Source organism: Bradyrhizobium sp. WSM4872, assembly GCF_055811715.1.
In genome coordinates, this window is sequence record NZ_JBVVPT010000001.1 from 269708 (window position 1) to 323333 (window position 53626).

At 64.2% G+C, this 53626-nt stretch carries 56 protein-coding genes and 2 tRNA genes; 21 read left to right on the forward strand and 37 right to left on the reverse strand.

Going from position 1 to position 53626, the window contains the following annotated elements:
- From AC0L3C_RS01285 to AC0L3C_RS01305, 5 genes are all read right to left on the reverse strand, one after another.
- Positions 1-2123 (reverse strand): tetratricopeptide repeat protein (locus tag AC0L3C_RS01285; protein WP_473406950.1); only part of this gene is annotated, 2123 nt, incomplete at its 3' end.
- A 100-nt stretch (positions 2124-2223) separates the two neighbouring features.
- On the reverse strand, positions 2224-2961 hold the full coding sequence (locus AC0L3C_RS01290; protein WP_473261415.1) for an amino acid ABC transporter ATP-binding protein: 738 nt from the start codon (positions 2959-2961) through the stop codon (positions 2224-2226).
- 11 nt (positions 2962-2972) lie between these two features.
- A complete protein-coding gene (locus tag AC0L3C_RS01295) occupies positions 2973-4493 on the reverse strand; it encodes an amino acid ABC transporter permease (protein WP_473261417.1) in 1521 nt (506 codons plus the stop codon).
- The gene (locus tag AC0L3C_RS01300; RefSeq protein WP_473261419.1) at positions 4490-5695 is read right to left on the reverse strand and encodes an amino acid ABC transporter permease; all 1206 of its coding nucleotides are present in this window, start codon (positions 5693-5695) and stop codon (positions 4490-4492) included. The genes AC0L3C_RS01295 and AC0L3C_RS01300 overlap by 4 nt, the downstream gene beginning before the upstream one ends.
- 25 nt (positions 5696-5720) lie before the next feature.
- Positions 5721-6737 carry an amino acid ABC transporter substrate-binding protein gene (locus AC0L3C_RS01305; protein ID WP_027517914.1) on the reverse strand — a complete coding sequence of 339 codons (1017 nt, stop codon included), beginning with the start codon at positions 6735-6737 and terminating at the stop codon, positions 5721-5723.
- Positions 6738-7131: 394 nt separating this feature from the next.
- Between AC0L3C_RS01305 and metC the strand changes: the two genes are divergently transcribed.
- On the forward strand, positions 7132-8316 hold the full coding sequence (gene metC / locus AC0L3C_RS01310; RefSeq protein WP_473278118.1) for a cystathionine beta-lyase: 1185 nt from the start codon (positions 7132-7134) through the stop codon (positions 8314-8316).
- Between the two features lie 155 nt (positions 8317-8471).
- Complete coding sequence (locus AC0L3C_RS01315; RefSeq protein WP_473278117.1) at positions 8472-10163, forward strand: Na/Pi cotransporter family protein; 1692 nt, start codon at positions 8472-8474, stop codon at positions 10161-10163.
- 10 nt (positions 10164-10173) lie between these two features.
- Here the strand turns inward: AC0L3C_RS01315 and AC0L3C_RS01320 are convergent, their stop codons facing one another.
- The 6 genes from AC0L3C_RS01320 to AC0L3C_RS01345 form a co-directional block, all read right to left on the reverse strand.
- Positions 10174-10512: a lipid-A-disaccharide synthase N-terminal domain-containing protein gene (locus AC0L3C_RS01320; protein ID WP_007591223.1), complete on the reverse strand. Its 339-nt coding sequence runs from the start codon at positions 10510-10512 to the stop codon at positions 10174-10176.
- On the reverse strand, positions 10509-11255 hold the full coding sequence (locus AC0L3C_RS01325; RefSeq protein ID WP_473278116.1) for a glycosyltransferase family 2 protein: 747 nt from the start codon (positions 11253-11255) through the stop codon (positions 10509-10511). The genes AC0L3C_RS01320 and AC0L3C_RS01325 overlap by 4 nt, the downstream gene beginning before the upstream one ends.
- Before the next feature lie 63 nt (positions 11256-11318).
- Entirely contained in the window at positions 11319-12164 is an 846-nt protein-coding gene (locus AC0L3C_RS01330) for a phosphatase PAP2 family protein (RefSeq protein ID WP_473406952.1), read from the reverse strand.
- 1 nt (position 12165) lies between these two features.
- Positions 12166-13908 carry an ArnT family glycosyltransferase gene (locus tag AC0L3C_RS01335; protein WP_473406953.1) on the reverse strand — a complete coding sequence of 581 codons (1743 nt, stop codon included), beginning with the start codon at positions 13906-13908 and terminating at the stop codon, positions 12166-12168.
- 50 nt (positions 13909-13958) lie between these two features.
- Positions 13959-16109, reverse strand: coding sequence for a penicillin-binding protein 1C (pbpC, locus tag AC0L3C_RS01340; RefSeq protein WP_473406955.1), 2151 nt, complete (start codon positions 16107-16109; stop codon positions 13959-13961).
- A gap of 71 nt (positions 16110-16180) precedes the next feature.
- Entirely contained in the window at positions 16181-21385 is a 5205-nt protein-coding gene (locus tag AC0L3C_RS01345; protein ID WP_473406956.1) for an alpha-2-macroglobulin family protein, read from the reverse strand.
- A gap of 403 nt (positions 21386-21788) precedes the next feature.
- On the opposite strand from AC0L3C_RS01345, the gene AC0L3C_RS01350 reads away from it, so the two are divergent.
- Positions 21789-21865 (forward strand) — tRNA-Arg (locus AC0L3C_RS01350).
- Positions 21866-22065: 200 nt separating this feature from the next.
- Positions 22066-22308, forward strand: a complete 243-nt coding sequence (locus tag AC0L3C_RS01355; RefSeq protein ID WP_473406957.1) for a hypothetical protein — start codon at positions 22066-22068, stop codon at positions 22306-22308.
- Between the two features lie 59 nt (positions 22309-22367).
- Here the strand turns inward: AC0L3C_RS01355 and AC0L3C_RS01360 are convergent, their stop codons facing one another.
- Positions 22368-22685 (reverse strand): hypothetical protein, encoded by a 318-nt coding sequence (locus tag AC0L3C_RS01360; RefSeq protein WP_473406958.1) that lies wholly within the window; start codon positions 22683-22685, stop codon positions 22368-22370.
- Between the two features lie 70 nt (positions 22686-22755).
- Positions 22756-24033, reverse strand: coding sequence for a hypothetical protein (locus AC0L3C_RS01365; RefSeq protein ID WP_473261444.1), 1278 nt, complete (start codon positions 24031-24033; stop codon positions 22756-22758).
- A 149-nt stretch (positions 24034-24182) separates the two neighbouring features.
- Between AC0L3C_RS01365 and AC0L3C_RS01370 the strand changes: the two genes are divergently transcribed.
- Complete coding sequence (locus AC0L3C_RS01370) at positions 24183-24410, forward strand: DUF2171 domain-containing protein (protein ID WP_247349066.1); 228 nt, start codon at positions 24183-24185, stop codon at positions 24408-24410.
- A 346-nt stretch (positions 24411-24756) separates the two neighbouring features.
- Here AC0L3C_RS01370 and AC0L3C_RS01375 read toward each other — a convergent pair whose 3' ends face one another.
- Positions 24757-24906 carry a hypothetical protein gene (locus AC0L3C_RS01375; RefSeq protein ID WP_197031201.1) on the reverse strand — a complete coding sequence of 50 codons (150 nt, stop codon included), beginning with the start codon at positions 24904-24906 and terminating at the stop codon, positions 24757-24759.
- A gap of 246 nt (positions 24907-25152) precedes the next feature.
- Between AC0L3C_RS01375 and AC0L3C_RS01380 the strand changes: the two genes are divergently transcribed.
- The gene (locus AC0L3C_RS01380) at positions 25153-25314 is read left to right on the forward strand and encodes a hypothetical protein (protein ID WP_473261447.1); all 162 of its coding nucleotides are present in this window, start codon (positions 25153-25155) and stop codon (positions 25312-25314) included.
- Between the two features lie 112 nt (positions 25315-25426).
- Here AC0L3C_RS01380 and AC0L3C_RS01385 read toward each other — a convergent pair whose 3' ends face one another.
- The 3 genes from AC0L3C_RS01385 to AC0L3C_RS01395 form a co-directional block, all read right to left on the reverse strand.
- Complete coding sequence (locus tag AC0L3C_RS01385; protein ID WP_473278109.1) at positions 25427-26236, reverse strand: hypothetical protein; 810 nt, start codon at positions 26234-26236, stop codon at positions 25427-25429.
- A 184-nt stretch (positions 26237-26420) separates the two neighbouring features.
- Positions 26421-26657, reverse strand: a complete 237-nt coding sequence (locus AC0L3C_RS01390; RefSeq protein ID WP_473261451.1) for a hypothetical protein — start codon at positions 26655-26657, stop codon at positions 26421-26423.
- A gap of 70 nt (positions 26658-26727) precedes the next feature.
- Positions 26728-26964 carry a hypothetical protein gene (locus tag AC0L3C_RS01395; RefSeq protein WP_473261453.1) on the reverse strand — a complete coding sequence of 79 codons (237 nt, stop codon included), beginning with the start codon at positions 26962-26964 and terminating at the stop codon, positions 26728-26730.
- A 266-nt stretch (positions 26965-27230) separates the two neighbouring features.
- On the opposite strand from AC0L3C_RS01395, the gene AC0L3C_RS01400 reads away from it, so the two are divergent.
- Positions 27231-27578 carry a DUF6481 family protein gene (locus AC0L3C_RS01400; protein ID WP_473261455.1) on the forward strand — a complete coding sequence of 116 codons (348 nt, stop codon included), beginning with the start codon at positions 27231-27233 and terminating at the stop codon, positions 27576-27578.
- Between the two features lie 154 nt (positions 27579-27732).
- Here AC0L3C_RS01400 and AC0L3C_RS01405 read toward each other — a convergent pair whose 3' ends face one another.
- A complete protein-coding gene (locus AC0L3C_RS01405) occupies positions 27733-27972 on the reverse strand; it encodes a pentapeptide MXKDX repeat protein (RefSeq protein ID WP_473406960.1) in 240 nt (79 codons plus the stop codon).
- Between the two features lie 333 nt (positions 27973-28305).
- Here AC0L3C_RS01405 and AC0L3C_RS01410 point away from each other — a divergent pair, with 333 nt between their 5' ends.
- The 3 genes from AC0L3C_RS01410 to AC0L3C_RS01420 are packed head-to-tail and all read left to right on the forward strand — an operon-like array spanning position 28306 to position 31234.
- A complete protein-coding gene (locus AC0L3C_RS01410) occupies positions 28306-29328 on the forward strand; it encodes a TRAP transporter substrate-binding protein (protein ID WP_247286133.1) in 1023 nt (340 codons plus the stop codon).
- The gene (locus AC0L3C_RS01415) at positions 29325-29879 is read left to right on the forward strand and encodes a TRAP transporter small permease (protein ID WP_473261457.1); all 555 of its coding nucleotides are present in this window, start codon (positions 29325-29327) and stop codon (positions 29877-29879) included. Before AC0L3C_RS01410 ends, AC0L3C_RS01415 begins: the two co-directional genes overlap by 4 nt.
- Positions 29876-31234: a TRAP transporter large permease gene (locus AC0L3C_RS01420; protein ID WP_027517811.1), complete on the forward strand. Its 1359-nt coding sequence runs from the start codon at positions 29876-29878 to the stop codon at positions 31232-31234. The genes AC0L3C_RS01415 and AC0L3C_RS01420 overlap by 4 nt, the downstream gene beginning before the upstream one ends.
- Before the next feature lie 95 nt (positions 31235-31329).
- Here AC0L3C_RS01420 and AC0L3C_RS01425 read toward each other — a convergent pair whose 3' ends face one another.
- The gene (locus AC0L3C_RS01425) at positions 31330-32013 is read right to left on the reverse strand and encodes a GntR family transcriptional regulator (RefSeq protein ID WP_473261460.1); all 684 of its coding nucleotides are present in this window, start codon (positions 32011-32013) and stop codon (positions 31330-31332) included.
- Positions 32014-32218: 205 nt separating this feature from the next.
- Here AC0L3C_RS01425 and AC0L3C_RS01430 point away from each other — a divergent pair, with 205 nt between their 5' ends.
- The 4 genes from AC0L3C_RS01430 to AC0L3C_RS01445 all read left to right on the forward strand — a co-directional run bounded on the left by AC0L3C_RS01430 (position 32219) and on the right by AC0L3C_RS01445 (position 36102).
- Positions 32219-32827 carry a TRAP transporter small permease gene (locus tag AC0L3C_RS01430; RefSeq protein ID WP_473407101.1) on the forward strand — a complete coding sequence of 203 codons (609 nt, stop codon included), beginning with the start codon at positions 32219-32221 and terminating at the stop codon, positions 32825-32827.
- Entirely contained in the window at positions 32827-34092 is a 1266-nt protein-coding gene (locus tag AC0L3C_RS01435; protein WP_473406961.1) for a TRAP transporter large permease, read from the forward strand. The genes AC0L3C_RS01430 and AC0L3C_RS01435 overlap by 1 nt, the downstream gene beginning before the upstream one ends.
- A 24-nt stretch (positions 34093-34116) precedes the next feature.
- Complete coding sequence (locus AC0L3C_RS01440) at positions 34117-35100, forward strand: TRAP transporter substrate-binding protein (protein WP_473261466.1); 984 nt, start codon at positions 34117-34119, stop codon at positions 35098-35100.
- A 75-nt stretch (positions 35101-35175) separates the two neighbouring features.
- Positions 35176-36102 (forward strand): dihydrodipicolinate synthase family protein, encoded by a 927-nt coding sequence (locus AC0L3C_RS01445; RefSeq protein ID WP_473406962.1) that lies wholly within the window; start codon positions 35176-35178, stop codon positions 36100-36102.
- Between the two features lie 2 nt (positions 36103-36104).
- Here AC0L3C_RS01445 and AC0L3C_RS01450 read toward each other — a convergent pair whose 3' ends face one another.
- Genes AC0L3C_RS01450 through AC0L3C_RS01465 form a run of 4 tightly spaced genes read right to left on the reverse strand, consistent with a single transcriptional unit; the run spans position 36105 to position 41782 of the window.
- Complete coding sequence (locus AC0L3C_RS01450; RefSeq protein WP_473261470.1) at positions 36105-37016, reverse strand: hydroxymethylglutaryl-CoA lyase; 912 nt, start codon at positions 37014-37016, stop codon at positions 36105-36107.
- Position 37017: 1 nt separating this feature from the next.
- Complete coding sequence (locus tag AC0L3C_RS01455) at positions 37018-39021, reverse strand: acetyl/propionyl/methylcrotonyl-CoA carboxylase subunit alpha (RefSeq protein ID WP_473406963.1); 2004 nt, start codon at positions 39019-39021, stop codon at positions 37018-37020.
- A gap of 4 nt (positions 39022-39025) precedes the next feature.
- A complete protein-coding gene (locus tag AC0L3C_RS01460) occupies positions 39026-40630 on the reverse strand; it encodes a carboxyl transferase domain-containing protein (protein WP_473406964.1) in 1605 nt (534 codons plus the stop codon).
- A 24-nt stretch (positions 40631-40654) separates the two neighbouring features.
- On the reverse strand, positions 40655-41782 hold the full coding sequence (locus AC0L3C_RS01465) for an isovaleryl-CoA dehydrogenase (RefSeq protein WP_473261652.1): 1128 nt from the start codon (positions 41780-41782) through the stop codon (positions 40655-40657).
- A gap of 157 nt (positions 41783-41939) precedes the next feature.
- Here AC0L3C_RS01465 and AC0L3C_RS01470 point away from each other — a divergent pair, with 157 nt between their 5' ends.
- Positions 41940-42968 (forward strand): AraC family transcriptional regulator, encoded by a 1029-nt coding sequence (locus AC0L3C_RS01470; RefSeq protein WP_473406966.1) that lies wholly within the window; start codon positions 41940-41942, stop codon positions 42966-42968.
- A gap of 68 nt (positions 42969-43036) precedes the next feature.
- Here the strand turns inward: AC0L3C_RS01470 and AC0L3C_RS01475 are convergent, their stop codons facing one another.
- The 3 genes from AC0L3C_RS01475 to AC0L3C_RS01485 form a co-directional block, all read right to left on the reverse strand.
- Positions 43037-43336, reverse strand: coding sequence for a DUF3551 domain-containing protein (locus tag AC0L3C_RS01475; RefSeq protein ID WP_473406967.1), 300 nt, complete (start codon positions 43334-43336; stop codon positions 43037-43039).
- A 273-nt stretch (positions 43337-43609) separates the two neighbouring features.
- On the reverse strand, positions 43610-44095 hold the full coding sequence (locus tag AC0L3C_RS01480) for an Lrp/AsnC family transcriptional regulator (protein ID WP_007591345.1): 486 nt from the start codon (positions 44093-44095) through the stop codon (positions 43610-43612).
- Positions 44096-44353: 258 nt separating this feature from the next.
- On the reverse strand, positions 44354-44659 hold the full coding sequence (locus AC0L3C_RS01485; RefSeq protein WP_007591346.1) for an ETC complex I subunit: 306 nt from the start codon (positions 44657-44659) through the stop codon (positions 44354-44356).
- 259 nt (positions 44660-44918) lie between these two features.
- On the opposite strand from AC0L3C_RS01485, the gene AC0L3C_RS01490 reads away from it, so the two are divergent.
- The gene (locus AC0L3C_RS01490) at positions 44919-46088 is read left to right on the forward strand and encodes an OpgC domain-containing protein (RefSeq protein ID WP_007591348.1); all 1170 of its coding nucleotides are present in this window, start codon (positions 44919-44921) and stop codon (positions 46086-46088) included.
- Between the two features lie 41 nt (positions 46089-46129).
- Here AC0L3C_RS01490 and AC0L3C_RS01495 read toward each other — a convergent pair whose 3' ends face one another.
- Positions 46130-46324, reverse strand: coding sequence for a hypothetical protein (locus tag AC0L3C_RS01495; RefSeq protein WP_473261483.1), 195 nt, complete (start codon positions 46322-46324; stop codon positions 46130-46132).
- 469 nt (positions 46325-46793) lie between these two features.
- On the opposite strand from AC0L3C_RS01495, the gene AC0L3C_RS01500 reads away from it, so the two are divergent.
- The gene (locus AC0L3C_RS01500) at positions 46794-47099 is read left to right on the forward strand and encodes a hypothetical protein (protein ID WP_473406968.1); all 306 of its coding nucleotides are present in this window, start codon (positions 46794-46796) and stop codon (positions 47097-47099) included.
- Between the two features lie 26 nt (positions 47100-47125).
- Here AC0L3C_RS01500 and AC0L3C_RS01505 read toward each other — a convergent pair.
- The 4 genes from AC0L3C_RS01505 to AC0L3C_RS01520 form a co-directional block, all read right to left on the reverse strand.
- Positions 47126-47202: transfer RNA gene (locus AC0L3C_RS01505), tRNA-Pro, on the reverse strand.
- A 127-nt stretch (positions 47203-47329) separates the two neighbouring features.
- Positions 47330-47815 carry a DUF192 domain-containing protein gene (locus tag AC0L3C_RS01510; RefSeq protein WP_473261544.1) on the reverse strand — a complete coding sequence of 162 codons (486 nt, stop codon included), beginning with the start codon at positions 47813-47815 and terminating at the stop codon, positions 47330-47332.
- A 111-nt stretch (positions 47816-47926) separates the two neighbouring features.
- On the reverse strand, positions 47927-48559 hold the full coding sequence (locus AC0L3C_RS01515; RefSeq protein ID WP_018457757.1) for a cold-shock protein: 633 nt from the start codon (positions 48557-48559) through the stop codon (positions 47927-47929).
- A gap of 198 nt (positions 48560-48757) precedes the next feature.
- The gene (locus AC0L3C_RS01520) at positions 48758-49519 is read right to left on the reverse strand and encodes an SIR2 family NAD-dependent protein deacylase (protein ID WP_473406969.1); all 762 of its coding nucleotides are present in this window, start codon (positions 49517-49519) and stop codon (positions 48758-48760) included.
- Positions 49520-49813: 294 nt separating this feature from the next.
- Between AC0L3C_RS01520 and AC0L3C_RS01525 the strand changes: the two genes are divergently transcribed.
- Positions 49814-49978: a hypothetical protein gene (locus AC0L3C_RS01525; RefSeq protein WP_007610153.1), complete on the forward strand. Its 165-nt coding sequence runs from the start codon at positions 49814-49816 to the stop codon at positions 49976-49978.
- A 68-nt stretch (positions 49979-50046) separates the two neighbouring features.
- Here AC0L3C_RS01525 and AC0L3C_RS01530 read toward each other — a convergent pair whose 3' ends face one another.
- Complete coding sequence (locus AC0L3C_RS01530) at positions 50047-50343, reverse strand: hypothetical protein (RefSeq protein WP_007610152.1); 297 nt, start codon at positions 50341-50343, stop codon at positions 50047-50049.
- A gap of 278 nt (positions 50344-50621) precedes the next feature.
- On the opposite strand from AC0L3C_RS01530, the gene AC0L3C_RS01535 reads away from it, so the two are divergent.
- Positions 50622-50852, forward strand: a complete 231-nt coding sequence (locus AC0L3C_RS01535) for a hypothetical protein (RefSeq protein WP_027569930.1) — start codon at positions 50622-50624, stop codon at positions 50850-50852.
- A gap of 77 nt (positions 50853-50929) precedes the next feature.
- Positions 50930-51055 (forward strand): hypothetical protein, encoded by a 126-nt coding sequence (locus AC0L3C_RS01540; protein WP_473261549.1) that lies wholly within the window; start codon positions 50930-50932, stop codon positions 51053-51055.
- Here AC0L3C_RS01540 and AC0L3C_RS01545 read toward each other — a convergent pair.
- The 3 genes from AC0L3C_RS01545 to AC0L3C_RS01555 form a co-directional block, all read right to left on the reverse strand.
- Positions 51052-51249, reverse strand: a complete 198-nt coding sequence (locus AC0L3C_RS01545; RefSeq protein ID WP_473261551.1) for a hypothetical protein — start codon at positions 51247-51249, stop codon at positions 51052-51054. The two genes, AC0L3C_RS01540 and AC0L3C_RS01545, sit on opposite strands and share 4 nt — an antisense overlap.
- A 375-nt stretch (positions 51250-51624) precedes the next feature.
- Complete coding sequence (locus tag AC0L3C_RS01550) at positions 51625-51762, reverse strand: hypothetical protein (RefSeq protein WP_473406970.1); 138 nt, start codon at positions 51760-51762, stop codon at positions 51625-51627.
- 244 nt (positions 51763-52006) lie between these two features.
- A complete protein-coding gene (locus AC0L3C_RS01555; protein WP_473278101.1) occupies positions 52007-52156 on the reverse strand; it encodes a hypothetical protein in 150 nt (49 codons plus the stop codon).
- A gap of 290 nt (positions 52157-52446) precedes the next feature.
- Here AC0L3C_RS01555 and AC0L3C_RS01560 point away from each other — a divergent pair, with 290 nt between their 5' ends.
- Positions 52447-52674, forward strand: a complete 228-nt coding sequence (locus AC0L3C_RS01560; protein ID WP_007610136.1) for a hypothetical protein — start codon at positions 52447-52449, stop codon at positions 52672-52674.
- A 238-nt stretch (positions 52675-52912) separates the two neighbouring features.
- On the opposite strand, the gene AC0L3C_RS01565 is transcribed toward AC0L3C_RS01560, so the two are convergent.
- Entirely contained in the window at positions 52913-53089 is a 177-nt protein-coding gene (locus tag AC0L3C_RS01565) for a DUF2934 domain-containing protein (RefSeq protein ID WP_007610132.1), read from the reverse strand.
- 135 nt (positions 53090-53224) lie between these two features.
- Positions 53225-53521: an HU family DNA-binding protein gene (locus AC0L3C_RS01570; protein ID WP_007591377.1), complete on the reverse strand. Its 297-nt coding sequence runs from the start codon at positions 53519-53521 to the stop codon at positions 53225-53227.
- Positions 53522-53626: the final 105 nt, after the last annotated feature.

Below are 53626 nucleotides of genomic sequence, written 5' to 3' on the forward strand. Positions count from 1 at the left end.
CCCCCCCCCCCCCCCCCCCCCCCCGCCCCCCGCGCCCCCCGCCCCCCCCCCCGCGCGCGCCCGCCGCCGCCCCCCCCCCCGCCCCCCCCCCCCCCCCCCCCCCCCCCCCCCACGGCAGTCACGATAGAGGCGCCAGCCCGCGAGGAGGCACCGTTGCCGAGCTTGGCTACGACCGGAACGCCCGCATAGAGCGATTCCCAGGTGCTGACGCCGCCGTTTTGCGGGAACGTATCGAGCGAGATGTCGACGTTCGCAAACGCCCGCAGGTGCTCGTGGCGCGGCGTCGAGCCAAGGCAGGTGATATTCACCTCGGCAACGCCCTGCGCCATGAACCGCGCGACCAAATTGTCGCGCAGCATGGGATCGTCAAGCAGAGAATGCTTGATGACGATCTTCGAACCCGTCACCTCCCGCATCACTTTCGACCACACGCGGATGGCCTCGTCCGAGATCTTGTAGATCCGGTTGAACACGCCGAAGGTGACATAACCGTTGCGGAGCATGGGCGGCTCCGATGCAGGTACATCCAAAATGGGATCGATCGTGATCAGGCACGGCAGGTCGTAGACCGTTTCAGCCAGCAGATGGCGCGCCGATTGCGGAATGAAGACGGGATCCGCGAGCACATAGTCCATGGTCTGAAGGCCCGTGCCCGTGGCGTGTCCGAAACCCGTGACCTGGATCGGGGCCGGCTTGCGGGCGAAGACGTGGAGTCTGTTGCCGGTCGAATGCCCTGACACGTCGATCAGGATGTCGATCCCGTCGGCCTGGATACGATCGGCCAACTCGTCATCCGACATCTGCCAGGCGTCGACCCAGACGTCCGCCATGGACTTGAATTCGTCCGTTATCTCATCTTGTAACGGCGAACACGAATAGCAGACGGTCTCGAACCTGGCGTGATCATGATGGCGCAGCACTGGTAACACAGCGAACGCTGCCGAGTGGTTCCTGAATTCGGAAGCGACATATCCGATTAGAAGCCGCTTGTCCGGATCGAGTGCGCGGGGCGCCAACGCCCTTCGCGGCAATTTGGCGCCGATCGCATCCCACCATTGTTTTCGCGCAGCCTGCTGAACCGCGAAATCGGCCTCCGGGAGATAGTCCAGGAAGAATATCTTGCGCCCGATCAAGTCCGCATAATCAGGCGCAATTGCCAGCCCCGCATCGAGATGTTCGAGCGCCGTCGCAATGTCTCCCTGGCTCGCGTAGCAGGAAGCCAGAAGCGCAATTCCAATGTCGGACCGCGGATTTTCCTCGAGCAAGGTTTTGACCGCCGCAATCGCCTCGGCCGTGTTGCCCTTGAGAATGTTGACTTGCGCCTTCCCCTGCAAGGCCACTTCGAGCCTCGGCGAAAGCGCCAGCGCCGCATCGAAGTCCGCGAGCGCCTGCTCCAGCCGCAACAGATCGAGATTGAGCCGTCCGCGCTGCGCCAGAATTGTCGGCGAAGCCGGCTTGATCGCGAGCCCTGCCGCGATGGCTGCGGCCGCCTCTTCATAGTGCCGGAGTTCGATGCATACCATGCCCCTGCCTGCGATCGCTTCCGCGTGACGCGGCTGAAACACGAGGGCGCGATCGAAACTCTCCTTGGCGCGCTGGAACTGGCGTTCGATCAGCTCCGCCATGCCGCGATTGCAAAATGCATCGGCATAATCCGGCTTCAGCCTGATAGCGCGATCGTGCAGCTCGATAGCCTGCTCGGCGAGGCCCATGTGCAGCAGCGTATTGCCGAGGTTGGTCAAGGCGATCGGAGAATTCGGCTTCAGCGCAATGGCCCTCTCCTGGCATGCGCGGGCGTCCTGAAATTTCTGGAGATTGAAATACACTGCCCCGAGATTACCATGGGCATCGGGCGACCGCGGATCGAGCGCGGTCGCGCGCTCCAGCAATTGTTGCGCCTCCTGGAGTCGCCCACCATCATACGCGCGCAAGCCGAGCAGGTGCGCTGCGTCGAAATGATCCGGAACCTCCGTCAAAATCCGGCGGCAGAGTGTCTCGACCTCCGCGTATCTGCCCTGCCCGAGTGCCTGAACCGCGGCGGACATGAGCGCGTCCGCCTGCTTCTTCAATTTCTTTTGCAATCGCGCGTTCTGGAATGCGCGCGCGCCGGCGCTGCTCTGCAAAGTCTCTCTCCGGGGTATGGCTCGAAAAGAGGCTGGCCGATTCGCATGGTGCCAAGCTGGCGGGTCAGTTAGACCAGCGACGCCACCGGATTGCAGGTGCTCAGCGCAGGATCTGGCTCAAGAACAGTTTTGTGCGGGCGTGCTGCGGGGCCGCGAAGAACTGGTTAGGCGTGTTGGCTTCGATAATCTGGCCCGCGTCCATGAACACCACGCGGTTGGCGACCTCGCGGGCAAAGCCCATCTCGTGGGTGACCACCAGCATGGTCATGCCCTCCTCGGCAAGGTCGACCATGGTGTCCAGCACCTCCTTGACCATTTCGGGGTCGAGCGCCGAGGTCGGCTCGTCGAACAACATCACCTTCGGGTTCATCGTCAGTGCGCGGGCAATCGCGACGCGCTGCTGCTGACCGCCGGACATCTGTCCTGGAAACTTGTTGGCCTGGTGCGGAATCTTGACCCGCTCCAGAAACTTCATCGCCGCCGCTTCGGCGTCCTTCTTGGGGATGTTGCGCACCCAGATCGGCGCCAGCGTGCAATTGTCCAGCACGGACAGGTGCGGAAACAGGTTGAAGCTCTGGAACACCATGCCGACTTCGCGCCGCACCGCATCGACATGCTTCAGGTTCGGCCCGAGTTCGATGCCGTCAACGACGATCTCGCCTTCCTGAAACTCCTCGAGCGCGTTGATACAGCGGATCAGCGTCGACTTGCCCGAGCCGGAGGGGCCGCAGATCACGATCCGCTCGCCCTTCTCGACCGCAAGGTCGATGTCGCGCAGCACGTGAAACTCGCCGTACCATTTGTTCAGGCCGGAAATCTTGACGATGGGGTCGGACATGGTGACCTCGATCAGTTGCGGCGGTGAGCGTTGAGGCGGTGCTCGACGAAGAGCGAGTAGCGTGACATTCCAAAGCAGAAGATGAAGTAGATGATCCCGGCGAAGGCGAACCCGGTGAACGCGGTCGACGGCGACGACCATTTCGGATCCGAGAACGACGCCCGCAGCGAGCCCAGCAGATCGAACAGCGCCACGATCGAGACCAGCGAAGTGTCCTTGAACAGCGAGATGAAGCTGTTGACGAGGTTCGGAATGACGTGGCGTAGCCCCTGCGGCAGCACGATCAGTGAGGTCGTCTTCCACCAGGACAGCCCCAATGCCGCGGCTGCCTCGCCCTGCCCGCGCGGGATCGCAGCCAGCCCGCCGCGGACGTTCTCGGCCTGATAGGCGCCCGTGAACAGCGAAATTCCAATCAGCGCACGCACGAGACCATCGACCGTGAAATTGCCCGGGAGAAACAGCGGCAGCATGTAGGTGGCGAAGAACAGGACGGTGATCAGCGGCACGCCGCGCCAGAACTCGATGAAGGCGATCGAGAAGATCCGGATCAGCGGAATGGTCGAGCGGCGGCCAAGCGCCAGCGCAATGCCGATGGGCAGCGAGGTGACGATGCCCGTGACGGAGACCACCAGCGTCACCAGAAGTCCGCCCCACAGGTTCGTCTGCACGATCGGCAGTCCGCCGTGATCGAGCCCCATCAGCTTGATCACGATTGCGATGGCGGCGAAGGTGACGATGCTGGATGTCAGGGCCCGCCCCCCGGTGCGGAGGCCGCCGCCGAGAACGAAGGCAATCAGGGAGACGACCGCGGCCGTAATGGCGAAATCGGCCCAGACCGACTGGCCCGTCCCCTGGAGCTGGTCACGCAGCCAGGTCAGCGGAAAGATCAGCCAGTAGATCGCGGTTCCCACGAGCACGATGACATTGCCGACGACCCACAACAGCGGCGCGGCAGAGGACGTCTTGCCGAGACTGAGCAGAGCCTGCCCGGCGCCGATGATGCTGTCGTCGAACAATTGCAGCAAGTCAGCAGTCCAGCTCAGGCCAAATCCCTTGATGCCGCCGCCATGCAGCAGAAAGAATGCGACCACTGGAAACGCGAAGAAGAACAGGCCTGCGTTCAATCCTTTCGACGGCAGTCGCGGAATGAGCAGCGGCACCAACAGGACCACTGACAGGACCAGCGTGAGGTTCACCCGCCAGCGCTCGGCTTCGGGGTAGAAGCCGTAGATCAATTGCGGCAGCTTGGCCTGGATGTAGGGCCAGCAGGCGCCGACCGCAAAGCCGGCGTTCTCGGCGAGGCAGGCCGTGCGATCCTTGCCGGTCCAGACTGCATCGACCATCAGGAATTTGACGGAAGGAACGACGGTGAACCAGAGCAGCAAGGCGCCGACGATCGTGAGCAGGATGTTGGTCGGCGAGTTGAACAGGCGGGTCCGCACCAGGCCGACGAAGCCCGTGGTCTTCACCGGCGCGGGACGCTCATCAAGAAGTTCCTGGCGGACGAAGCTGGACGTGGTGATATCGCTCATGCGCCGAGACTCCGGCTGACGCGCCAACCGTAGACGCTCATGACGGCGCTGGTGATCAGCGAGATCAGGAGATAGACGCCCATCGTCATGGCGATGATCTCGATGGCCTGCCCAGTCTGGCTCAGCGACGTGCCGGCGAACACGGAGACGAGGTCGGGATAGCCGATCGCGACGGCCAGCGACGAATTCTTGGTGAGGTTGAGATATTGGTTGGTCAGCGGCGGAACGATGACGCGCATCGCCTGCGGCACGACCACCAGGCGCAGCGTGGTGCCGCGGCTCAGGCCCAGCGACGATCCCGCCTCCATCTGTCCGCTGTGAACGGAGAGGATGCCCGCGCGCACGATCTCGGCGATGAAGGCAGCCGTATAGGTCGACAAGGCCAACGTGAGCGCCACGAACTCAGGGATGATCCGGGAGCCGCCGGCGAAATTGAAGCCCTTGAGCTGCGGCAGCTCGAAGCTGAAGGGCAGACCCGCTACCAGCATGGTGACAAGCGGCAGTCCGAACAGCAGGCCCAGCACATAGGGCCAGATCCGGATCACCTGACCCCGCTGGAACAGCGCCCGGCGCGCATGGATGCGCAGCGCCACCGAAGCCACGATGCCGAGCGCCAGCACCGCAAGAAACGCCTCGAAGCCGCTCTCGCCGATCGGGCGGGGAATGACGAGACCGCGATTGCTGACGAAGGCGATGCCGAGCAGCGAAATGCTCTGTCGTGGATTGGGCAAGGCAGCAAGCACCGCCAGGTACCAGAACAGGATCTGGAACAGCACCGGCAAGTTGCGGATGATCTCGACATAGATTTCGCCAATGCGCGCGAGCAGCCAGTTGGGCGACAGGCGGCACAGCGCAACGATGAAGCCGATCACGGTAGCAAAGACGATGCCCACCACCGAGACCACGAGCGTATTGAGGAGCCCGACAAGGAACACGCGCAGGAACGTGTCCGAGCCGGTATACGAAATCAGCGTCTGATTGACGTCGAAACCGGCGTTGTTCGCCAGGAAGCCGAAGCCCGCCGCAATGTGCTGGTTCTCGAGGTTGGCGCGGGCGTTGGAGACGATTTCATAGGCAATCCAGCCCAGGACCGCGGCGAAGACAAACTGGACGGCGATGCCGTTCCAGCCTGTCTTGCCCCCCAGCACGCGCCTGATCTTCAGCGCGATCTGGGGCGGGGGTTTGCGAGCCTCGATGCTCATCGCCGCGAGCGCGGGTCAGGCGGGATCAGCGGATCGGCGGGGCGTATTGGAGACCGCCCTTGTTCCAGAGATTATTGAGCCCCCGATTGATACCAAGCGGCGAGCCTGCGCCGACGTTGCGGTCGAACACTTCGCCGTAATTGCCGACGGCCTTCACGATGCGCACCACCCAATCCTTACTCAGGCCGAGCTGTTCACCGAAATTGCCGTCGGTGCCGAGGACGCGCTTCAGCTCCGGATTTTCCTGTTTCGTCTTCTCGTCGACGTTCTTCGCGGTCACGCCGAGCTCTTCGGCGGTGATCATGGCAAACAGCGTCCATTTCACGATGTCGAACCATTGGTCGTCGCCGTGGCGCACCATTGGTCCGAGCGGCTCCTTCGAGATGATTTCCGGCAGCACCATGTGATCGCCGGGATTGGCAAGCTTCAGGCGGTTGGCGTACAGCCCCGACTGGTCGGTGGTGAAGACGTCGCAGCGCCCGGCCTCGTAGGCCTTGACCGTTTCGTCGTTGGTGCCGAACGCGATCACCTCGTACTTCATGTTGTTGGCCTTGAAGTAGTCGGCGAGATTCTGCTCGGTGGTGGTGCCGGTCTGGACGCAGACCGAGGCGCTGTTGAGCTCGAGCGCCGAGTTCACCTTGAGCGACTTCTTCACCATGAAGCCCTGCCCGTCATAATAGGTCACGCCGGTGAAGTTGGCGCCGAGCGAGGTGTCGCGCGAGATGGTCCAGGTGGTGTTACGCGACAGCACGTCGACTTCACCGGATTGCAGCGCCGTGAAGCGGTCCTTGGCGGAGAGTGGCACGTATTTGACCTTGGTCGGATCGTTGAAGATCGCCCCGGCGATCGCGCGGCAGACGTCGACGTCAAGCCCGGTCCAGTTGCCCTTGTCGTCCGGCGAGGAGAACCCGGGCAGGCCCTGACTGACACCGCAGGACAGCATGCCCCGGTCCTTGACGGTCTTGAGCGTTTGCGCATCGGCGGCTTGGGCAGTCAGGCCGGCGGCGAGTGCGAGAGTGAGAGCCAGGGTTACGCGTTTCATGGGCTTTGGGCCTTTCAAAGTCGTCTCAAGGTCAGGAACGTTGTCTTTGCGATCGTCTCTGCCAGGGCTAGCCGTATCAAGACCAGCCTTGCAAGAGTCATGCTGGAAAACCTTGCCGATCACCCGCCGATCCCGGGAGGCCCTACCTTAATCCCCGCCGAAAGGCGCCCGCCGTTACGGCTGTAGCGCATGGTCCGGTCAAGCGATGGATCGAAGGTCGCGGCAGGCCCCTCAACATGCGGCGACTGAATAGCACTGCGATAACAGAACGACTGGCGTGCCGGGTCAAGGGGTTGACGGGACTCTTCTGTGTTCTGTTATTAACGACAGCGGCCTTTCGGCCAGCCCGCGGGCGTAGCGCGCCTAGTGGAAACGCGGTTTTGAAAGCAGACGCATGGATTCCTCACACCCCTCCGATCAGCACGCCGAGACCCGGCTGGTCACCTCCGGCCGCGACACCAAGGCGCAGAAGGGGTTCGTCAACCCGCCCGTTTTCCACGGCTCGACCGTGCTCTATCCGACCGCCGAGGACCTGCACGCCCATCGCGGCGAGTTCCAGTACGGCCGGCACGGCACGCCGACGACCCGGGCGTTCCAGGAGACCCTGATGGCGCTGGAGGGGCCGCAATGCGCCGGCGTCGGCATCGTGCCGTCGGGGCTGTCGGCGATCTCGACCACCCTGCTCTCGGTGCTGAAGGCCGGCGACCACATCCTGGTCTGCGACAACGTCTATCGGCCCTCGCGCAATTTTTGCAACGGCATGCTCTCCCGCTACGGCGTCGAGACCACCTACTTCGATCCGATGATCGGCGCCGGCATCGACAAGCTCTTCAGGCCCAACACAAGCGCCGTGCTGGTCGAGGCGCCCGGCTCGCAGTCGTTCGAGATGCCCGACATCCGCGCCATCGCCGAGGTCGCGCATGCGCGCGGCGCGCTCGTCATCGACGACAACACCTGGGCGACGCCGCTCTATCACCGCTCGCTCGAACAGGGCGTCGACATCAGCATGCAGGCCGCAACCAAATATATCGGCGGCCATTCCGACATCATGTTCGGCACCATCTCGGCCAATGCCAAGGCCTGGCCGCAGGTCGCCGAAGGCATCCGCCTGCTCGGCGTCTGCGCCGGTCCCGATGACGTCTTCCTGGCACTGCGCGGCCTGCGTACGCTGTCGGTGCGGCTGGCGCAGCATCATCGCTCCGGACTCGACATGGCGCGCTGGCTTGCGAGCCGTCCCGAGGTCGCGCGCGTGCTGCATCCGGCGCTCGAGACCGATCCGGGCCATGCGATCTGGAAGCGCGACTTCACGGGCGCGTCCGGCCTGTTCAGCATCGTCTTGAAGCCGGCGCCGCAGAAGGCGGTCGACACCATGCTCGATACGCTCAAACTGTTCGGCATGGGTTTCTCCTGGGGCGGCTTCGAGAGCCTGGTGATTCCCTTCGACTGCGATGGTTACCGTACCGCGACCAAGTGGGCCCCGGGCGGCCCGACGCTGCGTCTGCATATCGGGCTCGAAAGTGTCGACGACCTCAAGGCCGACCTCGATCGCGGCTTCGCTGCCCTCAAGGCAGCAATGTGAGCCTGCTCACAAGGCATCGCGCCTGCGGACGCGCCAACGCGCGCCGCGGGAACGCGCAGCTGCCGCAAACGTTAACGTCGACGCGCCAACAATCGGTTTGATCCCCTGTCGTTTGGCGCTAGCCTCACCAATCGACTCCAATCCGGACACGGAGCATGGGAACGTTGGTACTGCTCGATCTGATGGGCGGCGTGGCGTTGTTGCTGTGGGGCCTGCACATGGTCCACAGCGGGATTCTGCGCGCCTTTGGCCCGGACCTGCGACGGCTGCTCGGCAAGGCTCTCGGCAACCGCTTCAACGCGTTTGCCGCCGGTCTTGGGCTGACGGCGCTGCTCCAGAGCAGCACCGCCACCGCGCTGCTCACCAGTTCGTTCGCAGCCGAGGGCCTGCTCAGCCTGGTCACCGCGCTCGCCATCATGCTCGGCGCCAATGTCGGCACGACGTTGATCGTGCAGGTGCTGTCGTTCAACATCGCCGCCGTCGCGCCGGTCCTGTTCGTGCTCGGACTGGTCGCCTTCCGTGTCGGTCCACGCTCGCGGATCAAGGATGTCGGCCGTGTCTTGATCGGTCTCGGACTGATGCTGCTGTCGCTGCACATCCTGCTCGACACGCTGGCGCCAGCCGAGAACGCACCGGGCGTCCGCGTCATGATGTCCTCCATCACGGGCGATCCCGTTCTGTGCATCGTGATCGCAGCGCTCGTCACTTGGGCGGTGCATTCGAGCGTCGCCAGCGTGCTGCTGATCATGTCACTCGCCTATTCGCAGTTCATCTCGCCTTACGCGGCGCTCGCACTGGTGCTCGGCGCCAATCTCGGCAGCGCCATCAATCCCGTATTCGAAGGCGCCAAGCGTGACGATCCCGCCAGCTATCGTCTGCCGGTGGGCAATCTCGTCAATCGCGTGATCGGGATCGCGCTCGTCCTGCCCTTCCTGGGCCCGATCGCCGAGCACATGCACGCCTGGCAGCCGGATCTTGCCAGGATGACGGCGGCGTTTCATATCGCCTTCAACGTCGGAACGGCCATCATCTTCATCGGCCTGCTCGATACCATGTCGCGCCTGCTGACGCGGCTCCTGCCCGATCGTGTTCAGGAGGCCGATCCGGCCCGGCCGCGCTATCTCGACGAGACCGCGCTGGAGTCGCCATCGCTGGCGCTGGCCGATGCCGGCCGCGAAACCTTGCGCATGGGCGATCTCGTCGAAATCATGCTGCGCAAGGTGATGACGGCGATGATGAGCGGCGACCGCGCGCTGGTCGACCAGGTCTCGAAGATGGACAACATCGTCGACGGCCTCGACGAAGCCATCAAGCTCTACGTGACGAAACTCATGCGGGGCAGCCTCGACGAAAGCGAGGGCCGGCGCGCGATGGAGATCATCTCCTTCGCCATCAATCTGGAACATATCGGCGACATCATCGACAAGAGCCTGAGCGAGCTTGCGACCAAGAAGATCAAGCGCCGCTTCCAGTTCTCGCCCGAGGGCGCCGAGGAGCTCGCCGCCTTCCACAAGCGCACGATGGATTCGCTGCGCATCGCCTTCGGGGTCTTCATGTCGGGCGACGCCAACGAAGCGCGCAAGCTGCTGGTGGAGAAGACTGCGCTGCGCAACACGGAGCTTGCCGCCGTCGAGCGCCACCTCGACCGCCTCCGCGAGGGCCGTCCCGAGACCATCGAAACCACGTCGCTGCATCTCGACGTGCTGCGGGACCTGCGCCGCATCCACTCGCATATCTGCTCAGTCGCCTATCCCGTGCTCGACGCGGCCGGCGAGCCCCATCGCAGGCACGAGGCGGGGACCGCCGCCCTGCCTGCAACAGGCGCGGCGTCAGCATTGCCGCGCTAGTCGCCTTGGATCAGCGCTCCAGCGTCTTTGACGCGCGGCCGCGGTTCTTCACGATCAGCATGATATTGCGTATATAGATGATGGTCGCGAGCGCCTGGCCGAGGATGATGACAGGCTCGCGCTTGACGACGCCGTAGACCAGCGTCATCAGTCCGCCGCCCATGGAGCAGAACCAGAACGCCATCGGCACCACGCTGTTGCCGGCGCGCTCGCTCGCGATCCACTGCACCAGGAAGCGCGCCGTGAAGAACAGCTGCGCGACGAGGCCGAACGCCAGCCAGAAGTCGAACTTGGCGACGAAGACGTCGTAGAAATAATTGCTCAGCGCCTGACCGTATTGGATGATCATGCCTTCACCTCAGTCACTTCCGGCGTCGGCTTCTTGCGGCGGATCAGCCACCAGACGCCCACGAGATCCATGATGCCGATCCACAGCCGGTCGAAGAAACCGTAGTTAGATACGCCGGAATGTCGCGGGCGGTCGATCACGTCGACATAGGCGATCTCGTAGCCCTCGCGGCGCACCAGCGCCGGCAGGAAACGATGCAGCCCGTCGAAATAGGGCATCATCAGGAACACCTCGCGCCGGAACGCCTTCAGGCCGCAGCCGGTATCGCGCGTCCCATCCTTCAGGATCGCGTTGCGGACGCCGTTGGCGACACGCGACTGGAACTTCTTGAAGCCGGTATCCTTGCGGCCGACGCGTTGTCCGGCGGCAAGTCCGACCTTGCTTCCGTTCTCGACAGCCGCGATCAGGTCGGGCAGGAAGGCCGGATTGTTCTGGCCGTCGCCGTCGAGCGTCGCCACGATCGCGCCGCGTGCCGCACGCACGCCGCTGCGCACAGCCGCGGATTGGCCGCCCGATTTGGCATGGCGCAGCTGGCGCAGATTGTCCCGCTGCTTCATGACCGCGCCGAGCCGTTCGCCGGTCGCGTCCGTCGAACCATCATTGACGTAGATGATCTCATAGGCCCAGCGGCCGTCGAGCGCCGCGCCGATCTCCTCGATCAGCGGCACGATGTTGTCGGCTTCGTTGCGCACGGGAACGACGATGGAAACCGAGGGCTGGAAAACCGAAGGCTGGGACGACAAATCGAAGCTCGTGGTTGGAATTGGCTTGGCTCGGGAACCGGCGGTCCCGGCAGGCAGCCGCTTTTATGGGGCGGATGCCCCGTGGGCAACCCTTTTGAGGCGGCCTGAGACTGCCCCCGCAAGAGGCACAATGGTGCCGTCGGCACGGATGGCAAAGCCGAGCCTGCGGGCCGCGAACCAGTAGCGAACCGCCATCACGCCGACCATGCCGACCAGGGCGCCGGCCACCACGTCACTCGGGTGGTGCGCAAGCAGGACCAGTCGCGTCAGCAGGATCACGATCGCGTAAGTGAACATGAACACGCGCAGGCGCGGCCACAGCGCCGAGACTGCAAACGCCAGCGCGAACGCCGTCACCGCATGCCCCGACGGCAGGCTGGCATAGGCCCCGGTCCCCTCGAACGGGATGAAGTTGAAGGGATTGGCCTTGCCGCCGACGAACGGACGTCCGCGGCCGATGAGATATTTCAGGATCTCGGCGACGAATATCGGCACGGCAACAGACAGAAACATGAACTGCAGTCGCGTGCCGAGGCCGAGCAGCAATGCGCGGCTTGTGCCGTGCAATCCCGCCGCAACCAGCACCAGCACCACCAGCACACCCCCGAGCGCCGAGAGCACATACTCGTCCTTGCCGAAATCGGTGAGAATGCGGATCGGCCACAGGCCCGGCGTGCCACGCGGCGGCATCAGCTGGATCTCGGTCAGGTCGAACACGACCATCAGCGCGATGACCAGGGCTGCACCTGCCGCACTGAGCCACAGCGAATGCCGCGCCAGCTTTCGCGCGGCCTCGGCGCGGCGCGAATGCGAGGGCGTACGCACGAGCTGCGCCAGGGCGCGCCCGGACATGGCAAGCAATTGCGCGGGATAGCTCGCGCGCGGCGCGATGTCGGTGGGCGCCGACATTCTACTCGGTGCCTTCCGAGCGGAAGATCGAGATCGAGATCGCACGCCCTTGCGAGAAATTATAGCCTTCGATGCGGGTACCAACCTTGTAGCGCAGCCCGATCGCCTCAGCGCGCTGCACGAAACCGCGCTCCGAACGCTGCTCGATCAGCGCGAACCGGCAGCTTCCTTGCCGCAGGAAATCCGCAGCGCCCGAACCGTCGGTGAGCAGCGTCTGCGTACCCGTGAGGAAGACGAGGCTCGGCTCGTGATAGCCGGCCGCGGCCGCCTTCGGGCCGACGCAGGTGACGTTCCGAAGCGCGCGTGCGATCTCGATGCTCGGAAACAGCGGCGTCAGCGACGGCAGCACGATCCCGTAGACCGTCACCGCGAGCATCAGGGCTGCGACCAGCGCGTTGAGCAGCGAGCGCTCGGCGTGATTGTTGTCATGAAGCCACCAGGCGAACAGGCCGAAGATCAGCGAGGCCGCGATGAACGGCCAGGCCACGAAAGCAGGCTGCCGGGTCAGCATCACCGCGCCGACGACCGCGATGATCGAGCCGCCAACGGGGATCGCGAACCACCAGGCCGAGCCGCGCATCAGCCAGGACCACGACAGCACGCGCCGCTCGAGCGCACCCGCGGTGAGGATCGCGATCGCAGGATACAGCGGCAGCACGTAATGCGGCAGCTTGGTCAGCACCGCCTCGAACACGATCCAGGACGGGACCAGCCAGGCCAGCAGGAATTGCGCGCCGGGCTCGCGCCGCGCGCGCCACACTGCGGGCGCCGCCATCGCCGCGAGCGGCGCGCCGGGCCAGAATGTGATCCAGAACAGCGCCAGATACAGTCCGGGCGGCGCGCCGTGGGATTCCTGCGCGCCCAACTTGCTCAACATGTCGCCGCCGACGGAATCCGCGAAGAAGGCATCGCCCGCGCGCCAGAAGATCGCGACGAACCAGGGCAGCACCAGCACCAGCATCCACATCAGGCCCCAGAGCGGTCGCAGCTTCCATAGCCAGGAGGCATCGCGGTCCTGGATCGCGAGCGCGACGATGGTCAGGCCTGCGAACATCAGGATCAGCGGGCCCTTGATCAGGATGCCGACAGCGAGAGCCGTCCAGAAGATCGCGGGCCAGCTCCAGGGCGGATGCGTCTCGTCCTCGGCGCGCTGCCAGGACAGATACGCCCGCGCCATCGCGCCAATCGCAGCGGTCACGCAGAACAGCAGCATCGCGTCAGTCTTGGCAAGCCGCGCCTCGACCCCGAGCAGCACGGACGCACACATCAGAAGTGCTGCAAGCACCGCGGCGCGCCGCGTAACGAAGCCAAGCGCCGTCCAATAGGTCATGAGCACGGCACCGATGGCGCCGATCAGCGACGGCAGCCGGTAGACCCAGATCCGCAACTCGGCCCGCGGCAGGCCCAGCGCCGATGCTGTCTCGACCGCGGCCGATTGCAGCCAGTAGATGCCGACCGGCTTCTTGTAGCGGACGTCCTCCTGGAAGCGGATGTCGACATAATCGCCGCTCTCGACCATCTGCTTGGTGGCCTGCGCAAAGCGCGCCTCGTCGCGGTCAACCGGCGGAATCGTAAAGAAGCCCGGCAGGAATAGCAGCAGCGCGCACAATAGCAGGAAGCTCACCGCGCGGACGTGGGTGGCCGTGGCGATGTCGAACATGGACACGAGCCGGCTGCCCGGATTCACCGGGGATTTCGGCTCGCGGGGAGCTCCAAAACGGGGTGTTGGGTAGGTCTCGGCCATCGGTTCCGCTTACGCTGAAACCGCCATCGCCACAACCGCTTGAGGCAGGGTCACTGAATTCGAATGACAACTGTGTCCGCGGCGCCCGTGGCATCGATGACGGTCAGCCGCGCAAAGCCCGGACCGGGCGGATCGATCAGCCGCTGGCGCCGTCCGTCAATCTCGCCCTGCGCCGTTCCGTTAACCATGACGGTCATGGGCAGGACGCCGCCGGCGACCTTGACCGGCATGGCTGCGCCGCCCTCGCCACCCGAGCGATCGACGTCGATCCGCGAGCCGTTCAGCGGAAACTGGATATGCAGAGCCTGCTCGCCCCCGGTTCGCACTAGGTCCCCGACCGGGCGGAACCGCCTCAAGGGTAACGGCAGCTTGGCGTTGCTGGCAACGAGAGTTCCTTTCGGCGGCTTCGGCAACGGGAGGAGCGTCTTGCCGGTGCGGGCGAAGGCGTCGAACAGGATCGGCGCGGCGGCAACCCGACCGATCAGGCCCGGAACCGGCGCGCCGTCGGGCCGGCCGACCCAGACGCCGATGGTCATGCGCCCGTCAAATCCCATCGACCAGGCGTCGCGGTAGCCGTAGGAGGTGCCGGTCTTGAAGGCGATGCGGTTGTGAGCCGCGTTCTCCGGCGGCGGGGTGCCGAGCAGCACATTGCCGACCTGCCACGCCGCGACCTGATCGAGCAGCCGCAGCGGCTCGCGGTCGTCCCTCTCGCTCATGATCTCGCGCAACGGCCTGGTGGTGCCGAGCCGGGCGAAGCCCGCATAGAGCTGGGCGAGGTCCTGCAGCGTCACGCCGACGCCGCCAAGGCCCATCGCAAGTCCCGGCGCCTCGTCCTTGGGCAGCACCAGATTGCCACCGGCCTGGCGCAGCCGCGAGGCCAGCCGGCTCGCGCCGACGCGGTCCAGCAGCACGATCGCGGGCACGTTCAGCGACAGCTGCAGCGCCTTCTTCACCGCCACCGTGCCCTGGAACGTCATGTCGAAATTTTCCGGCGCGTAGGAGCCGAAGCGCACGGGCCGATCGTCGATCAGACTGTCGGGGTGAACGAAGCCGTCCTCGAAGGCGAGCCCATAGATGAACGGCTTCAGCGTCGAGCCCGGCGACCGAATGGCGCGGGTCATGTCCACCTGCCCTGCCCGGCGCTCGTCGAAATAATCCGCCGAGCCGACGCGCGCGAGCACGTCGCCGCTCTCATTGTCGACGACGATGATGCCGACCGAGATGTTCCGCCCCAACGCAATGGCACGATCGCGCGCCAGCGGCTCCAGTACCTTCTGGAGGTTGGCATCGAGCGTCAGCTTGATGACAGGCGCGTCCTTGACCGTCGCAAGCGCCGCATCGGAGGCGTGCGGCGCCAGGATCGGCATCGGTTTGCGCAGCTTTGGCACGGGAACGGCCTTGGCCTGCTTGGCGTCGTCGGGGCTAATTTGTTGTTCCTCGACCATGCGGTCGAGCACGCGGTCACGCGCTTTGCGCGCCGCATCGGGATGGCGATCGAGCCTGCGGGTCTCCGGCGATTGCGGCAGCGCGACCAGCAATGCCGCTTCGGCCAGCGACAGCCGCTTCGGCTCTTTGCCGAGATAGGCGATCGAGGCGGCGCGAATGCCCTCGAGGTTGCCGCCGTAGGGCGCGAGCGCGAGATAGAGGTCGAGGATCTGCTCCTTGCTCAAGCTGCGCTCGATCTCGATCGCACGCACCATCTGCCGCAGCTTTGCATAAAGCGAACGCTGCCGCCGCGGCTCCATCAGCCGCGCGAGCTGCATCGAGATGGTCGAGCCGCCCGAGACGATGTGGCCGCGGGTCCCAAGCTGAAACGCAGCGCGCCCCAGTGCCAGCGGGTCGATGCCGTCATGTGCGTAAAAGCGCTGGTCCTCATAGGCGAGCAGCAGCTTGAGATAGGTCGGATCGACGTTCGTTTTTGTCTCGACCGGCAGCCGCCAGCGACCATCCGCCATCGCATAGGCGCGCAGAAGCTTGCCGTTGCGATCGACGATGGTGGTGGAGACCTGGCGGGCTTCGTCGAAAGGCAGCGGGCCGAGGGAGTAAACCCAGGCGACGAAGCCGACGATGGTGAGAATGAGCGCGAAGGCGGCTATCGGCAGGACGCGACGGCCCCAGCTCCGCGCTCCGTCATGGCCGGGCTTGTCCCGGCCATCCACGTTCTTGCCGGCGGCACCACAGTCCGTGGATGCCCGGGACATCTGCGCGAAGACGCGCTTCGCGCTTTTGCCCGGGCATGACGACACAGTATGTGGCTCGGCTTTCATCTCATTCACTTCGCCGCCCGCACCTCGACCGTGCCGGTCCCGGTGCGGCCATAGCGCGAGGGATTGTACATGTCTTCGACATAGGCCTGCGGCAGCACGTATTTGCCGGGCGAGACCACACGCACGACGTAGGCCACGGTGAAGACCGCCTTGGAATCCGAGGCCCGGTCGACGGCAGCCGTGAAGCGGTCGTCGCGGAACTCGGTGTCCTCTGGCTCTTCGCCATCCTCGATCCAGCCCAGCGTGCCGCTGTCGCCCGACGACACCAGTTTCGGATTGTCGATCTCCAGGCCGGCCGGCAGATAGTCGGACACCATGATGTGGCCGTATTCGGGCTTGGCCTCGGTGATCTTCAGCACCACGGCGAAGCGGTCGTTCTGCTTGACCTTGCTGATATCAGCAGGCTTGCCGTCGAGCGTGAAGAAACTGCGCTCGATCTTGAAGCCGTTCGATGCCGCAGGCTCCGGCGTCACCGGCGAACCCGACACCGAGACCACCGCCTGCACCGGCGCGTCTCCGGTGTTGGTGATCTTCAGCGGCTTGCCCTCCAGGGTCGCGGCCTTGTAGCTGCGGTACAGCGCGGTCTTGACCGGCTGGCCGTCCACCTCCATCGACAGGTTCTCCTTGGCGAGCGCGCGCGCCGCCAGCACCAGCCACGCATTCTCCTGCGTGGAGGTGTAGGGCGTCAGCCCGCGCGCAGTCTCGACCCGCGACACCGCCTGCGTCAGCGTCGCCTTCGGCGCATTGCCTTCACTGGCAAGCGATACCAGCGCCGCGGCATCGCGGAGCTGCGAGCCGTAGTCGGTGCGGCCGAACTCCAGCACGGGTTTTGGGGCGAGACTGTCGAGCGCTGCGCCATAGACCCGCTCCGCGCGGTTGCGGTCGCCGACCAGCGCGAGCGCGGCGGCGAGCTGCGATTTCGCGATGGGAGTTGCGAGGTTGCTCAGCTTGGTGTCGGCGAGATAGCGGAGGTCGCCGATCGGCGCCGCGCCGTTGCGCGCCAGCACATAGAGGCCGTAGGCGAGATCTCGGCCGCCGTCCTTCTCCGGCTCGTTGCCGTTGACGACGGAGTTGCGGATACGATCCAGCGCGGTCTTGAACAGCACGTCCGGGACCACAAAGCCCTTTTCGCGGGCGCGGGTCAGGAAGTCGGTCACGTACGCGTCGAGCCAGGCGTCGTCACCGCCTGCCGACCACAGCCCGAACGAGCCGTTCGAGCCCTGGCGCGCTAGGAGCCGCTCGATGGCGTCGCGGATGCGCTGGTCGACCTCGGTGTCCATGGCCAGATGCGCGCCGGCCGCGAGCTCGTTGACATAGAGCAACGGCATGGCGCGGCTGGTGATCTGCTCCGAGCAGCCATAGGGATAGCGGTCGAGCGCTTTGAGGATCGTCGCCGCATCGAGCGCAGTCGACAGGCTGGCCGAGACGGAGACGCTGCCGGTGCCCGGAACGAGATCGGCGAACATATCCGAGGTCAACGTCAGGCTCTCACCCTTCGCGAGCGTCCGGATCGAGCGCCGCGCCAGGACTTGCGTCGCCGCCTTGACGTCGAGCGCATAATGGCGCGCAAGCGCCAGGCCATTCGGCCCCTTGATGTCGACATCGAGCGTTGCCTGCCCCGCCGCCGTCGCGTCGATGGCGAGCGTGAACGAATTCCGCTGCTTGGCGGCGAGCTTGACCGTGGTTGCGGGATTGCCGGTCATCTTCACCGGCCCGCCCGTCTTCACGTTGATGACGTAGTCGCCCGCCTGCCCCTCGACATTGTCGATCTCGAGATTGACCGTGCCGTGGTCGCCGTTGAGCAGGAAGCGCGGCAGGGTCGTGGTCAGCACGACAGGGTCGCGGATCACGATATCGGTGTTGGCGCGACCGAGCTTGGTCGCGGTCCACGCCACCGCCATCACGCGCGCGGTGCCGGCGAACTCCGGAATGTCGAAGCTCACTTCTGCCGTGCCGTCGGCGGCAACGGTGACGATGCCCGAATAGAGCGCGAGCGGCTTTTGCGCGGGCGGCGAGCCCTGGAGCTCGGCGGCACCGGCGTCGCCGCCGGACTTGATCTGCCCGCGCGTGCCCGACATGCCGTCGATGAGTTGCCCATAGAGATCGCGGATCTCCGCGCTCAGGCGGCGCTGGCCGAGATAATAGTCGTCCGGCGCCGGCGGCTTGTAATTGGTGAGATTGAGGATGCCGACGTCGACCGCGGCGATGACAATCTTGGCGTCTTCGCCCGGATTGAGCCCGTCGAGCTTGACGGGGATCTTCAACATTGCATTCGGCCGGATGAGAGCCGGCGGCGTCAGCTTCACTTGTAACGTGCGGGTCTGCTTGTCGATGCCGAACCATTTGAGTCCGATCGCCCGGCCCGGCATGCGCTGCGCGGCCGCATCGAGCGGCCGGCGCAGCGTCGCCACCACATAGGCGCCGGTGCCCCAGTCCTTGCCGACCGGGAGCTTCACCTGCGCGGTGCCTTCCTTGACGTCGATGGTCTGCGTCGTCAGCAGGCGATCGCCGAGCACGTTGACGGTCAGCTTACCGGCGCTGCGGACGTTGACCGACACGGTCATCGTGTCGCCCGAGGCGTATTGCGGCTTGTCGATCGAGGTCTCCAGGAGATCCGGCGTGTCGGCGCTGCCGTCGGAATACCAGCCGACGTCGAACTGTACCGAGGTCACGGGCCCGTCGGCGTCGTTCGACTTCACGTCCAACCGGTAGCGGCCGGGCCGTGGCGTCAGCGAAATCCGCGACGGCTTGTCCTCGGCGACGGTCACGTCGCCATCAGAAACGCGCGAGGCCGATTTGACCGGCTCGTACTCCCAGTAATTGCTCTGGCGATACCATTGGTAGCGCGACTCCATCTTCAGGAGCTCGTAGCGCAGGCCGTCGCGGCGCAGCCTCTCGCCCTCGGGCGAGACGAACACGACATCGAACTCGGCCTTGTCGCCCTCGGCGACGTTCTTGTCGCCGAATAGCGGCTTGATGCCGATCATGGCGGCAGCAGGCGCGACCGGCAGCACGATCTTGCGTTCGACGGCGCGGCCGCCGGTCTCGACCATGCGGACGAAGATCTGCGCCTCCTGCGGCCGCGTCGAGGCCGGCTGCTTGTCGAGCGTGACCGGGAAGGTCGCAACGCCGTTGGCGTCAGCTTCCGGCAGGTTCTCCAGTGGCGTGCGCTCGTTCGAGGTGGTCTCCTCATCGGCGACGCCAAACTGGTAGCCGGCGAAGCCCGGCCGCTCGGACGCGGGCGAGACCAGCATGTCGCCTTCAAGCGCCAGCCCGGAGGCCGGCGCGCCATAGAGGAAATGACCGTCCGCCTTAAGCTCCACTGGAGCGTTAGCTTTGATCAGCTTGTCCTTGGCAGACAAGTCGAATTCGATCCGGTCAGGGACGTAATCCTCGACCATGAAGGTGGTCTCGCCGACCGAAGAGCCCTTCGGATCGGTGAAGGCGCGCACCCGCCAGGTCCCGGTCGGGACGGCCGAGTTGAGCGGCACGGATAAGGTGCGCCCGCCGGCGCCCTGGTCGGACAGCACGGCGCGGCGGTATTCGACGCCGTCGGGACGCTCGATCACCAGGGTCATCGGCCCGCCCGTGACGGCGTTGCCCTGCCCGTCGCGCAATAGCGCGGTGAGATAGACGGTCTCGCTGGAGCGGTAGACGCCGCGCTCGGCATAGACAAAGGCGTCGGCGCCCGCAGGCACGGCCCTGCCCGAAACGCCACGGTCCGACAGATCGAAGGCGGAGGATTTGAGGCTGAGGAAAGCATAGTCGGCCTGCTCACCGGTCACGGTGAGCATCGCCGGCGACAGGCCGCCCTCGCCGCGGGCAAGCCCCGCCTCGAACAGCAAATGGCCGCTCTCATCGGTCTTGCGGGTGGCCAAAATCTCGTTGTTGCGCGCGACCAGCCGCACCTCGGCTTTGCCGACCGGATCGGTCGAGGCCAGCGAATTCACGAAAACATGGATACCGTCATTGCCGGAATAGGCCGTGACGCCCAGATCGGAGACGATGAACCATTGGGTGGCGAGCTGGTAGTCGTCGTCCGAGCCCGGCCCCTTGGCCGCGGCCGTCATGACATAGACGCCGGGCTGGAGTTCGCCGAGCGCCTGGTCGACCGGGAAGGCCGTGGTGACGTCCTGGTTCAGCGTCATCGCGGTCGCGAGCTCGCCGGTCCAGACCTTGACGCCGCGCTCGCCGCCGAGATCGCTGAGCTGGTATTTCGACAGGGTCTTCTGGAAATCGCTGTCGACCACCGTGTTGATCAGATTGCGGTCGCCGATCCGGAACACGTTGATGTTGACGGCTGGCGTGTTGACGCTGACCACGGGAATGCCGCGCTGGCCGGTCCTCGGCAGCACATAGGCGCGACTGGTGAAGCGCACGAAGGGCTTGCGGTCGCGCACATAGACGTTGAACTCGGCCGATTTCGGCAGGCCTTCCTTCACGGTGGACGGCAGGCCGGCGCGCAGATTGATGTTGTAGCGCTCGCCGTGCTTCAGCCCGTCGACGCAGAGCTGCTTGCCCTCGGCCGACAGCGCCGGCTTGTCCTGGCTCGCCAGCGCGAGGTACGGCGCGAAATCGGTGCGTTTTGCCAGCTCCTCCGAGAACTGGAAGCAGGCGCGCGGACTGGCGGAGTCCGAGTCCACGGTGTAGTCGAGCAGCCGAAAACCGTGCTCGTCGCGCATCTTCTCATACTGGCCGCGGACGTCGGCGACTTCCCGCATGTCGAGGGACAGCCGCAGCGCATCCAGCGCCGGCCGCCACAACTTGCGTTCGGACAGCGACTTGCCGAGCACTGCGAGCGCGTCGGCCTCCTCGCCCGCATTCCCGGCGCGCTGGTAGGCGATGTAGGCGGCGGTCGAGGCGCGCTCCAGCAGGAACGTCTGCTCGCTCGAGCTCTTCGGCGATATCTGGAAGATGACCTTTGCCAGGCGCAGCCAGTTGCCGGCGTCTTCCGGCGTGGTCGCCGCGATCTGGCCGAGCACCGACAGGCCGGTGCGGTAGTCGTTGCGCCGGAAGGCAGCATCGGCGTCGGTGCGCAAGCTCGCGCCGCTCTTGGCGACCGGCCCCGCCTCGCCCTTGATCTGCGCCTCCAGCTTGATCGCGGAATCGGCGAGGTCGTCCCGTTTGAAGGCTTTGTCGGCGGCCTGCGCTACGCTAAGGCCGAACGCCAGCGTGGCGCAGAGTGTGACGGCGCGAACAAGACCGATCATGGATGGACTCCCGGAAATCGCGGACGAACGCCGCTTGTCGCATGAAATGCGCGGAAAGGTGACGGACTCAAGGCGATGGAACCAAAGGTGCAAACCGTCGCATTCGCCATGACAAGGCAGGCCCAGAGGAGACCGATCAAGCTATCGCCACGCACGCCGTCCTGATGGCGCAGCAATATCCGACCAGTCGTCCGGCGGCCGTGTCCCGGAAGCTGGCCAGCGTTCCCGGCGATGTGATCCATCGTCCAGTCCGCTGCCGCTCAACCCGGCACCCTGACACCCCACCGTTCCGCTTTGTCGCGGCTTCGCGGAAAACGGTTCGGTTCAGGCTTGGCGAAAGACGATATTTTTCATAATGGCATGGTAGATGAACAGCCGGCTCCCAACCAGGGCGGCTCAAGACGGTCCCGTAGCTCAACTGGATAGAGCATCAGATTTCTACTCTGAGGGTTGCAGGTTCGATTCCTGCCGGGATCGCCAATTTCAGTCTCATCCACCCGGGACATCACCGGCGCACGGCGACTCGATGCACCGCCGTTCACTCGTGAGCCCCGTCTACGATGCGCGCCTGCAGAATCCACCGTCCTTCACGAACGCGTGGGTCGCCTCGCCCCGGGCTTTGATCTTGGCAAACGAGCCCTATCTAACCGCCGAGCGACGTGCGCCCGATAAGGACTTCGATGCCACTATCCGACCTTACGAGAATGGCTATCGCATCTGCGGTGGCGATTGTGGCAATATCGTTCCTGGCAGTTGACGCGGGAGTCGTGAACTCCGGCGTCATCACAAAGCCCATCGCGACGGCGCGGGCTTCCATCGCGGACGCGGCCGCCAGTCAGCACCAACTCGCCTTCGCCGTTCAGGCGTGGGCGCGTCGCGGCCACCAGAAGCCGGCCGTGGAAGAATGCCTGGCGATCGATTGAAACAGCGCACTCGCCGCTCTCGTCTGGCGGATGTAGGCGCAACGTAACAATCATGTCTGTTACAGGCCATTAATCCCCCGGATGAAGATCGTCCAAATCCAGCCGAACAGTGCGCTCAAGGCGGCGACCGATGCGGCGATTGCCGCGGTCCGAGTCCACCAGATCTGCCGCGCGTGCCGTTCGATATCCGCCTCGGATTTTTGATTATCTTTCCAGTTCAGCCATTCCTGGGCGAACCCGATCGTCATGACGGGCGCGGTTCCGATCGCAATCGCTCCTGCGGATGCCGCGTCGGTCTGGGCTAGGCGCGCTCGGACGTTGGCTGCACCCGTCTTTTCAAGCACCGCAAGCCATTGCTGGGACTGTTCGTCTGACACATGCCACGTGCATTCCCTGTAAGGAAACGCTTTCGGTCGCTCTGTCATAGCCTTGCACCGTACTCACCCTTCAGTGTCGCCCCTGATGTCGCGCCCACCACCCGGCAATCGCCGCCGCGAGATCCTTCCACAACTCGGTCGGCAGATCCGGTACCGCCACCCGGACGCTGTACCGATCCGTAGTCGCGTCGTGAAACCACTCGGTCGCCGCGAAATCGAAACCAAAACTGCCGGCGTGGCGAATGGGGAAGCCTTTGCCGCCGAGGTCGCGGCTCATGTCTTCGGCGGCCTGCCGCGCGCTCGCCTCATCGAGGGCGCGCCTGCCGCGAAGCGTGACATAGAGGCCGTGGGTGAAATGCAGCTCGGCCGAGAGCGAAGCGAGCTCGGAGGCGAAATATCGCGCCGTCTGGCGGCCGTTGCGCAGAATCGCGGCGACGCGCCTTTTCGTCAGGGCCCAATAGGCCACTGAGCCCACGAATGGCGGGAAGTGCGCCGGCAGCGCCGCGCCGCCGAGAAGCCGGACGGCATTGCGGGTTTCCGCCGCCAGGCTTTCGGACAGCAGCTGCTCCGCCTTGAGGTCCTTCCGTCTCCAATGCACGAACACACCAGAGCCGAGCCGGCCGTATTCCACCCCGAGCGAATCCAGCTTGTTGTGGCTTCGCACCAACACGACGGGAATGTCCCATCTCGCGGCCCATCTCAGGACGCGCCGGATGCGCCCGGATCTGCCGGCGAAACATGTCGTGTCGAAAATCAACAGGTCGAGCCCCGAACCGTCGCAACGCAAAGCGGCTTCGAACGCTCCGGCAGGGACGCATGAATCCAGCAGGAGAAGCCGTGGCGAGGCCGCCGCAGCGAACGCTTCGCCCAGCGGGAGCCTGGCGGTGACAAGCCGTAAATGGGGGACGAGGCTCTCGATCAGCTCCAGTGTCTCGCCGTAGGTGCCCGGCAGCACCACGACGTCTGCCTTGCCGGTGATTCGTGCGGACGCGAGCAGCAGCGCGGAAATCGCGGCCATGCCGGAGGCGGTATAGACCGCCTCGCTCCCGCAGCCCCGCTCGAGTTCATAGAACGAGGGACCGCGTACCTTGAGGTCAGCGCGCTGATAATCGTAGCTGAACACGAACGGACCGCTGCTGGGAGACGCCGCGTGCGACCAGGCCGTTTCCGTCGCCTTCCAGTCCTGCAGCGCATGTTCCGCGCGTAGCGCGGCGGCGAGCTGAAACTTGGAGTCCACGACCTCGTCGACCGACTGCGGACGAGCCAAATGCAGCGGGCTCCTCAGGCAATCGTTCAGCAGCCCGATTTCCCTGTGCTTTCGTTCGAGATAGGCCTCGGTGGTCTCCATGCGGATCTTGATAAGGGTCTTGATGCGGATCTTGGCAATTGCGACTGCCTTTCAACGTTCGGCGAACGCATTGGCTCCAGACAGTCGGCCCCGCTCATCCTTGCAACGAAGGCCGGTCCTCGCCGTTGACACTGCACAAGGAGAACAGCATGAGCGAGATCAGAGAGCACATGAAGATCATCGGCAAGGACGGCGCCCATGTCGGCACCGTCGATCGAGTCGAGGGCAACCGCATCAAACTGACGCGGAAGGACAGCCCGGAAGGTCACAAGGACCATCATCACTACATCGACACGAAATATGTGGGTGCCGTCGAAGGCGATGTCGTCAAGCTTTCGGTCAATGCCGACGCGGTGCCGAAGTCGGAAGCAGCCTGAGCCAGCAAGTCCCCTCGGGACTTTTGTTTGTTCACGGTCCTGCTCCGCTTCGTTCCCCGAAACGAATCGCGATCGGAAAATCGTCGTCCGAACGAGTCTTAACGCCGCGTTTCGGCGGCTCGCGTCAAGCGTCGAGCGTCACGAGCACGGGCCGCAGCCGATGGGCATCGATGGCGGCGTTCTCGCGCGAAAAGAATTGAAGGGCGCGGAACGAACCTGCGATCAGCGCGTTCGCTATCAAGTGGCGCCGATTTGCCAGCCCCGATCGGCTCTCGAGAACCCCGTGCTCGTCCCCCCGAGCACGGGGTTTTTCTGTGAATAGGGGTAATGTCGTAAGAGCGTGGCCTCAGTCCGTCCGCTCTTCGCGCCGGTCGCGGGCGAGTTGATGCCAGGCCAGGGCCAGCTCGATGAGACGTTGCCGGTCAGGACCTTCGGCCGCCACGGCGCGCTTCATCGCCGCCTCGGCTTCATGCTGTGGATCGTACTTGGTACACATGAAGCCAATTCTAGCCGGACGATCTGGACATGCGCGTGGCAATTTCGCCCGTATGATTGCGGGGTTAACGCCTCCCGACACGGATTTGCGACGCGATCCAACTCACGCATGTTTCGAGCGACCCGCCCCGATTGTGGGCTCGATGCGCACCGATCTGTGAAGTGCGTCACAGCCGGCGCCCGGCGTCTCCGCTAAACAGTCCTCAGCGCTCCCAGAGAGCGAGAAGGCTTGGGAGATATTCCCGTCATGACACAAGAAGCCGCAGCCGAAATTGCCGTCCCGCCGCGACGCGAAAGATCCGACCCGCTCGGCATCGCTTATCTTGCGACCATCGGTATCGTGATGCTGGCCTGGATCGCAGGTCTGGTCTGGGCCGCGATCGCGTTCTTCAGCTGGCTGGTGTCCTGACGCGCGGGGTGATCGCCCTCGAATCAATTTCCGGCCAGCTGACGGCCAACGCCAAAACGAAAAGAGGCGGACTTTTCGCCCGCCTCTTCGCTTCAGCTCTCGCCTGGCGTGCTCAGTAGCACGCCCGGGGGTCAGCCTGCACATACTGGCCGCTCGGATAGCGGTAGTAGCAGTTGCCCTGGGCCAGATAGTAGCCGGGGCGCGAAGCAGCCGTCGCGCCGGCGATCGCCCCGGTGGCACCGCCGATCACAGCGCCTGCGGCCGCACCCGAGGCGTTGCCCGATATCAGGCCGCCCAGCACGCCGCCCACGATAGCGCCACCAAGCGCGCTCGCACCAGGATCGGCCGGCGGCGGAGGCGGCGGCGGTTCATAGGCGACCGGCGGCGGGGCGTAGGCCACAGGCACGTCATCGTAATAGTCCTCCGAGATGTAGGCCGGAGGCCCCTCCATCCGCTGCGGATAATAATACCGCGCGCCGCCTACATCCCACCACCAGCCGGAGCGGCCGTTGTGGACTTCGTGGCGCCAGCGTCCGCCATCCCAGGCGAGATGGCCGCGATAGGTGTGTCCGCCCCAGTCGCGCGCCGGTGCGGGACCCCTGGCGTAATTGCGTCCGGGCGGCGGACCGCCGGCATTACGCGGCGCAGGACCTGGACTCGCGAGAGCAGGATTTGGACCCGGACCTGCATGACCAAGACCGCCGGCGTAGGGCTGGACGCCGGCCTGTGGCGCAGGCCGGGCAGCCTGCTGCGGCGGCGGCCCCTTTCGCATGTTCTGAGGCGGCGCGCCGGCGCCTGGCCCGGCCGATGGCTGGGCGGCGTCTCTCGGCGGTCTGGCGTCCTGAGCCTGCGCCGGGACGGCGAGCAATGACATCGCCGAAACCAAGGGAATGATGATCTTGATGCGACTGGACGCACTCATGCGTGCTTGCCCCCTACTCTCTCGATTGCCGTCAATGGCCGTGATGCCTGCCGCGATAGATGATTCGGCTCGCGCTGAGCTGACGCCGGCTGACATGACTGACCTGCTTTGGTCGGCTAAGTCCCGTTACAAATGATTAAGATCACGACATTTTTTCGTCAGCGGGAGCCCCGCTGGAGCGCTTCTAGCGGGCCGGCTCGATCACGTTGCAGTTGCTTCGCCCGGACATCAGGCAGTCCTGCATCTTGCTCGCGGAGGTGAGATCGCGGGCGAGCCACCAGCCGACACCGAGGATCACGATGGCGATGATCAAGCCGGCGATGGCGCCGCGACGGTTGTCACCGGATTGAGGTTTTGGAGTGGATTTGGCCTTCGCGCCCGGTTCGGGCTTAGGTTCGGGCTTGGCTTCGGGCTTGGGCATGGCTGACCGATCACGGGGGCGAGCGGGCTTTATCACCTCCGCGGCGTGAGGTCACATCCCGCCAAGCTTCCTAGCCTCGGGTCGGCCGGATCGCTTCCTTGCGCGAGGTTTCGGCCGCCGGGATCGCCTGCTGGACCCGCGGTGCGCAGGTCGTAAGCACAAACGCGGTCTGGGTGCATTCCCAATCTGTGCCCAGGACGGCACTTTCGATCGGCTGCGGCCGGGCCAGGAGCAGCGTGGCACCGGCCAGGGCTGCCACCACAACGGCGATTGCGAGCGCCTTCAGGCTCAGTCGTGAGATCGTCATACCCGTGCTCCGCGTCTCATACTGGGCGGACGCTAGGCACCGCCCTGGTGCCCCCTTATGAGGGACATCACAATTCGGCAGTTTTTCGGGGCTACGAGAGATCGTCGGGGCGGCGATTTTCGTCTACCTGATCGGCTGCGATTATAGGTGGCATCACGGCGCGCGCCGATGTACACGCATCTGCGTCGCGCGGCGCCCGCTATGCCCAGCCGACGTACCAACAGGCAGTGATGTAGGATCGAAAGCGAGGATGACAAGGTTCGCCGATGAGTGGATTTAGGGAGCCAGGCTTCTCCGACCGACAAAAGGCGGCACAGGAAGCACGCAAGAACCTTTTGAACAAATTCAAGTCGCAGCCGGGGCCGGATGATCCCGCGGTTGTGGCGAAGCGTGCGGAGCGCGAGGCCCTTGCGGCCAAGCGCGCCGAGGCAAAAGCTGCGCGAGAGGCGGAAAAGGCCGAGCAGAAGCGCCTGCAAGAAGAGGCTGCCGCGCTCGAGGCTGCGCGGATCGCCCGCGAAGCCGAAGAAGCCGTCGCGAAGGCGGCCGAAGCCGAGGCCGATCAAAAAGCCAAGCGAGACGCCCGCTACGCCGCCCGCAAGGCGAAGCGCAAGTAACGTTCGCAAGTCTGACGCTCGCAAGTCTAGCGCTCGCAAGTCACGTTCAATTGAATTTGGACTGAAACAACACTCTGGGGGGCGGTCTACGTGACCGCCCCCGGATTTTTGGCGCGCGTCTGCCTGTCGCAAGCGCCTCCTCGACGATGGAAGCTCAGTGCTTCTTCATCATCCCGTCGTCTTTCTTCATCCCGTCCTTCGACATCGTGTCCTTCTTCATGCCGTCGTCCTTGGACATGGTGTCCTTCTTCATGCCGTCCTTGGACATCGTGTCCTTTTTCATCATGCCGTCGTCCTTGCCCATTTTGTCCTGGGCAAAGGCCGGCGACAGCGCGAGGCCGAGCGAGAGAACGGCCGCCGAAACGCCGAGCGCGATGCGGGTACGAATGGTCATGACTGGTCTTCCCTTCGAGATGATGTTTGTCAGCGACGGACGCCGCTATCTGATCTCGACGGATTGCCACGGGGCGTTGTTACGCCACCGCCGATAAATTTCTGCGCGCCCGCCGCCGTCCCTTGTTTGGCGGATGCAGGAGATCGGGGAGTGTGCAACGCAGCATGACCGACACTTGCCGCGGCATTCGGTCTCGAACTATCAGACTAGAGAACATTGTCTGAAAGACCGGCTAGGATGAGCCTCAGCACGATCTCGAAGACCAGCCCAAAATCACGGCAAACAAGAACTCTCCAAAGAACCGTCCCAAGAACCGTCCAAGGGAATCACGCCATGCTTACGCGCCGCCACCTCATTGCGACCGCCGTCGCCGCACCCGCCATTCTCCGTTTCGGCACCGGCACCGCGCATGCCGCGACCACGCTGAAAATCTCGCATCAATTTCCGGGCGGCACCGTCGACAAGGGCGACTTCCGCGACCGGCTCTGCCGCATGTTCGCCGCCGAAGTCGCCAAGCGCAGCAATGGCGACATCGCCGCCGAAATCTATCCGAACTCCTCGCTGATCAAGACCAACGCGCAGTTCTCCGCGATGCGCAAGGGCGCGCTCGACATCAGCCTCTACCCGATGCCCTATGCCGGCGGCGAATTGCCGGAAACCAATATCGGCCTGATGCCGGGCCTCGTCACCACCTACGACCAGGGCATGCGCTGGAAGAAGGAGCCGGTCGGCAAGGCCTTGACCGACTTCCTCGCCGACAAGGGCATCATCCTGCTCAGCTGGGTGTGGCAGGCCGGCGGCGTCGCCAGCCGCTCCAAGCCGATCGTTGCCCCCGAAGATGCCAAGGGTCTCAAGGTGCGCGGCGGCTCGCGCGAGATGGATATGGTGCTGCAGACCGCCGGCGCCTCGGTGCTGTCGGTGCCCTCGAACGAAATCTACGCAGCGATGCAGACGGGTGCCTGCGATGCCGGCATCACCTCCTCGACCAGCCTGATCTCGTTCCGCCTCGAAGAGGTCGCGAAATCGCTGACCTCGGGCGCAGGCGCGTCCTACTGGTTCATGCTCGAGCCGCTGATGATGTCGAAGGCGATCTTCGACAAGCTGCCGAAGAACCAGCAGGACGTTCTGCTCGCGGTCGGCACCGAGCTCGAAGCCTTCGGCCGCAAGGGCGCGCAGGATGACGACGTCGAGGTCGCCAAGGTCTACGAGAAGGCCGGCGCCAAGGTCTCGGTGCTCGATGCCGCGACCGTCGGCAAGTGGCGTGACATCGCCCGCGACACCGCATGGAAGGACTACGGCGCCAAGACCGCGACCTCGGCCAACCTGCTCAAGCTCGCGACCGACGTCGCCGCATGAGCCACGGTCCGCTTCCGGATCGTGACGACCAGGCCAACGCCGCCGCAAGGACCAGCCTTGCGGCGGCGATCGATCGCGGTCTCGCCATCCTCAACAACATCATCGTCGTGTTCGCCGCGATCGCACTGATCGCGGCCTGCGCCATCCTGAGCTACAGCGTGCTCAGCCGCGCCTTGTTCAAGGCCGCCAATTACTGGCAGGACGAGGCGGCGGTGTTCCTGCTGGTCGGCGCCACCTTCATGACCGCCGCCTACGTGCAGCAGAACCGCGGTCACATCGGCATCGAGGCCTTCGTCGGCCTGCTCTCGCCGCTGGCGAACCGGATCAGGCTTTGGCTGGTCGACGCGGTGACGCTTCTGTTCTGCGCTTTCTTCGCCTGGAAGTCCTGGACGCTGGCGCATGAAGCCTATGTCGACGGCCAGGTCTCGAACTCGATGTGGTCGCCGCCGCTGGCCATCCCCTATTCGCTGATGGCGTTCGGCATGAGCCTGCTCTGCGTCCAGATCCTCGTGCAGCTTGCGCTGCCTTTCGCTGGAGCCAGGCGTTCATGAGCGTTTTCGGTATCGGCCTCGCCTACGGGATCGCGACGCTGGTCGTGATGTTTTCGGGCATGCCGATCGCGTTCGCGCTCGGCGCGGTCGCGGTCGTGTTCATGGGCATCTACATGCCCGCCGCCTCTCTCGATACGGTGACGCAGAACGTCTACGAGGAAATGGCCTCGATCACGCTGCTGTCGATTCCGCTCTTCATCCTGAAGGGCGCCGCGATCGGCAAGTCGCGCGCCGGCCAGGATCTCTACTCGGCCCTGCACGCCTGGCTGCACCGCGTCCCGGGCGGCCTCGGCGTCGCCAATGTGTTCGCCTGCGCGCTGTTTGCGGCGATGGCGGGCTCTTCGCCCGCGACCTGCTCGGCAATCGGCTCGGCCGGCATCCCCGAGATGCGCAAGCGCGGCTATTCCGGCGGCTTTGCCGCCGGGATCATCGCCGCCGGCGGCACGCTCGGCATTCTGCTGCCGCCGTCGATCACCATGATCCTGTTTGCGGTCGCCGCCGAAAAATCACTGGGACGGCTGTTCCTCGCCGGCATCGGACCCGGCCTGCTGCTGGTCTCGCTGTTCGGCGTCTACGCCGTGATCCGCTTCCGCCAGGAATATGCCGCGGCCGAAGCGATCTACAAGAACGGCGGCCCGGAAGCTGCGATCCTCGCCCGCGACGAATACACGCTCGCGGAACGCTTCAGCGTGCTGCCGCGCGTGATCCCCTTCGTGCTGCTGCTCACCGGCGTCATGATCGCGCTCTATGGCGGCTACGCCACGCCGTCGGAGACTGCCGGCCTTGGCGGCCTCTTGGCGCTGGCATTGATCGCGGCGATCTACAGCGTGTGGCGGCCGAGCGACCTCGCGCCGATCCTGAAATCGACGATCCGGGAATCGACCATGCTGATGATGATCATCGGCATGTCGCTGCTCTATTCCTACGTGATGAGCTATCTGCACATCTCGCAATCCGCCGCCGAATCCGTCGTCGCGATGCATCTGCCGCGCTGGGGCCTCTTGTTCGCGATCCTCGTCATGGTCGTCGTGCTCGGCTTCTTCCTGCCGCCGGTCTCGATTATTCTCATGACCGCGCCGATCATCCTGCCGCCGCTCCGCGCCGCCAATTTCGACATCATCTGGTTCGGCGTCGTCATGACCATCGTGATGGAGATGGGGCTGATCCATCCACCCGTCGGCCTCAACATCTTCGTCATTCGCAACGTCGCGCCGGACATTCCCCTGCGCGAGGTGATCTGGGGCACGCTTCCTTTCGTGCTCTTGATGATGCTCGCGGTGCTGCTGCTGTGCTTTGTGCCGGGCATCTCGACCGGGCTGCCGGACCTGGTGATGGGGCCGGACGGGAGCAGGTGAAACTCCTCCCGTAAGGTGGATTCGCCGAAGGCGCAATCCACCTCCTCTCGTCAATGCGGTCAGAAAAGTGGTGGGTTACGCTTCGCTAACCCACCCTACGATTTCTCTTTGCGCCGCGACCGCGGCGCGATCGCCACCACCTGCAATAGATCCTTGCGCACGGCTTCGATGTGCCGCTCCAAAAACCGGCAGGCCTCCTCGACTTTTTGCGCGCGACAGAGCGCGATCAGATGGGCATGCTCCTTTTCGGCGATCCCCATCGCCTTGGTGTTGGAGAGCTGCAGGCGCGTGTAGCGGTCGCTGGTCTGGAGCAGTGACAGCACGATCGCCCGGGTGCGGGGCTGCGGGGCATGGACATAGAGCGCCATATGGAAGTCGGCGTTGAGCTGACCCCATTCGCTGACATTGCGCGCCTTAATCGCCTTCTCAAAGCTTTTATGGATGTCGTCGAGCCCGGCGAAATCCTCCGTTGTGAATCGGGGAGCCGAGTGCGCCAGCAGCCGCGGCTCCAGGATACGGCGGAGGTCGAAGACGTCGTTGATCTCGTCCAGTGACAGCTCGGAGACGATGGCGCCCTTCTGCGGAACGATCCGCACCAAGCCTTCCGCTTCGAGCTGAAACAGCGCCTCGCGCACGGGGATACGGCTGACGCCATAGGCCTCGCCAAGCGCATCCTGGCGCAGTTGCGATCCGGCCGGATAGGTCCCGTCGAGGATTGCCTGCCGGAGTTGGTCGACGATCGCAGCCGACAGGGTGCGATGTTTCAGAGGCGCTTTCATCCGATCTTCCGTCCCTCCCCGACTCGGCCGGCCGGAACGGTCCCTGTCTTGCATGTTGAGGTCATCGCGTCCCCGCAAAAAAACGCGTGCACGCCTTCGACGCAGCCCGCGATTCCATTTGACAGCCAAAATGTATAAATTATACATTCGGTCATCGCACGATAAATCTTGCGGGCAATGGGGCCTCTTCATGATCGAGCAGACGATGCCGGCCACGCGCGCGTTCAGCGTTCGACGCATGGTCGTCCGCGCCTCCAGCGCCCTGCTCGCCGTCGAGCGGATCGCATTGATGGGCCTGATGTACCTGCTCACCGCCCTGATCCTGGTCAACGTCATCACCCGCTACTCGCATTTCCCGATCTACTGGATCGACGAATCCGCGGTCTATTGCGTGGTCTGGCTGACATTCGTCGGCGCCTCCGCAATGACGCGGCTGCGGCTCGATTTCGCGGTCACGATGCTGACGGAACGTCTTTCGCTCCCCGCCCAGAAGATCGCGAAGGTGATCTCGACTGGCCTCGTCGTCGTGTTCGGCCTCGCCCTGATCATCACCTGCGTGCTCTGGATGGACCCGATTGGCCTTGCCCGCGCCGGTTTCGACGGGCGCAAGCTCGCCGCCGAAACCTTCAATTTCCTCTACACGGAGCATACCCAGACCCTGAATTGGCCCACCTGGGTGCTCTATCTGACGCTGCCGATCTTCGCGGTCTCGATGACCGTGCATGGTCTCGCCAATTTGCTGGAAGATCTCGAACTGGTCCCGCGCACGCCCCCGAAGGGCTTTGCCCTTTCCGAACTCGACGGGGTCAACTGATGATCACGTCGGCAGCCTTCCTCGCGATCATGCTGGTCGGCGTGCCGATCGGCCTCTGCCTGTGCCTCGCCGGCCTGGTCTACATCGCGGCGTCCGGCAATCCGGTGCTGTTCCAGTCCTATCCGCTCCAGCTGTTCGGCGGCGTCGACAGCTACGGCCTGATCGCGATCCCGCTCTTCATCCTCATCGGCGAGATCATGAACGGCGGCGGCATCACGCGCCGCATCGTCGACATGGCGATGGCCTTCGTCGGCTCGCTCAAGGGCGGGCTCGCCTACGTCAACATCCTCGCCAACATGTTCATCTCCTCGATCCTGGGATCTGCGACCGCGCAGGTCGCGATCATGGCCCAGATCATGGTGCCGGAGATGGAGAAGAAGGGCTACGACAAGACGTTTGCGGCGGGACTGACCGCCTATGGCGGCATGCTCGGCCCGATCATCCCGCCCTCGGTGATGTTCGTGGTCTACAGCGTGCTCGCGCAGGTCTCGGTCAGCGACATGCTGATCGCCGGCATCGTGCCGGGCGTCATCCTCACCGTGATGTTCTGCGTTGTCATCGCACTGATGGGATACGTCTATAACTATCCGCGCGCGGACTATCAGACGCCGCGCCAGCGCGTCATGACGATCCTGCGGACCTCGCCCACCCTCCTGATCCCGATCGTCATCGTCGGCACCATCCTCGGCGGCCTCGCCAACGCGACGGAATCCGCCGCCGTCGGCGCCGTTGCCGCAGCCATGGTCGGAAAGTTCTGGACCAGGGAGTTCGAATTCTCGCAGCTGCCGCAAATGATGCTGCGTAGCGCGATCTATTCGGCGATCGTGCTGTTCCTCGTGGCCGCCGCGGCGGTGTTTTCCTGGGTGCTGATCTTCGGCAAGGTGCCGCAGGAAACCGCCGCCTGGATCCAGACGGCCGCCAAGGACCCGGTCAGCTTCATGCTGATCTGCAATGTGATCCTGCTGGTGATCGGCACTGTCATCGACGGCATTCCCGGCCTGATCATGACGGTGCCGATCCTGCTGCCGGTCGCAACCGACGTCTATCACATCGATCCCAGGCATTTCGGCGTGGTGGTGGTGATCAACCTCGTGCTCGGCCTGTTGTCGCCGCCGGTCGGGCTCTGCTTCTTCGTCGCGGCCGCCGTCACCGGCGCCAAGCCCGGCAAGATGTTCATGGTGACGCTGCCGTTCTTCGTCATCTCCTGCGTCCTGCTGGTGCTGCTCTCGCTCTATCCGTCGCTTTCGCTGATCCTCATCAAATAGGCCCGTCCAAAAGGAAGCCCGACCATGCCGCTTTCACGCCGCCGCTTTCTCGCTGCCAGCGCCGCCGCATCGGTGTTTACGCCGTCGCTGGCGCTCGCCCAGGCCAAGGAATTCCGTCTCGGCCTGATCACGCCCAACGGCCATTCCTGGAACAAGGCTGCGCTCAAATTCGGTGAAGACCTCAAGGCCGCCACCAACGGCCGCCTGACCCTGACCGTGTTCCACTCCGGCCAGCTCGGCAACGAACCCGCGATGATGCAGCAATTGCAGTCCGGCGCCCTCGACATGGGCTTCATCCAGGCCGCGGAGCTCGGCTCGCGCGTGCCGCATATCGCCGCGATCAACGCGCCCTACATCGTCCGCTCGACCCCTGCGGTCGCGAAATTCGTGCGGCATCCGGCGGCGGTCAAGCTGTTCGAGGTGCTGCCGCAGGAGACCGGGACGATCGGGTTAGGCTGGGGCATCACGGGCATGCGGGCGGTATTCTCCTCCAAGGATCTGACTTCGCTTGCTGACATCAAAGGCATGAAGCTGCGGATCAATCCGACGCCGGTCTATCGCGATTTCTATTCCTCTCTGGGCGCGGCACCAACGCCGATCCCGACGCCGCAGGTGTTCGATGCGATGGCCAACGGTCAGGTCGACGGCCTCGAAGCCGACCTTGAATTCTCCTGGAACCAGCGCTTCGACAAGGTGTCGAAAGTGATCCTGCAGATGAACGCCGTCTTCATGCCGATGGCCGCAGTGGTCTCGGGCCGGGTCTGGCAGTCGCTTCCCGCCGCCGACCGCGAGCTGATCGCCAAGACCGTCAAGTCGACGCTGGATGCGCAGATCGACGAGTTGGCCTCCAACGAGCCGACGCTGATCGAAAACTTCAAGAACGCGCCGATCCCGATCCGCCAGGTGCCGGCCGGCGATACCGAAGCTGTCATTGCCGAGTTCGATAAGATCTGGCTGCCGAAGGCACCCGTCCTGGCCGAGCTGCGCAAGGTCGGCGCCACGCTCTAACCCACCCCGCTATCCCCTTTCAAAACACCCGGCGGATCCAGCCCCCCGCCGGCCAAATCCACTCGGAGTCGAACCATGAGCCGCCGCGTTTCCTGGGAGGGCGTCTTCCCGGCCGTCACCACGCAATTCCACGACGATCTCTCGCTCGACATCGACGCGACCGCCAAGGTGATGGACGGGCTGATCCGTGACGGCGTCTCCGGCCTGATCGTCTGCGGCTCCGTCGGCGAGAACACCTCGCTGGAGCGCAAGGAGAAGGTCGCGATCATGGAGACGGCGAAGTCCGTCGCAGCCGGCCGCGTGCCCGTGCTGTGCGGCATCGCCGAATTCACCACGGCCTTCGCGGTCGAAACCGCGAAGGAGGCAGCGCGCGTGGGCATCGACGGCGTGATGGTGATGCCGGCCCTGGTCTATTCGTCCAAGCCGCACGAGACCGCCGCTCACTTCCGCGCCGTCGCCAGCGCGACCGATCTGCCCGTGATGCTCTACAACAATCCGCCGATCTACAAGAACGACGTCACCCCCGACATCCTGGCCACGCTCGCCGATGTCGAGACCGTCGTTTGCTTCAAGGATTCCTCCGGAGATACTCGGCGCTTCATCGACACCAGGAACATGGTCGGCGATCGCTTCGTGCTGTTCGCCGGCCTCGACGATGTCATCGTCGAGAGCATCGCCATGGGCGCCGTGGGGTGGGTCTCCGGCATGTCCAACGCCTTCCCGCGCGAGGGCGAAACGCTGTTTCGCCTGGCCAAGGCGGGCCGCCTTGCCGAGGCGATGCCGCTCTACGAATGGTTCATGCCGCTGCTGCATCTCGACGCGCGCCCGGACCTCGTCCAGTGCATCAAGCTGTGCGAGCACATCATGGGCCGCGGCACCGCGCTGACCCGCCCGCCCCGCCTCGCTCTGCTGCCGCAGGAGAAGGCCGAGGTCGAGGCGATGATGGCCAAGGCACTCAGGAGCCAGCCGCGCCTGCCGGATGTCGGGCTGAAGGCAGCATAGGCCTAGATCGCGACGCGCTTCCGCTTGGCGTTCAGCGCGGACGCCACGCGGCTCACCGGCGGCTTGCCCAGCACGCCGCTCATCTCGTTGATTGCCGCCAGCAACCGGTCCATATCGACGCCGGTCCTGACGCCCATGCCCTCGAGCATGTAGACGACGTCCTCGGTCGCGACGTTGCCGGTCGCACCCGGCGCGTAGGGACAGCCGCCGAGGCCGCCGGCGGCGGCGTCGATGACGCGGACGCCTTCCTCCATCCCCGCATAGAGATTGGCGAGCGCCTGGCCGTAAGTGTCGTGGAAATGCATCGCGAGATTGGCGGGAGGGATGTTGGCGCTGACCGCCCGCAGCATCTCTTTGGCCTTTTCGGGCGTGCCGACGCCGATGGTGTCGCCGAGCGAGATTTCGTAGCAGCCGAGCTCCCACAGGGTGGTGGCGAGATCGGCCACCGCCTTCGGCTTGATCTCGCCGTCGAACGGACAGCCGAGCACGCAGGAGATATAGCCGCGTACCTTGACACCATCAGCCTTGGCGCGCGCCAGCACCGGCTTGAACCGTTCGATGGATTCCGCGACCGTGCAGTTGATGTTGGCCCGCGAAAAGCCCTCGGAGGCTGCGGCGAACACCGAGACGGTCTCGGCGCCGGCGGCGCGCGCGGCGTCATAGCCCTTCTCGTTCGGCACCAGCACGTGGAATTCGGGGCCGGTCAGGTGGCTGACGCCGCGCAGCACAGCGTCCGAGCTCGCCATCTGCGGGATCGCCTTCGGCGAGACGAAGGCGCCGACCTCGACTGTATTGAGGCCGGCGGCGACCAGCGCCTCGATGAAGGCGATGCGGGCCTCGACGCTGACCGCCGTCTTCTCGTTCTGCAGGCCATCGCGCGGCCCCATTTCGATGATGCGGACCTGATCGCTCATCTCATTCTCCGGAAGGCTCGACCACGGCGAGCTCGACGCCCTCCTGGACGATGTCGCCGACCTTGCATTTGATGGACTTCAGCACGCCGGCATAGGGCGCACGCAAGGTCTGCTCCATCTTCATCACTTCCAGGGTCAGGATCGGCGCGCCCTTCTCGAGCTTGGCACCCTCCTCCGCCAGCACGGCGACGACCGTGCCCGGCAAGGGCGCCGCGATCTTGTCCGCGCCGGCCTGCTCCTCGGTTTCGCCACCGAACGGATCGACCCAATGCAGGTCGAATCGCCCGTTGCGCGTGCGCAGATATAGCTCATGGCCGTCGATCACGGCAGCGACCGACGTTTTGACGCCGTCGAGCGTCAGGTCGAAGCCGCCGTCCTTCGTCACGATCGCGAACGCCAGCTCGCGCTCGCCGATCATCAGCGTCGACGGGCCGCTGCCATAGTTTAGAGCGACCTTCTGCTCGGGTCCGTGGCCAACGCGGAAAGCAAAGCCGCGCTGGCGGCGGCCGACCGGCATCCAGCCAAACGTTTGCCAGGGCGAATTCGCCTCCGCCTGCGCAGCCTGCCGCTCGTCGTTGATCACAGCGGCCACCGCGGCACACAGCTCGAGCTCGCCGGGCGCCGGCGAGGCCTGCGTCAGGACCGCCAGCTCGCGCTCGATGAACCCGGTGTCGATCGCGTTCGCCCGCACCTTCGGATGCGTCATCAGCGCCGACAGGAACGGGATGTTGGTGACGATGCCGCGGACGTCGGACTCTTCCAGCCCGCGGTTCAGCCGCTCGATCGCGACATCCCGCGTCGGCGCCCAGGCGATCATCTTCGCCAGCATCGCATCGTAGTACGGCGAGACCGCATCGCCTTCCCGATAGCCGGAGTCGATGCGCAGCCCCCCCGTTTCAGCGGGCAGACGCCAGGTTGATATCTTGCCCACCGACGGCATGAAGTTCTTGGTCGGATTCTCCGCATAGACCCGCGCCTCCACGGCGTGGCCGTGAAGCTTGATCTCGTCCTGTTTCATCGGGAGCGCCTCGCCGAAGGCGACGCGGAGCTGCCATTCGACGAGGTCGATCCCGGTGATCAGCTCGGTCACGGGATGCTCGACCTGGAGGCGGGTGTTCATCTCGATGAAGAACACGTCCTTGCCGTCGGAGACGAACTCGATCGTGCCGGCTCCGACATAATTGACGGCTCCGGCCGCCTTTCGCGCGGCGGCACAGACCGTCTCGCGCTGGGCCGCATTGAGCGTCGGCGACGGCGCCTCCTCGATCACCTTTTGGTGGCGGCGCTGCAGCGTGCATTCACGCTCGAACAGCGACAAGAGATTGCCGTGGCTGTCGCCGATGATCTGCACCTCGATATGGCGGGGATTGTCGACATATTTTTCGATCAGCATGCGGTCGTCGCCGAACGCCGCCTTGGCCTCGCGCTTCGCGCTGACGATCGCAGGCGCGAGTTCATCCGCGGAGCGAACGATGCGCATGCCACGTCCGCCGCCGCCGGCGGACGCCTTCACCAGAATGGGGAAACCGACCTTCTCGGTCGCCTTCGCCAGCGTCGCATCGTCCTGGGCCTCGCCGTGATAACCGGGCACCAGCGGTACGCCGGCCTTTTCCATCAGTGCCTTCGATCCCGACTTCGAGCCCATGGCGGTCATCATCGCGGCGGTGGGGCCGACGAAGACCATGCCGGCGTCGAAACACGCTTGGGCAAATTCGGCATTCTCCGACAGGAAGCCGTAGCCGGGATGGATCGCCTCCGCGCCGGTCTTGCGCGAGGCCTCGATCAGCCGTTCGGGATTGAGATAGCTGTCGCGGGCACGTGCGGGCCCGAGCAGCACGGCCTCGTCGGCGAGCGCGACATGCATCGCATCGCGGTCCGCTTCGGAGTAGACCGCGACCGTGCGCAGGCCCATGGCGCGCGCGGTGCGGATGACGCGACAGGCGATCTCGCCGCGGTTGGCGATCAGGAGGGTGCGAAAACGGCGGTAGAGCTTTGAGCGATCCATCGCATCACATCCTGAACAGGCCGAATTTCGTCGGCTCGATCGGCGCATTCGACGCCGCCGAGAGGCCGAGGCCGAGCACCAGCCTTGTATCGGCCGGGTCGATCACGCCGTCGTCCCAGAGCCGCGCGGTCGCGTAATACGGGTGCCCCTGGCTCTCATATTGCGCGCGGATCGGCTCGCGGAATTTATCTTCGTCTTCTTTCGACCAGCTGTCGCCCTTGGCCTCGATATTGTCGCGGCGGACCTGGCTCAGCACCATCGAGGCCTGCTCGCCGCCCATCACCGAGATGCGGGCGTTCGGCCACATCCACAGGAAGCGCGGCGAGTAGGCGCGGCCGCACATGCCGTAATTGCCCGCGCCGTAAGAGCCGCCGATCACGACGGTAAATTTCGGCACCGACGCTGTCGCGACGGCAGTCACCAGCTTGGCGCCGTCCCGGGCGATGCCGCCGGCCTCGTATTTCTTGCCGACCATGAAGCCGGTGATGTTCTGCAGGAACACCAGCGGAATGCCGCGCTGGCAGCACAGCTCGATGAAATGCGCCCCCTTCAGCGAGCTCTCGCTGAACAGGATGCCGTTGTTGGCAATGATGCCGACCGGAAAACCCCAGATATGGGCGAAGCCGCAGACCAGCGTCGTGCCGTAGAGTTTCTTGAACTCGTCGAATTCGGAGCCGTCGACCACGCGTGCGATGATGTCGCGCACGTCGAACGGCTTGCGCCCGTCGACCGGCACCACACCGTAGATCTCTTCTGCAGCGAACAGGGGATCACGCGGCGGATGCATGTTGAGGTTCGGTCGCACGGATGGCTTCAGCGTGCCGACGATGCGGCGGGCGATGCCGATCGCGTGCGCGTCGTTCTGGGCGTAATGATCGGTCACGCCCGACTGCCGCGAATGCACGTCGGCGCCGCCGAGCTCCTCTGCAGTCACCACTTCGCCCGTGGCGGCCTTCACCAGCGGCGGTCCGCCGAGGAAGATGGTGCCTTGATTGCGCACGATGATACTCTCGTCCGACATCGCGGGGACATAGGCGCCGCCGGCCGTGCAGGAACCCATCACGATGGCGATCTGCGGGATCCCTTGCGACGACATCTGCGCCTGGTTGTAGAAGATGCGGCCAAAGTGACGCTCGTCCGGAAATATCTCGTCTTGCAGCGGCAGGAAGGCGCCGCCGGAATCGACCATGTAGACGCAGGGAAGATTGTTCTGGCGCGCCACGTCCTGCGCACGCAAATGCTTCTTCACGGTCATGGGATAATAGGTACCGCCCTTGATGGTGGCGTCGTTGGCGACGATCACGCATTCGCGGCCCGAGATGCGCCCCACCCCGGTGACGACGCTCGCCGAATGCACGTCGCCACCATAGAGGCCATAGGCCGCGAGCGGCGACAGCTCCATGAACGCGGTGCCGGGATCGACCAGCAGGTCGACGCGCTCGCGCGCCAGCATCTTGCCGCGCGACGTGTGGCGGTTGCGCGAGACCTCGCCGCCGCCGCCCGCGACCAGGCTCAGCTTTTCGCGTAAATCCGCGACGAGAGTGCGCATGGCCTCGGAATTGCGCACAAAGTCCGATGAAGACGTATCGATGCTGGAATGGAGCGGCATGTTGATTCCAATTGCGTGAAGGTTTTAAGCCGTCTCGGCCATCAATTCGCGCCCGATCAGCATGCGCCGGACCTCCGAGGTGCCGGCGCCGATCTCATAGAGCTTTGCATCGCGCCACAGACGCCCGACCGGAAATTCGGAGGTGTAGCCGACCCCGCCCAACGCCTGGATCGCCTCGCCCGCCATCCACGTCGCCTTCTCGGCGGAATAGAGGATCGCAGCGGCGGCGTCCTTGCGCAAGCTGCGCGCGTGATCGGCGCGGTCGCAGGCACGCCCCACCGCATAGACGTAGGCGCGCGTGGCCTGCCAGGTCGCGTACATGTCGGCGAGCTTGCCCTGCATCAGCTGGAAGTCGCCGATCGGCTGGCCGAACTGCTTGCGCTCGTGCATGTAGGGCACCACCGCATCCATGCAGGCCGCCATGATCCCGAGCGGGCCGCCCGAGAGGACGGTGCGCTCATAGTCGAGGCCGGACATCAACACCCTGACGCCCTCACCGACCTTGCCAAGCACGTTCTCCTCCGGCACCTCGCATTCGTCGAAGAACAGCGGATAAGTGTTGGAGCCGCGCATGCCGAGCTTGTCGAGATGCTGGCCATGGCTGAAGCCCTTGGCCCCCTTCTCGACCAGGAAGGCGGTCATGCCGCGCGGGCCCGCTTCCGGGTCGGTCTTGGCATAGACCACCAGCACGTCGGCATCGCCGCCATTAGTGATCCACATCTTCGAGCCGTTGAGCACGTAGCGGTCGCCACGCTTGTCGGCGCGCAGCTTCATCGAGACGACGTCTGAGCCGGCGCCGGGCTCGGACATCGCGAGCGCGCCGACATACTCGCCGGAGATCAGCTTTGGCAGATAGCGCTCGCGCTGCGCATCATTGCCGTTGCGGCGGATCTGGTTGACGCAGAGATTGGAGTGGGCGCCGTAGGAAAGGCCCACCGCGGCCGAGCCGCGCGAAATCTCCTCCATGGCGACGATATGGGCGAGATAGCCCATGTTGGAGCCGCCATATTGCTCCGGCGCGGTCATGCCGAGCAGGCCGAGGTCGCCGAGGCGCTTCCAGAGGTCTGCCGGAAACAGATTGGCTTTCTCGATATCGGCGGCACGCGGGGCGATCTCCGCCTCCACGAAGGCGCGTAGCGTGTCGCGCAGCATGCTGATGTCTTCGCCCAGATCGAAATCGATGCTCGGGATATTCAAGGCGATTCCTCCGTATTTTGGGGACCGAACCTAGCGGCATCGGAGCCCTTCTGCCGTCGAAAAGGTTGCATTTTCCGCCAAATTTGGCGAGGATTTTCCCAGAGGACTCCCGATGCCTTTTCAGGTCGCAACCGCGATCCCGCGCCGCGCGGTGACCCCAGCCGCCTTCGTCCGCGGGGTCGTTGCTGCGTACGAACGTTACGGCCGCGATCCGACCGAGGCGCTGAGCCGGGGTCAGGTAACGCCAGACCTTGTCAATTCTCCGAATGGGCGAGTCACGGCTGGCCAGTTCGAGGCGCTGGCGGGCCATGCCATGCGCGAGCTCGATGACGAGGCGCTCGGCTGGTTCTCGCGGCGGCTGCCCTTCGGCACCTACGGCATGCTGTGCCGCGCCTCGATCACCGCCCCGACGCTGGAGGTCGCGCTCAAGCGCTGGTGCCGGCACCATCGTCTGCTCACCGAGGACGTGCTGCTCGATCTCGCCGTCGGCAAGGAGACCGCGGTTGTGTCCATCCGCGAACTGCGCGACCTCGGATCTCTACGCGAATTCTGCCTGGTCACCCTGCTTCGCTATGTTCTTGGCTTTTCCTGCTGGGCCGTGGATTCCAGGATCGCGCTCCGCGCCGCGGAATTTCCGCACCCCGAGCCCGGCCACGTCTCGGTCTATCCAACCATCTTTTGCCGAAACATCCGCTTCGATGCCGACCGTGCTTCCATCGTCTTCGATAAGCATTATCTGTCGCTGCCGCTCACCCGTAGCGCCGCGGACCTCGACAACATGCTCAAGGGCGCGCTGCGGCTGACAGTGCTCCCCTATCGGCGCGACCGACTGCTGGTCGAGCGCGTTCGCCGCGTGCTCCGCAATGCGCGCGGACGCAGTCTCGGAGCCGAGGATGTCGCGCGCGAGCTGGCACTCTCCACCCGCACCATGCATCGGCGCCTGCGCGAGGAAGCGACCTCGCTGCGCGATCTCAAGGAAGAAGCAAAATTCGAGCTTGCCAAGCAGGAGCTGATGCGCGGTCGCAGCCCGATCAAGCGGATCGCGGAAATCGCCGGCTTCCGCAGTGAGAAGAGCTTTTCCCGCGCCTTCCGTACCTGGGCCGGCGCCTCTCCGCGCGAGTTTCGCGGCAGGTATCGCTGACGCGCGGGCTGTCATGCCGTTGCGGCCTCCGAGATCCAACTCGGAGGCCGCAACATTTCGAAACTCGATCAGTTCGAGTTGGTCTGCCCGCCCGGGCGCAGCTTGGTGCGCGACTGGGTCTGCTTCGGCTGGAAGGCCAGCGCGTCGGTCGACGTCTTCGCGCCGCCGCTCTGCACGCACGAGCCGCCGATGCCGCCGGCCGCCGCCCGGCAGGCCTCCATCGTCGGATAGCCGCAACCATGCGCGGCCTGGGCGCCATTGGTGATGCAGTAGTCTTCTGCCTGGGCAGCCGGCGCGGTCATCATGAGAAACGCAGATGCAAACAGCGTCGCAGCGGATGCGACGAACGTCTTCGAGGTCGAGGTCATGTTGTCTTTTCCTGCTTCAGGGTCCCACAAAAGAGGCCTCGGCATGCGACGCAGGCTGAGGTTCACAGCTCGCATGTAGGCTGGCGCAGGGAACCGGCAATCACGACTCGGCGCATTGCAGGACTTCGCAAATAACATGTCACAGTTAGGTGAGTTACTTACCTTTATATCCGCCTTATCCGAACCTGTATTCCAGTAAGGGAATCACCCCCCGGGCCGTCGGATGTTTGGATGTCGTTGTGCGGCTACGTTTCGGGACCCGTCGCCGCCGAACTATCCTGCCGCTGCGATCTCCTGCAACGGCAGCGGCACGTCCTTGGCCACGCCCAGCACCGGGAAGCTGCGGACGTTCTTCACGTTCGGCATCGCGGCGAAATGCAGCAGCTGCTGGCGCATGCTCTCGACGCTCGGCGCCACGCATTTGAGAAGATAGTCGGTATCGCCCGAAATTCGCCAGCACTGCTGGATGCGCGGGATCGCCGCGATCGAGCTCTCGAACGCGGCCAGCACCGGCTGGGCCTGGCTGCCGAGCTGGATCGAGACGAACGACACCACCTCGTAGCCGAGCAGCCGCTCGTCGATGACGGCGCGCACCGCCCGGATCACGCCGCGGCTGAACAGCGACTTCAGCCGCCTCACGCAGTTGGGCCCGGACACCCCGACGCGCAGCGCCAGCTCGTTGTTGCGAACCCGCCCGTCCTGCTGCAGCTCGGAGAGTATTTTCAGATCGACGCCGTCGAGCTGGTCACGCCCGGCCATACCCCACCTCGTCATGAGCCTGTCTTACGCGGCAGCGAAGCACGGGGCGGAATGGCTGCCAAGGCCAGGACGATGGGAAGAACTCGCGTGGTTGTCCGAGCTTATTCCGGCCAGCCGCAGGCTCTTACGGGGGCTAAACGTGGATGCCCGGGACCCGGCTCCGCCAAGGCTTCGCCGGGCATTCGGTGTTGGGCCGCCGAAGCTTCAGCGAAGACGGCAAGCCTGGGCATGACGCGAGTCTCGACGCCTGGCCCGCTCTCAATGCGTCCAGGGCTCGCCGCGGCGGAACGAGAAATTGTCCGCATAGGCGACCGGACGGCGCACCGATTCCTTCGGCTCGATCACCTGGTAGGCGATGCCCTTGCGCTCGCAATAGGCGACCGCCTCTTCCTTGCTGTGGAAGTGCAGCGTGATCTGCTGCTTCATGTCGCCGGACGAGGTCCAGCCCATCAGCGGCTCGACCGCGCGCGGCTGCTCGGGCTCGTAGTCGAGCTGCCATTCCTTGGTCTTCGACCGGCCGGATTGCATCGCGTTCTTGGCCGGCTTGAAAATGCGTGCGGTCATTGATGGTCCGGGCCTCTTGTTCGTCTTTTCGTTCGATTTCGATGCGTCACGGTAGCAGTTGGTGGAAACCGCGGGCATAGTATAGAGACACCTTTTGGGAACTGATCGGTGATTCCGGCCCCCGGGATGCCTCGCCGACCGGTATAATCATTATGCTGCATCGTGACAATTGCGTACCCGCCTTCCGCCCCGGGATCTCGCCCGTCGGCCCTGCTTCGTTGACCTCTCCCTGTCCGTCCCCTCCGAAAGCTCCCGTCGCATGTCCTTCCTGAACATCAACGCCACGCTCCCCGAGAAGGGCCGTGACCTCAGGCTCGACCTGTTTCGCGGCATTGCGAACTGGGCGATCTTCCTCGACCATATCCCCGACAACGTGGTGAACTGGATCACCACCCGCAATTACGGCTTTTCCGACGCCGCCGATCTGTTCGTCTTCATCTCCGGCTACACCGCCTCCTTCGTCTATGCGCGGATGATGCTCGAGCGCGGCTTCCTGGTCGGCGCCACGAGGTTGACCAAGCGGGTCTGGCAGCTCTACGTCGCCCACATCATCCTGTTCGTGATCTACATCGCCTCGATCAGCTATCTGGCGCTGCGCTTCGGCGATTCCGAGATGATCAACGAGTTCAACGTCGCCGGCCTGGTCGATAACGCCACCGAGACGCTGCGCCAGGGCCTGTTCCTGCGCTTCAAGCCGCTCAATCTCGACGTGCTGCCACTCTACATCGTGCTGATGGGGCTGTTTCCGCCGGTGCTCTGGTTCATGCTGCGCAAGCCTGACCTGACGATGGCATTGTCCATCGTGCTGTGGCTGACCGCGCGCCATTTCGGCTTGAACCTGAACGCCTATCCGGCCGGACAATGGTACTTCAACCCCTATTGCTGGCAGGTGCTGTTCGTGTTCGGCGCCTGGTGCGCCATGGGCGGCGCGCGGCGCTCGATGGCGCTGATCAATGCGCCGGTCACGCTCTGGCTCTGTCTCGGTTACATGCTGTTCGCGCTGGTCATGACCATGGCTGGCCGTTTCCCGACCCTCGGCGGCATGTTCCCGGAATGGCTGTTCTCGGCGTTCAATCCAAACGACAAGACCAACCTCGCGCCCTACCGCTTCATCCATTTCGTCGTGATCGTGATCCTGGTGATCCGCTTCGTGCCGAAGGACTGGCCGGGCCTGGAATGGAAAGGGTTCGATCCCATCATCGTGTGCGGCCAGCAGTCGCTCGCCGTGTTCTGCGTCGGCGTGTTCCTGTCGTTCGTCGGTCATTTCGAGCTGTCGATGAGCTCGGGCTCGCTGTTCGCGCAGATCTTCGTCAGCGTCGCCGGCATCGCGATCATGACGACGGTGGCCTATTACATCTCCTGGTCGAAGAGGCAGGACAAGCCGCTGAAGCCGCCGCCGCCCAAGCCTGCCGCCGCAAAGGCCGCTTGAAGCGCCGCAACGATACCGCGCCGGACGACAGCGACGCCGCTTCAGGCCGCCGCTTCGTTGTCGTACTCGGTAAACTTCTTGTAGATCCAGTCGCGGCCGTCGTGGCGGCGCCAGACCTTGCCGTAAACCAGCTGCCCGTTGATCGAGCGGCGCGGCACGAACACGGTCCAGAGGTGCCAGATCTCGGTCCAGCTCGCCTGCGGACCGATGTTTCGGACGTTGCGATCGAAAGACATGATGCAGAACTCACGGGATACGAGCGCTGCGACGAACTGTGATGCCGTGTGAGCACGAATTTCAGGCAGCCATCGCAAGCCGGATCGATCTGATAACAGTCACGGAGGCGGCCGCAACAACCGCTCGCCCTTAACCTAACCGATCAACCTTACTTCCTGTGAGCGCGCGGCAAGATTGGTTGAAAGCGGTCGCCGATTTTCCTAGACTGTGTGCGATTTGAGAATGAGCGCGTCGTTTTGAGGACGCGCGGTGATTTCCAGGCTGACGCGAATTTTTGAAGACTATTGACGGGCGGGGGCCACCACGATGAATTTGCAATGTGCATGTCTGCGCTTGGCGCTGCGATCGACGCCGCCTGCTCTGCCCGCGAAGATGCCGGAGCAAGAGCCACGGAAGGTCGCCAACGACAATCAGCTGGCCTGGCCGTTCCTGCCGTTTCCGTTCGGCTGGTACGCGACGAACTGACGGTTGGAAAAGCGCGACGCCGCGCAAGCGGAATATCATCGCTTGGCGGCGTCCGTTAGGCATTGGGCGCTGAGATCCCCCAACACCTATGTGTCTATGGCGACGCTCAAAGGTTCGACAAAGCCTTGCGATTTCCGCGCCGCCCGACCCGCCCAATGCCTTGAAAAATCGCGCGGAAGTCGCGTCGCGCAGAGAATGAGCGCCGAGGGTTACGATGCTTTGGCAGCCCTGGGGGATCGGCACCGAACGGGCGCCATGCTCGGCGGCTGCGCTCTCGCCCGGCGCCTCGCCGAATGGCTGTTGATCTGAGGCGCGGTTCCGACCCACCTCGGGACTGGTCGGGGCAGCTGGATTCGAACCAACGACCTGCAGTACCCAAAACTGCCGCGCTACCAGGCTGCGCTATACCCCGAATGTCCGGCGAGCCCCGTCGATACACGCTTCCCAAAGCGCCAGCAAGCCTCCCAACGGCACTGGCAAGCTTCCCAAAAGACCGCCAGGACGGGGCAAATAGCCCTGCCAATAGGCCCCTGGCCCGCCTACTTGCTGCCGAACAGCGGGTGGCCGACGCGGTCGCCGGCGCGGATCCCATATTTTTGCGCCGTCCCCGCCACCACCTCCAGAACAGCCCGCGCGGGCCCCTTGGATGAGATGATCTTTGTCGACATCGGCTCGGTATTTTCGGCGATGCGCAGGATACGGCCGTCGGCGCGAATGAAGATCATGTCGAGCGAGACGTAGGTGTTCTTCATCCACATCGACACCTCCTGCTCGGGATTGAAGTCGAACAGCATGCCTTTGCCGTCCGCCAGTTCTTTCCGGTACATCAGGCCGGTCTGCTTCTCTTCCTCCGTCGTCGCAATTTCGACCGAGAACACCTGCACGCCGTTCCTGGTGACGATCTCGAGCGGCTGGAAGCTGGCAGCGCGGACGGGCGCGCTCGCGACAGCGCAGCTGGCGATGACGAGGATGGCGGTGAGCCAGCCCTTCGCAACGGCAAAGACGGCCTTTCGATCGAAATTCATGGATGGCTCTCGAGGCGTGGGACTGGACCAGTCCTTACGTGGCGGTCGCCGGAAAAGCCAGAGGCGCGCCGGCCAGCCAGCACGCCTCTGCTCACGATCGCGGGAATTGGATCAGTGGGACGAGACCGGCGATCCCGTCTCGGGATGGATCTCGGCCGCCATCATGCCTTTGGAGCCGGGCCCGAAGCGGACCAGGACATACTGGCCGGGCCGCAACTCGGTCATGCCGAAGCGGCGCAGCGTCTCCATGTGCACGAAGATGTCAGGCGTACCCTCGCCGCAGGTCAGAAAGCCGAAACCGCGCAGCCGGTTGAACCACTTGACCTGGGCCCGCTCCAGTCCGCTGGTCGCCGTCACCGTGACATGGGTGCGTGGCGGCAGCATCTGTGCCGGATGGATCGCAGTCGACTCGTCCATCGAGACGACGCGGAACGCCTGGTAGCCCTTGGCCCGTTGGATGCACTCGACGACGATGCGGGCGCCCTCGTAGGCGGTCTGGAAGCCGTCGCGCCTAAGCACGGTAACGTGCAGGAGCACGTCGGGCCAGCCATTGTCGGGAACGATGAAGCCGTAGCCCTTTGATGCGTCGAACCATTTGATGACGCCGTGAACCTCGACGAGGTTGGCGCTGCTCTCACCAAGTCCGGTGAACGGACTGAGTGCGCTGTCGCGACCGCCACCGCCGTGTTCGCCCACCGCGGGAACTCCGACCTTCTTGGACTCAAATCCGTCCGACGACCCCATAACCCCGGACCCCACACATGCCATGCAACCCGCCTGAATGGCGGCGCCGAATCACGCGTCTTTAGAGAATCTTCTCAACTCGACGCGACGCGAATCTTTCGACTCAAAAGATAACACTCCCGGTTGCGACGCATAGACAAAAAAGAGATTCGCCGGAACCTATGAACAGCTTGCACAGCCGCGAATCAAATTGCTGCCTCAATTTCCGACAAAGGGCCCGAGCGTTTCGCCGATGTCATGGCGGATCACGAGGTCGGCGATGTCGTCCTGCTCGGTAGGCTCGCGATTGACGATCACCAGGCGCGCACCTGATTCCTTCGCCATCATCGGAAAGCCAGCGGCCGGCCACACCACCAGCGAGGAACCGATCGCGATGAAGAGGTCGCAGGCTTGCGACAGCGCGGTCGCGCGCTGCATTTCGTCCTCGGGCATCATCTGGCCGAAGGAGATCGTGGCGGTCTTCACCGGCTCGTCGCATACGGTACAGTTGGGTGCGGCGCCCTCCTCGTCGAAGCGGCGCTTCACCCAGTCGAGGGGATAGGCCTGACCGCATCCGATGCAGCGCGCATACGTGGTGTTGCCGTGAAGTTCGATCACGTGATCGCTTGCGACGCCTGAGGCCTGGTGCAGATTGTCGATGTTCTGGGTGATGATCGCGGGAACCTTGCCGGCGCGGTAGAGCGAGGCGAGCGCGCGATGGCCGCGACCGGGCCTCGCCGCCGCAAACACCTCCTCCATCGCGAAGCGCCGGCGCCAGGATTCGTCGCGCGCCTCCCGGCTGGCGACGAACTCGTCGAATGGGATCGGGCGGTAGCGCGTCCAAATTCCGCCCGGCGAGCGGAAGTCGGGGATGCCGCATTCGGTCGAGATGCCGGCGCCGGTGAACGGCACGATCCGTTTGGCTTCGGCGATCATGTCGCCGAGACGCTCGACGCCGCTGCGAAGATCCGATGCAATCAACGCGGCCTCCCGTTTTGCTTTGCCGATTGGCTTGGCTGATCAGTTTTGCTGATTTGTTTTTGCGCTAGCTGCAACATGTGCAAGCGACAAGATTATTGACGCTGTTATCCACTGCCGCGCAAGACGCGGTCGGCAATTTTTTCCGACCCTCGCTTATCACAATCCTGCAATGCCTCCTCCCCATTGACGCCCCAATCAGAAGCGCCAATGCATATGTTGATGCGACTCAATGTGATTGCGGCGGCAGTGCTTGGGTTCAGTAGGACACATACTCACGTGCAGAGGGGATTTGAAATGACCGAGGACGAACAGCGTAAAATCCGCGAACGCGAAGAGATCGCCGCCCGTGTCGCCGCCTTCCGTGCCACCCAGGAAAAATTCAAACGCGAGCGGGACGAGTATTTCGTGTCGACGCTCGACAACGCGCGCAAGGTGGAACGGCCCTCGCTCTGGCCGTAACGACACCAGATCACCAGACATGAAAAGAGCCCGGAGCGTTGCTCCGGGCTCTTTCGTTTGTTCAGCCGTTACCAGTGACGGTAATAATGGTGGCGGCGGTAGTACGGTCCATCGCCGTAATAGGCGTACGGACCAGGGCCGTAGGCGTAGGCGGGGCGGCCATAGTAGCCATACCCCGGGCCGTAGCCGTAGCCATAAGGATGGGACGCGGCGACAGCGCCCGCAGTGATGGCGCCGGCGGCGAGGCCGAATGCGAGGCCCGGACCGATGCCGCGACCGCGCGCCTCAGCGGGCGCAGGCGCCGCGACCGCGGTCACGCCGACGGCCGCAACGGTAGCCAGAACTGCCAGTGTCTTCCTGATCATAAATGTCCTCCTTCGTATCTCGCACAGACAACGCCGGCGCGTTGCGATGGTTGCGCGCAAGCCTGTGGAACCGAGCTCGGAATAAATCCGGCCACGCATGGAACAGGCGTGCCTTCCGCGAATTGTTTGTTGAAGTGCGGAAGCCTCTGCCGTCGGGTTGAGGCAACAGCACAAAGACCCCGTCAGCATCACAAATGCTGGCGGGGTTTTCAGTTTTACGACAGCAAATTGGCAACGCACCACCATTGCTGCCAGCGGGGAGCGCCTAGGAGGATGAAGTGCCGATATCCAGATTGCTGGCCCGTATCCGCAGGCTCGTTCCCAGATCCGGCGATCAGCATTACGACGAGATCGTCCGCAGTTTCGGTGTCGGCACGCTGCGCCCGCCGCCGACGCCGATGAGCGACGGCGAACTGGCGCGGGCGATTGCCGAGTTCCTCAAGGAACAGCCGTCGAGCGAGTCCGTAGGGGCCCTCGGCCGGCGGCTCGACCCCACCACCCCGCTTTGAGGCGCGGGTCCGTCCTGTCCGGGAACATGCGCTTCGCGCGCACGTTGGCGTAGCCTTCAAGGAGAAAAGAGGCCGACATGCCCGTCTGGCTCGAAGTCTTGCTCAACCTGTCCGGCTATGCCGGTTTCGTGGCGCTCGCCTCACGCGGCCCCGCGTGCCCCGGCAGTTCCGCCGACCATCAGATCTCTGGCGGCGACCGCTAATTCGCGTGCGACGCCTGGCCCGCCGTGCGCATCAGCCTGTCGGCCTTGACCGCGACACGCGTGTCCTCGAGCTGTGGCCGCAGCGAGACGCTGATCACCACGAAAGCCAGACAGAAGAGCGTGCCGACGATGGCGACGCGCCGATAAGTGTGGCGGTCGCCCTGATAAAAGCTCGGTTCTGAAAAAGGCGTCATGAATTCGTTCTTGGCAAAATTGCTTCTTCGCCAAAATTGCTTGTTGGCAAAGTTGCTTCCAGTCTTCGCCAAACACACCTATCCCAAGCAGCGGCAAGCGCAACGCGATTGGGCTTTTAACCTAACCGAATAGGGTTATCGGCTTCGCGGCAAGCTTACGTTAGGAGTTCGCGGAAGCGTCTTCAGGACCCGCCATGCCGCTTCAAGCTCGCGCGATGCGGAGGCTGTGGATCTGTGGATCCGCCGTCCGGCTTTGTTCCAGCTTCACCTGCCTTTCGTTCTCGAAGAACGAATCGGAATCGCAGAAATCGGCGCGAGGCAAGTCTTAAAACTTCGTTTGCACACGAACGAGCGCCGTCGCCAACGATCGCGCGCTCACATCGCGTCTTCGGATTTCGACCGCGGCGGCACCTGCGACACCGATGGCCTGCCTTTGCGCAAGCGCGGGTGCCGGTCGTACCAAAACACTTTTGCGATCTCGGCGAACATCTCGAGCAACCAGCACGCATCCATGTCGCGTCTCGCTCGCCTCATCTCGTAGCGAGGGACAGGCGGACGGGACTGTGCGAAGCATCACGCCGGCTTGGTCAGGAAAGGCGTGTCCCGCATCGACACAGAAGCCACGGCTTGTTCTGCATCCGACTCCATTTCGTTCGCAAGGAACGAATCGGAGTTGAGAAATCAGCGCAAATCGATTCCTAACGACCGGTGAAGGCGGACGCGATTGCCTGTTGTCATCGACATAGCGCGACGCTCATCACGCCGCTCGCTTCGCCGTGTCCTTCGATAGATCCTTCTCCGAAAAGCATTCGAGGATCTGGATGCGGAGTTCTTCCGCGGCCGGCCCCTCGAGCTTCCTGAGCTGATTCCAGAGCCTGATTACTTCGCGTTGTTTCTCGACAGTCATGGGCACCTCCAAAACTATGTCGCGGCCAAAAGAGATGCGCACTAGAACAAAATAGGAACAAAAAGTCCATCCCCTCGTCGCGAAATTCGCCGGGCAGATCGCCTTGGGCCTTCCGCGCGCCGGCGGTTGGTTTTTTAGGTTTTCAACCTTAAGTTCGACTCACGGCGCGGCGGCCAGGCGCTGAAATCCCATCGCCACCAGCCAAAAAGACCCCGTGCGAAAGCGCGGGGGGTTTTCTTTTGGGGAACGCGCCATCGCCCTCCCCGTTAGTCATTCCGGAGCGAGGGACCGTGACCAGAAAATACTACGCCGTCGAGGTGGTGCGTCAGATCGAGGAGACCGTGGAGATCATGGTCGAAGCGCCGGACCAGACCGCCGCACATGATGCAGCGCTCGCGCACCTGAAGGCGCGCGGCTCCGAATATCAGTGGCTCAATCCCAAATGCGATCTCGTCGTCTGGCGCGAGCGTCAGGTCGATACGCCGGCGATCATCGACGTATCCGTGTCGCCGGACTAGCGGCCGGAACGAATTTTCCTGGCCTGCGTTGTCAGGCCGAATTCAGTGGTGCTGGCGGCATGTCGCGACGCGGCCGACCAGCTTGAAGAGCCCCGGTCCCCAAGTCCGGGGTTTTTCTTTGAGGCGGCCGCCATCCAAGCAATGGCCCGAACAGCAAAACAGCCACCGGGCGTTACGCCGGGTGGCTGCTTTGAGAATTGTCGACGCTCGCCTCTGTCCGCCTCTTAGACCAGCGCAGTCAGACCGGCAGATTGTCGGTCATGCCGGGCGGCACTTCGCCTTGCTTGGTCCGCTCGGCGAGAAGCTCCTTTTCGGCCTCGTACCAGAAGGTGTCCATCGTGCCCGCGGGCTCGCCGGCCTCCTTCCAGAGGTGATAGGCCCGGTTTCGAATCTCTTCTTCGCTGAGACCAGTCATGTGATTTCTCCCTTTCGGAAGCAAAGCCTGACGACGCCCTAGAGTTCCTTAAGAGAGTTCCTTATTGGTTCAGCACAAGCAAGCAGTCATTGCGGCACTCCGAAAAAGAAGCCACCGCAACGAAAACGCGAGCCCTTAGACGGAGTCCTTGGCCACTTTCAACGGCGAGGCCTTCACCGACTTGCTCGCCGGCTTCGCGGCGAACTGCATCGGCTCCTTGGTGAAGGGGTTGACGCCCATGCGGGCTTCGGTCGCCGGCTTGTTCACCACCGACATCTTCACGAAGCCGGGAATGACGAACTCGCCGGACTCGTTGAGCTCCTTGTAGCCGACCGTCGCCATGTACTCGATGACCGACTTCACGTCGTTCTTCGACAGCTGCGTGCCCTCGGCAATTGCATCGATCAACTGAGTCTTGGTCATCTTCGCCATGTCTGAATTTCCTTCTGTGCGCGCGAGCAGGCTTTGCTCAGGACGCGGTCCAACCGCGCAACGCGCTTCTGATTCATGCCAACTTTCATGAAGTGACGGGGCTTA

What these genes read in the sequence shown, in the direction of transcription:
- AC0L3C_RS01290 (WP_473261415.1), bottom strand. Translation starts at nt 2,961, where the DNA reads ATGTCCGACCCCATCGTCAAGATTTCCGGCCTGAACAAATGGTACGGC.
- AC0L3C_RS01295 (WP_473261417.1), bottom strand. Translation starts at nt 4,493, where the DNA reads ATGAGCGATATCACCACGTCCAGCTTCGTCCGCCAGGAACTTCTTGAT.
- AC0L3C_RS01300 (WP_473261419.1), bottom strand. Translation starts at nt 5,695, where the DNA reads ATGAGCATCGAGGCTCGCAAACCCCCGCCCCAGATCGCGCTGAAGATC.
- AC0L3C_RS01305 (WP_027517914.1), bottom strand. Translation starts at nt 6,737, where the DNA reads ATGAAACGCGTAACCCTGGCTCTCACTCTCGCACTCGCCGCCGGCCTG.
- metC (WP_473278118.1), top strand. Translation starts at nt 7,132, where the DNA reads ATGGATTCCTCACACCCCTCCGATCAGCACGCCGAGACCCGGCTGGTC.
- AC0L3C_RS01315 (WP_473278117.1), top strand. Translation starts at nt 8,472, where the DNA reads ATGGGAACGTTGGTACTGCTCGATCTGATGGGCGGCGTGGCGTTGTTG.
- AC0L3C_RS01320 (WP_007591223.1), bottom strand. Translation starts at nt 10,512, where the DNA reads ATGATCATCCAATACGGTCAGGCGCTGAGCAATTATTTCTACGACGTC.
- AC0L3C_RS01330 (WP_473406952.1), bottom strand. Translation starts at nt 12,164, where the DNA reads ATGTCGGCGCCCACCGACATCGCGCCGCGCGCGAGCTATCCCGCGCAA.
- AC0L3C_RS01335 (WP_473406953.1), bottom strand. Translation starts at nt 13,908, where the DNA reads ATGGCCGAGACCTACCCAACACCCCGTTTTGGAGCTCCCCGCGAGCCG.
- pbpC (WP_473406955.1), bottom strand. Translation starts at nt 16,109, where the DNA reads ATGTCCCGGGCATCCACGGACTGTGGTGCCGCCGGCAAGAACGTGGAT.
- AC0L3C_RS01345 (WP_473406956.1), bottom strand. Translation starts at nt 21,385, where the DNA reads ATGATCGGTCTTGTTCGCGCCGTCACACTCTGCGCCACGCTGGCGTTC.
- AC0L3C_RS01355 (WP_473406957.1), top strand. Translation starts at nt 22,066, where the DNA reads ATGCCACTATCCGACCTTACGAGAATGGCTATCGCATCTGCGGTGGCG.
- AC0L3C_RS01365 (WP_473261444.1), bottom strand. Translation starts at nt 24,033, where the DNA reads ATGGAGACCACCGAGGCCTATCTCGAACGAAAGCACAGGGAAATCGGG.
- AC0L3C_RS01370 (WP_247349066.1), top strand. Translation starts at nt 24,183, where the DNA reads ATGAGCGAGATCAGAGAGCACATGAAGATCATCGGCAAGGACGGCGCC.
- AC0L3C_RS01375 (WP_197031201.1), bottom strand. Translation starts at nt 24,906, where the DNA reads ATGTGTACCAAGTACGATCCACAGCATGAAGCCGAGGCGGCGATGAAG.
- AC0L3C_RS01380 (WP_473261447.1), top strand. Translation starts at nt 25,153, where the DNA reads ATGACACAAGAAGCCGCAGCCGAAATTGCCGTCCCGCCGCGACGCGAA.
- AC0L3C_RS01385 (WP_473278109.1), bottom strand. Translation starts at nt 26,236, where the DNA reads ATGAGTGCGTCCAGTCGCATCAAGATCATCATTCCCTTGGTTTCGGCG.
- AC0L3C_RS01390 (WP_473261451.1), bottom strand. Translation starts at nt 26,657, where the DNA reads ATGCCCAAGCCCGAAGCCAAGCCCGAACCTAAGCCCGAACCGGGCGCG.
- AC0L3C_RS01395 (WP_473261453.1), bottom strand. Translation starts at nt 26,964, where the DNA reads ATGACGATCTCACGACTGAGCCTGAAGGCGCTCGCAATCGCCGTTGTG.
- AC0L3C_RS01400 (WP_473261455.1), top strand. Translation starts at nt 27,231, where the DNA reads ATGAGTGGATTTAGGGAGCCAGGCTTCTCCGACCGACAAAAGGCGGCA.
- AC0L3C_RS01405 (WP_473406960.1), bottom strand. Translation starts at nt 27,972, where the DNA reads ATGACCATTCGTACCCGCATCGCGCTCGGCGTTTCGGCGGCCGTTCTC.
- AC0L3C_RS01410 (WP_247286133.1), top strand. Translation starts at nt 28,306, where the DNA reads ATGCTTACGCGCCGCCACCTCATTGCGACCGCCGTCGCCGCACCCGCC.
- AC0L3C_RS01415 (WP_473261457.1), top strand. Translation starts at nt 29,325, where the DNA reads ATGAGCCACGGTCCGCTTCCGGATCGTGACGACCAGGCCAACGCCGCC.
- AC0L3C_RS01420 (WP_027517811.1), top strand. Translation starts at nt 29,876, where the DNA reads ATGAGCGTTTTCGGTATCGGCCTCGCCTACGGGATCGCGACGCTGGTC.
- AC0L3C_RS01425 (WP_473261460.1), bottom strand. Translation starts at nt 32,013, where the DNA reads ATGAAAGCGCCTCTGAAACATCGCACCCTGTCGGCTGCGATCGTCGAC.
- AC0L3C_RS01430 (WP_473407101.1), top strand. Translation starts at nt 32,219, where the DNA reads ATGCCGGCCACGCGCGCGTTCAGCGTTCGACGCATGGTCGTCCGCGCC.
- AC0L3C_RS01435 (WP_473406961.1), top strand. Translation starts at nt 32,827, where the DNA reads ATGATCACGTCGGCAGCCTTCCTCGCGATCATGCTGGTCGGCGTGCCG.
- AC0L3C_RS01440 (WP_473261466.1), top strand. Translation starts at nt 34,117, where the DNA reads ATGCCGCTTTCACGCCGCCGCTTTCTCGCTGCCAGCGCCGCCGCATCG.
- AC0L3C_RS01445 (WP_473406962.1), top strand. Translation starts at nt 35,176, where the DNA reads ATGAGCCGCCGCGTTTCCTGGGAGGGCGTCTTCCCGGCCGTCACCACG.
- AC0L3C_RS01450 (WP_473261470.1), bottom strand. Translation starts at nt 37,016, where the DNA reads ATGAGCGATCAGGTCCGCATCATCGAAATGGGGCCGCGCGATGGCCTG.
- AC0L3C_RS01455 (WP_473406963.1), bottom strand. Translation starts at nt 39,021, where the DNA reads ATGGATCGCTCAAAGCTCTACCGCCGTTTTCGCACCCTCCTGATCGCC.
- AC0L3C_RS01460 (WP_473406964.1), bottom strand. Translation starts at nt 40,630, where the DNA reads ATGCCGCTCCATTCCAGCATCGATACGTCTTCATCGGACTTTGTGCGC.
- AC0L3C_RS01465 (WP_473261652.1), bottom strand. Translation starts at nt 41,782, where the DNA reads ATGCTGCGCGACACGCTACGCGCCTTCGTGGAGGCGGAGATCGCCCCG.
- AC0L3C_RS01470 (WP_473406966.1), top strand. Translation starts at nt 41,940, where the DNA reads ATGCCTTTTCAGGTCGCAACCGCGATCCCGCGCCGCGCGGTGACCCCA.
- AC0L3C_RS01475 (WP_473406967.1), bottom strand. Translation starts at nt 43,336, where the DNA reads ATGACCTCGACCTCGAAGACGTTCGTCGCATCCGCTGCGACGCTGTTT.
- AC0L3C_RS01480 (WP_007591345.1), bottom strand. Translation starts at nt 44,095, where the DNA reads ATGGCCGGGCGTGACCAGCTCGACGGCGTCGATCTGAAAATACTCTCC.
- AC0L3C_RS01485 (WP_007591346.1), bottom strand. Translation starts at nt 44,659, where the DNA reads ATGACCGCACGCATTTTCAAGCCGGCCAAGAACGCGATGCAATCCGGC.
- AC0L3C_RS01490 (WP_007591348.1), top strand. Translation starts at nt 44,919, where the DNA reads ATGTCCTTCCTGAACATCAACGCCACGCTCCCCGAGAAGGGCCGTGAC.
- AC0L3C_RS01495 (WP_473261483.1), bottom strand. Translation starts at nt 46,324, where the DNA reads ATGTCTTTCGATCGCAACGTCCGAAACATCGGTCCGCAGGCGAGCTGG.
- AC0L3C_RS01510 (WP_473261544.1), bottom strand. Translation starts at nt 47,815, where the DNA reads ATGAATTTCGATCGAAAGGCCGTCTTTGCCGTTGCGAAGGGCTGGCTC.
- AC0L3C_RS01515 (WP_018457757.1), bottom strand. Translation starts at nt 48,559, where the DNA reads ATGGGGTCGTCGGACGGATTTGAGTCCAAGAAGGTCGGAGTTCCCGCG.
- AC0L3C_RS01525 (WP_007610153.1), top strand. Translation starts at nt 49,814, where the DNA reads ATGACCGAGGACGAACAGCGTAAAATCCGCGAACGCGAAGAGATCGCC.
- AC0L3C_RS01530 (WP_007610152.1), bottom strand. Translation starts at nt 50,343, where the DNA reads ATGATCAGGAAGACACTGGCAGTTCTGGCTACCGTTGCGGCCGTCGGC.
- AC0L3C_RS01540 (WP_473261549.1), top strand. Translation starts at nt 50,930, where the DNA reads ATGCCCGTCTGGCTCGAAGTCTTGCTCAACCTGTCCGGCTATGCCGGT.
- AC0L3C_RS01545 (WP_473261551.1), bottom strand. Translation starts at nt 51,249, where the DNA reads ATGACGCCTTTTTCAGAACCGAGCTTTTATCAGGGCGACCGCCACACT.
- AC0L3C_RS01550 (WP_473406970.1), bottom strand. Translation starts at nt 51,762, where the DNA reads ATGGATGCGTGCTGGTTGCTCGAGATGTTCGCCGAGATCGCAAAAGTG.
- AC0L3C_RS01555 (WP_473278101.1), bottom strand. Translation starts at nt 52,156, where the DNA reads ATGACTGTCGAGAAACAACGCGAAGTAATCAGGCTCTGGAATCAGCTC.
- AC0L3C_RS01565 (WP_007610132.1), bottom strand. Translation starts at nt 53,089, where the DNA reads ATGACTGGTCTCAGCGAAGAAGAGATTCGAAACCGGGCCTATCACCTC.
- AC0L3C_RS01570 (WP_007591377.1), bottom strand. Translation starts at nt 53,521, where the DNA reads ATGGCGAAGATGACCAAGACTCAGTTGATCGATGCAATTGCCGAGGGC.